Source organism: Mycobacterium sp. BMJ-28 (assembly GCF_054404835.1).
Genome location: NZ_CM136783.1, coordinates 1,872,239 through 1,929,909, shown reverse-complemented (window position 1 = coordinate 1,929,909; position 57,671 = coordinate 1,872,239). Strand labels below are relative to the sequence as shown.

Here is a 57,671-nt window from a genome sequence, read left to right as displayed (position 1 = left end):
CCTCACCCAGATATCTGACCCATGCCGGGTCGAGTTCCTTCACCGAGGACAGCAGCCGCCAATGCTGGCCCTTGGGTGGGGTCGGCACCGCGCGCAGCGACCAGCCCAGCTCGCTGAGCAAATGATCGGCCTTGCGGTGGTTGCACGACGAGCAGGCCGCGACGCAGTTCTCCCAGGAATGCTCGCCGCCCCGGCTGCGCGGGATGACGTGGTCGACGGTGTCGGCCTTCTGCCCGCAGTAGGCGCAGCGGAAGCGGTCCCGGTGCATCAGCGCCGCCCGGGTCATCGGGATGCGGGCGCGGTACGGCACCCGCACGAAACTCCGCAGCCGGATCACCGACGGCACCACGATGGTGCGCGTCGCGGAGTGGATGACCGGTCCGGACGGGTCGTCGTGCACGACGTCGGCTTTGCCACACATCAGCATGATGACCGCACGCCGCATCGGCAGAGCGGTGAGTGGTTCATAGGTGGAGTTGAGCAGCAACACCCTGCGCCGGCCCCACACCGAGCCGGGATGGGTGGCCGGTGGGACGTCGCCGAACGACTGCGGATGGGCATCGACAGGAGCAACCGCGGCCGTGGGGTACCGGTAGCCCGCTCGTCGAGCAGGGCTTTTCTTGCGCTGCGACATTCGTCCTCCGTTGCACAGTCCACCATGGATCGGCGAGCACCGCACGGTAATTTGGCGGGTGTTCGCTGGTCAGTCCGATGAACTTCGGGTGACGGCTTGTTCAACCCGGCCCTCGGCAGGGTGTCCACCGGCGCACCGGGACCGATCCTGGACAATGGACCACGTGACCCAACCCGAGCTCTCGTTCTATGACGAAGTCGGCGGCCACGACACGTTCGCCGCGATCGTGTCGCGGTTCTACGAACTCGTGCGGGACGACGAAATCCTGCTGCCGCTGTACCCCGAAGACGATCTGGCGGGGGCGCAGGAGCGACTGCGGATGTTCCTGGAGCAGTACTGGGGTGGCCCGCGCACCTATTCCGACCAGCGTGGCCACCCGCGGTTGCGGATGAGGCACGCGCCGTTCCGGATCGGCTACCTGGAGCGCGACGCGTGGCTGCGGTGCATGCATACCGCGGTGGCGTCGATCGATTCGCAGACCCTCGACGACGCGCACCGCCAGCTGCTGCTGAACTACCTGAACATGGCGGCCGAGTCGATGGTGAACTCGGCGTTCTGATGGCGCCGCGCAGGCTCGCTCGCCCGGACTGGTGGGCGGATGCCGTTTTCTACCAGCTCTACCCCCGTTCGTTCCGGGACAGCAACGGCGACGGGGTCGGCGACCTGGACGGCATCACCGGCCAGCTGGACTATCTGTCCGCCCTCGGGGTGAACGCGCTGTGGCTCAACCCGGTGATGGTGTCCCCGATGGCCGACCACGGTTACGACGTCGCCGACCCCCGCGACATCGACCCGCTGTTCGGTGACCTGACGGCGCTGGACGGGCTGCTGGCGGCCGCCCATGCACGGGGCATCCGGGTGATGATGGACCTGGTGCCCAACCACGTCAGCTCGGCACATCCATGGTTTCTCGAAGCGCTGGCCGAACCGTCGCGGCGGGACCGATTCATCTTCCGCGACGGTTCCGGTGCCGATGGGGACAATCCGCCCAACAACTGGGTGTCGGTGTTCGGCGGCCCGGCCTGGACCCGGGTGGCCGACGGCCAGTGGTACCTGCACCTGTTCGACAGCGCCCAGCCCGACTTGAACTGGGAGCATCCCGAGGTGTTCGAGGATGTGGAGAAGACGCTGCGGTTCTGGCTGGACCGCGGCGTCGACGGCTTTCGTATCGACGTCGCGCACGGAATGGCGAAACCGCCCGGATTGCCGGACATGTCGCTCACCGACAACGAGCTGCTGCGCAACGCCGAAGACGATCCGCGCTTCGACAACGAGAGCGTGCACGAGATCCACCGCTTCATCCGGCGGGTGCTGGACGACTACCCCGAGTCGGTCGCCGTGGGCGAGGTGTGGGTGCACGGCAACGAACGGTTCGCCAAGTACCTGCGACCCGACGAGCTGCACCTGGGCTTCAACTTCCGGTTGGTGCAAGCGGATTTCGACGCGTCCGAGATTCGGGCCGCCATCGACAACTCGCTGGCCGCGGCCGACCTGGCCCAGGCGGTGCCGACCTGGACACTGTCCAATCACGACGTGGAACGCGAGGTCTCCCGCTACGGCGGCGGCGCGCGGGGGTTGGCCCGGGCCCGGGCCATGGCGCTGGTGATGCTGGCGCTGCCCGGCGTCGCGTTCGTCTACAACGGTGCGGAACTCGGGCTGCCCCAGGTGGACCTGCCCGACGCGGCGCTGCAGGACCCGGTGTGGGAACGGTCCGGGCGCACCGAACGCGGCCGCGACGGCTGCCGGGTGCCGATGCCCTGGTCCGGAGACGCGCCGCCGTTCGGCTTCTCGGCCAACCCGCGGACCTGGTTGCCGATGCCCGCGGGCTGGGCGCCGTTGACGGTGGCGCGCCAGCTCGCCGACCCGGATTCGACGCTGAACTTCTACCGGCGGGCCATCGAATTACGTTCCGAGCGTGCCGAATTCGACGGTCCGATCGAGTGGGTCGGGGTCGGGTCGTTCCGGCGCGAGGGCGGGCTGGTCTGTGTGCTCAACACCGGCGACGCGCCGATGCCGCTACCGGCCGGTGCGGTGTTGCTGGCCAGCGGGACATTGGCCGACGGCCTGCTGCCGCCCGATACCGCGGCCTGGCTGGTCTAACGCAAAACCATGGCGGGGTCGCCGATACGCCGGTACACGGTGCCGAATCGGGCGTCGACCCGCAGCCACGCCGGGTGCACCCGCACCCGCACGATCTCCTCGGCACCGACCTCGCTACCGCTCGGCGGCAGGAAACCCATGGCGGTGAGGGCGAACACGCAGCGCATCGGGATGCCCACCTCGGTGCTGCCGGAGCTCACCGCCAGCACCTCCTGATCGAGCAGGGAAGCCGGCGGGCCGTGTGCGCTGCTGTGTTCCTTGGCCAGGGCGGCGCCTCGTTCGGCCAGATCGAGCACGGCCCGTGCGGGCACATCGTCGAGGTGAACGAACCCGCTTTCCGGGGGCAGCACACCGCGCCAGGCCGAATCCATCGCGAAGCCGGGCTCTACGAACCCCGACACCGCCATCGCCGACAGCGCGCCGACCAGACTGTCGGCGCCCACGCACAGGTCTGTAGGCCGCACCGTTCCGCCGACCACCCGGCTGGCCAGCACATCGAAACCTGTGCCGACCCAGGCGACGATGTTGCCGTCCGGCCGTTGCCGCAGTCGGACCACGGCTGCGTCGTCGAGGCGCAGCGTGCGTTCGGCGAACGTGCTCAGGTCATCGCGACTGGCCGCATCCTCGAGCCAGATGCCCCGCTCCGCATCGGTCACGCCGATGGCCGCAGGTAGCGCTCGAGGTACTCGCGGTGGTGCGGCGCGAGGCGCACCAACTTCTGCTCTTCGATGTTGAAGGCCGCCAACTGCGTTTCCCCGATGACGGCCGGCTTGGAATCGGGATCGGCATGCACCGAGCGCACCTCGTAGCCGAGAGTGAAGTCCACCGCGCGCAGGCGGTTGACCCAGATGGTCACCTGCAACGGCGAATCCGTCAGGCGCACTTGGCCTTTGTAGGACACCTTGACCTCGGCTATCAACAGGCCGGTGGTATCGATGTCGCCGGCGAACGGCTCGTGCAGGAACGGGACCCGGGCCTCTTCCAGGATGGTGACCATGGTCGCGTGATTGACGTGCTGGTACATGTCGATATCCGACCAGCGCACCGGCACCGGCGTGACGAACCCGTTAGCCACTTGATCCCGTTCCACTCGTTCGCGTCATGCTGCGGATCTGGCGGGCGGCCACCGACAGCGTGGCCAGATCCCGCTCGCCTTCGGCGTAGATCTCGTCGAGGGTGCGGCGCGCGCGGGCCACCCGGGAGGTATTGGTGATCTCCCATTCCTCGATCTTCTGCTCACCGTTCTCGTCCGGTTCGCCGACGGCCATCACGTCGAAGCACAGGGCGCGCAACGAACCGTAGATGTCATCCCGAATGGCCAACCGCGCCAACGAATGCCAGCGGTCATCCCGGGACAGCGCGGAGATGGCGGTCAGCAGCCCGTCCGCACCGAGGTGATCCATCAGCGCGAAGTAGGTGTCGGCCACCTCGACGGCGTCACGTTCCAGGATGTCGCTGATGTCGATGACGTCGAGCAGGCTGTACTGGTAGAGGCCGGTGGCCACGGTGTACGCCAACTCACGCGGCACACCCTTGTCGATGAACTCGCCGGCGTCCTTCTCCACGATCGCCTTGTCGTCGCCGCGCAGCCACTCCGACATCCGCGGGGTGAGGGCGGCGACCTTCGCGGCGAACCGGTTGATCTCCGCGCCAACGGCCAACGGCTGCGGGCGGTAGTTGAGCAGCCAACGGCCGGCCCGGTCGATGAGCCGGCGCAGATCCAGCGTCATCCGGTCGGTCACCGCGACCGGCACTCCGGCCGCACCGGCAGCGCGGATGGCGTGCCACACCTCACCGACGTTGAAGATGGCGTCGGTGGCCACGTAGCTGCGCACGGCATCCACCGGGCCGACGCCGACGTCCTCGCTGATCCGGTAGGCGTAGGTGATGCCGCTGGTATCGACGAGGTCGTTGACCAGCATGGTGGTGACGATCTCGCGGCGCAACTGATGGTTGCGGATGTCGGCACCGAACCGGTCGCGCAGCTCGGACGGGAAGTACGACGGCAGCCGGGCGGCGAACACCTCTTGGTCGGGCACGTCGCTGGCCAACAGCTGGTCCTTGAGGGCCAGCTTCACGTGCGCCATCAGCGTCGCCAATTCCGGTGAGGTCAAACCCAATCCAAGGTCGGCGCGGCGGTGGATCTCCTTTTCCGATGGCAGCGCTTCCAGCTCCCGGTTGAGATCGTGCTGGTCGACCAGTTCCTTGATCTGACGGGCGTGCACCGACAACAGGCTGGGCGCGTTGGCCCGGCTGGTGCCCATCAGGTCGTTCTGGTCCCTGTTGTCGGCGAGCACCAGTTCGCCCACCTCGTCGGTCATCGACATCAGCAGATCGGAGCGCTGGCTTGCCTCGATGCGCCCGGCGGTGACCAGCGAGTCGATCAGGATCTTGATGTTGACCTCGTGGTCGGAGCAGTCCACACCGGCCGAGTTGTCCATCGCGTCGGTGTTGATCCGCCCGCCGTTGAGGTCGAACTCGATCCGGCCGCGCTGGGTCACTCCCAGGTTGCCGCCCTCGCCGACCACCTTGACCCGCAACTGATTTCCGTTCACCCGCACCGGGTCGTTGGCTCGGTCACCGACCGCGGCGTCGGACTCGGTCTCGGCCTTTATGTAGGTGCCGATACCGCCGTTCCAGAACAGGTCCACCGGCGCCAGCAGCACCGCCTTCATCAAGGCCGGCGGGGTCATCTCGGTGACATCGTCGGCAAGGCCGAGCGCGGCGCGCACCTGCGGGCTGACCGGAATGGACTTCTGCTCGCGGCTGTACACGCCGCCGCCTTCGCTGATCAGCGACCGGTCGTAGTCGTCCCAGCTGGAGCGCGGCAGCGCAAACATCCGCGTCCGTTCCACCCACGAGGTCGCCGGGTCCGGGTCGGGATCCAGGAAGATGTGCCGGTGGTCGAAGGCGGCGATCAGCCGAATGTGCTTGGACAGCAACATCCCGTTGCCGAACACGTCACCGCTCATGTCGCCGACGCCGACCACGGTGAAGTCCTGGGTCTGCGTGTCGACGCCCATCTCGCGGAAGTGCCGCATCACCGATGCCCAGGCACCCTTGGCGGTGATGCCCATCGCCTTGTGGTCGTAGCCCACCGAGCCGCCGGAGGCGAAGGCGTCGCCCAGCCAGAAGCCGTAGGACTTGGCGACGTCGTTGGCGATATCGGAGAACGTCGCGGTGCCCTTGTCGGCGGCGACCACCAGGTAGGCATCGTCACCGTCGCGGCGCACCACACCCGTTGGGGTGATGACGTTTCCGGTCGATTTCTCGACGTTGTCGGTCAGGTCGAGCAGGCCCGAGATGAACAATCGGTAGCACGCCACGCCCTCCGCACGCTGGGCGTCCCGATCGGCGGCGGCATCCCCGGTGGGCAGCGCGGGCTGTTTGACGACGAAACCGCCCTTGGCGCCGACCGGCACGATGACGGCGTTCTTCACCGCCTGCGCCTTGACCAGGCCGAGGATCTCGGTGCGGAAGTCCTCCCGGCGATCCGACCAGCGCAACCCGCCGCGGGCAACGAAACCGAATCGCAGGTGTACACCTTCCACCCGTGGCGAGTACACGAAGATCTCGAAACGCGGCCGCGGCAGCGGAAGCTCGTTGATCAGGCCCGGATTGAGCTTGAACGAGACCACATCCTGGGCGCGCGCCGAGTCCGGGCTGGTGACGAAGTAGTTGGTGCGCAGGGTGGCTTGCACCAGGCTGGCGAAGGCACGCAGCACCCGGTCGGTGTCCAGACTCACCAAGGCGTCGATGTCGGCGGCGACGGCGGCCGCGGCGGCCTGGGCGTCGCGCGGGGGTTCGGCTCCGGGATCGAACAGAGCCTCGAACAGTTCCACCAGTGAGCGGGCGGTGCCGGCGTTGTCGTTGAGCACCGTCTCGATATGGGACTGGCTGTACGGGAATCCGGCCTGGCGCAGGTACTTCGCGTAACCACGCAGGATGGTGACTTGCTGCCAGGTCAAGCCGGCACGCAACACCAACTCGTTGAACCGGTCGATCTCGGCTCGGCCGTGCCAGATCGCGGTGACCGCGTCGGCGAACAGCGTCGCGGTGGTGTCGGGGTCCTCGTCGGCGGGAATCGACTGGTGCGGCGAGACTTTGAACTGGTAGATCCAGACCGGCAGGCCGTCGGCGCGGATGACCGTGAAGGGCCGCTCCTCCAGCACCACCACACCCATGCACTGCAACATCGGCAGCAGTTCGGACAGCGATGCCGAGCGCCCGCCCAGATACCACGTCAGCTTGGCGACGCGGTCGTCGCCGGTCCCCTCGGCGAACACCAGCTTCACCGAATTGTCTTGCAGCTGTTCGACGATCGCGATGTCGCCGATGGCTTCGGCCGGGGTGAAGGCCTGCTTGTAGACCTCCGGGAAGGCGGCCGCGTAGTGCTCGGCCAGGCGTTGCCCGATGGCGCCGGACTTGACCGACCCGATCAGGCGGTCGGCCCAGGTGCGGGACGCCTCGGTGAGCAACTGCTGGATCCGGCTCTCGTTCTCCGACGAGGTGTCGATATCGGCGCGGCGCACCCCTGCGGGCATCTTGATGGTGAAATGCACTACCGCCCAGGGTGATTCGCTGACCCGCGCGGCATAGTCGATGCTGACGCCACCGAGTTCGCGCACCAGGATGTCCTGGATGTTCAGCCGCACCGCGGTGGTGTACCTGTCACGGGGCAGATACACCAGGGCCGAAACGAAATGCCCGAGTTGGTCGGCGCGCAGGAACAGCAGGGCACGGCGCAGCGAACCGAGGTCGACCACCGCCCGCGCGGTCTCCAGCAGTTCGCGACTGCTCAGCGCGAACAGTTCGGAGCGCGGGATGGTCTGGATGATGTCCAGCATCAACTGGCTGGGATGGCTCGGATCGCCCTGGGTCCGGGACAGCACTTCGTCGACCCGGCGGGCGATCAGCGGGATCTCCAGCACGTTGGCGTTCATCGCCGCCACCGTGAACAGCCCCACGAAGCGGTGCTCGACGGCCTGGTTGGATGCCGCGCCACCGAAATTCTCCCGGACCACCACCATGTACGGGTAGGCGCCGTACCGCAGGAAGCTGGGCATGGTCGCCTGCGCCAGCACCAGCAGATCGCCGGGTGTGGTGAGCTCCGGGAAGACATCGGTACGCAGCCGCAACACCCCCAGCCGGCTGGCCGGGTCGACCGTGGCCGCGCCGCCCTGCACCGCGCAACGCTGATAGCCCAGCAGCACGAAATGACCGTCGGCCAGCCAGCGCAGCAGCGAGGCGACATCGCGGCGGTCGGGGCCGGCGAAGTGGCCGGCGTGATCGGCGTCCAGCGCGTTGCCGAGCCCGACCAGCATCGCGTTGAGCGCCGAGGAATCCGTGGCGACCTGGCGTGCGTCGGCGAGCACGCCGGGCAGCAGGGCGGCGGCCTCGGCCACCGCGGCCGGATCGGCGGTCGGCGCGAGCCGGACGTGGATCCAGGTCTCGTCGATCCCGACCGCCGGTGCGCCGGGCCCGACCGACGGGGCGACGTCCCGCAATTCGCCGCCGGTTCCGCGCTGCACCCGCAGCACCGGATTCATGATCGACACGTAGTTCACGCCGAGCCGGTGCAACAGCACCGTCACCGAATCCATCAGCATCGGGCTGTGATCGGTGACCACCTGCAGCGCCGGACCGAATCCACCCGGGGCGTCAGCGGGGTACACCGCCACCAGGGTCTCCCCCGGCGCCCGGCGCTGACCGAGCCGGGTGTGGGCGGCCAGCAGTGCCGGCGACATCACCTGGGCGGTGACGGCCCGGTCCACCGGCACGGTGACGGCGACGTCGTTGGAGGGCGCGTCGCCGTGGGGCCCGTGATGGGTGGCCAGGTAGGCCGTCGCCAGACGCCCGACGGCATCCTCACTCAGCTGTAACTGCTGTGTGGCTGCTGGATTCACCGTCATGCCGGGGGCTCCTCTTCAACGCCTCTGCGCACCGCCCTCGTCGGCTGCACGCACGAGCGACACTAGTCTTACCGCCGAACGCCAGGGCCCGGCTCCACCGGATCAGTCGCGGGTGAGCCTGCGGTGGGTGACCCGGTGCGGCCGTGCGGCGTCGGCGCCGAGGCGCGCGATCTTGTTCTCCTCGTAGGCACCGAAGTTGCCCTCGAACCAGAACCACTTGGCCTCGTTGTCGTCGTCGCCCTCCCACGCCAAGATGTGCGTGCAGGTGCGGTCCAGGAACCAGCGGTCGTGGGAAATCACCACGGCACAGCCCGGGAAGCTCTCCAGCGCATTCTCCAGCGAGCTCAGCGTCTCCACGTCGAGGTCGTTGGTGGGCTCGTCGAGCAGGATCAGGTTGCCGCCCTCTTTGAGGGTGAGCGCGAGGTTGAGGCGGTTGCGTTCGCCACCGGACAGCACACCCGCGGGCTTCTGCTGATCGGGACCCTTGAACCCGAACGCCGAGACATAGGCCCGGGACGGGATCTCGTTCTGGCCGACCTCGATGTAGTCCAGGCCGTCGGAGACCACCTGCCAGACGTTCTTCTTCGGGTCGATGCCGCCGCGATTCTGGTCGACATAGCTGAGCTTCACCGTCTCGCCGACCCTCACCTCGCCGCTGTCCGGTGACTCCAGACCGACGATGGTCTTGAACAGCGTGGTCTTACCGACACCGTTGGGGCCGATCACGCCGACGATGCCGTTGCGCGGCAGCGTGAAGGACAGGTCCTTGATGAGCGTGCGGCCGTCGAAGCCCTTGTCCAGGTGCTCGACCTCGACCACCAGGTTGCCCAGTCGCGGCGGGGCCGGGATCTGGATCTCCTCGAAGTCGAGCTTGCGCGTCTTCTCCGCCTCGGCCGCCATCTCCTCGTAACGGCCCAGGCGGGCCTTGTTCTTGGCCTGGCGCGCCTTGGCGCCGGAGCGCACCCAGGCCAGCTCTTCCTTGAGCCGCTTCTGCAGCTTCTGGTCCTTCTTGCCCTGGACCTCGAGGCGGTCGGCCTTCTTCTCCAGGTAGGTCGAGTAGTTGCCCTCGTACGGGTAGGCGCGGCCACGGTCGAGTTCGAGGATCCACTCGGCGACGTTGTCCAGGAAGTAGCGATCGTGGGTGACGGCCAGGATCGCGCCCTTGTAGTCGGCGAGATGCTGTTCCAGCCACAGCACGCTCTCGGCGTCGAGGTGGTTGGTGGGCTCGTCGAGCAGCAGCAGGTCGGGCTTGGACAGCAGCAGCTTGCACAACGCGACGCGGCGCTTTTCACCACCGGACAGGTGGGTCACGGGCTCGTCGGGCGGCGGGCAGCGCAGCGCGTCCATGGCCTGCTCCAGCTGGGAGTCGATATCCCAGGCGTCGGCGGCGTCCAGCTCCTCCTGCAGCTGGCCCATCTCGTCCATCAGCTCATCGGTGTAGTCGGTCGCCATCAACTCGGCGACCTCGTTGTACCGGTTGAGCTTGGCCTTGACGGCGACGCCTTCCTCGACGTTTTCGCGGACGGTCTTGGTCTCGTCGAGTTTCGGCTCCTGCATGAGGATGCCGACCGTCGCGCCGGGCGCCAGGAAGGCGTCGCCGTTGTTGGCCTGGTCGATCCCGGCCATGATCTTGAGGACACTCGACTTACCGGCCCCGTTGGGACCGACGACGCCGATCTTCGCGCCCGGAAGGAAGTTCAGGGTGACGTCGTCAAGGATGACCTTGTCGCCGTGCGCCTTGCGGACCTTCCGCATCGTGTAGATAAATTCGGCCATGCCGTGGTCTTGCCTTTCGTCCGCCAAAGTCTCGCGGAACCATCCTAGGCACGGCCGGCTCCACGACTAAGCCGAGATCGGCAGCTCGTCCGGTGCGGGGGTGTCCTCGGCGTCCTCAGCGCCGTCGGACTCGGCCGGTGACACCGGCTCGACCGCCTGCCGCGACCTGTCCAGCTTGGCCCGGCAACGGGTCAGATCCGGCCCGACCGACGCCGCGCGGACCTCGACGGTGGACCGGCGGTTGCCCTCCTTGTCCTCGTATTCGTTGGTGTAGATCTGCCCGACGACGACAACCGGGTCGCCCTTGTAGAGCACCCCGGCCACCCCGTCGGCGACCTTCCCCCAGCAATTGACGGTGAGGTACAACGAGTTGCCGGGCTCCCAGGTGCCCTCGGCAGTGCGCCGGCGCGAGTTGCTGGCCACCCGGAACCGGACGAATTCCTGGTCGCCGACCCGGCGCGGGACGACGTCGGTGATCACGGTGCCGACGACGGAGAACGGGGTCTCGAACATGGCATTGCCTTTCAGTCATTTCTCGGTACCGGCGTGGTCGCCGGCTTGTGCACCCATTCACCCGTCCGGCACCGACACGGCGCCCCGGCACGCCCCCGCCGGGACCGTCGGCTGTGGATCAATCCGGCACTGTGGATAACCGGGCCCTAGGGTTTGGCCCATGACTGTGTGGATCAGCCGACGCCCCGACGCCGATATCGACGCCGATCTGGCCGCCAGCCGCGCGGCCGGTGGACCGCTGGCCGGGGTGCGGCTGGCCGTCAAGGACAACGTGGACGCCGCGGGGCTGCCGACCACCGCGGCGTGTCCGGAATTCAGCTATCTGCCCGAGTCCGATGCGCCGGTGGTCGCGGCGCTGCGCGCGGCCGGCGCGGTGGTGGTCGGCAAGACCAACTTGGACCAGTTCGCCACCGGCCTGGTCGGCACGCGCTCCCCGTACGGCGCGGTGTCCGACACCCGCAGGCCCGACCACATCAGCGGCGGCTCGAGTTCGGGTTCGGCCGCGGCGGTGGCCTCGGGCCAGGCCGATATCGCGATCGGTACCGACACCGCGGGGTCGGGCCGGGTCCCGGCCGGTTTGCAGGGCATCGTCGGCATCAAACCGACCCTCGGGGTGATCAGCACCGCGGGCGTGGTGCCGGCGTGCGAGTCCTATGACTGCGTCACGATTTTCGCCCGCGACCTGGAACAGGCCGACACCGCGATGGCGGTGATGTCCGCCGCCGGGGACCGGGCCTGGCCGGCCGACACCCGCCTGGCCGCGCCACCGAATCCCGTTGTCGCCGTTCCTTCGTCACTGCCTGCGCTGGACGACACCTGGCGGGCCGCGTTCGCGGCCGCGGTCGCCACCCTGGAGCAGGCCGGCGCCCACATCGTCAAGGTCGACATCGACCCGTTCCTGGCCGCCGCCCGACTGCTCTACGACGGCGCCCTGGTGTCCGAAAGATACGCCGCGGTGGGCGAATTCATCGATACCCACCCGGATGCCCAGCTGGATCCGACCGTGGCGCGCATCGTCACCGGAGCCCGCGACATCCCGGCGCACCGCCTGGTCGCCGACCGCCGCGAGGTGGCCCGGTTGCGCGCGATCGCGATGGCAGCGCTGGAGGGAACGGATGCGCTGCTGGTGCCGACGGCACCTCGCCATCCGAGCCTGGCCGAGGTGGCGGCCGACCCGGTGGGGGTGAATTCGGCCATGGGCACCTATACCAACTTCTGCAATCTGTTCGACCTCTGCGGTGTCGCGGTGCCCACCGGCACCGCGGGCGATGCGCAGTTCGGCGTCACCGTACTGGCCCGCGCCTTCGACGACGCGGTCGCCGTCGACATTGCCGCCATGGCCGCTGGAATAACTGTCCCACAACATGTTTGGCCACTGTCCGTGGCCGCCAACACCGAGCTGGTGGTGTTCGGCGCACATCTGCGCGGCGGTGCGCTGGTGGCTCAGCTGACCGATCTGGGTGCCCGGTGGGCCGGCGAGCTGACGACGGCGCCGCGCTACCGGATGACGGTGCTGCCCACCACGCCGGCCAAACCGGCCGTGACCCGCGTCGCCGACGGCGCCGACGGCGCGGCGCTGCTGGGACACCGGTGGCTGCTCTCCCCTGCCGCACTGGGCCGGTTCCTGGCCGCCCTGCCCGCCCCGATGCAGCTGGGCAAGGTCGAATTCGCCGATGGGACCTGGCGCACCGCGTTCGCCGCCGACGCGTCGGCGGCCACCGGCCCGGACATCAGCGGGTACGGCAGCTGGCCTTCGGCCATCGCGGCCGGAGCGATCTAACACAGCCATCGCGGCCGGAGCGGTCTAGCACCGATCACCTACATCACACCACGCATTTAAATAAGCCCGAAACGACACAGTTGACAGCAGACTCACAGGCCCCACCTATGCCTCCGCTATCGATTAGATAAGCTCCGTGATATAGATACGGTGTGAATCCGCGACCGTCCGGCGAATCCGCACACGAGTGCATCGGCCGGTTGCTCGACGACGCAACGGATCTGACCGCGCGTTTCCTGTCCGATCGGGCCGAGCTGAGCGCATCGGCGGCCTATGCCATCCACCGGGTGTCCCGCGAAGGCCCGATCCGGCTCACCGCGCTGGCCGCCAAGGAAGGCGTCAGTCAGCCGTCGATGACCCAGCTGATGCAACGCCTGGCCCGCGCCGATCTGGTCGCCAGGGTGCCCGATCCCGAGGACGGCCGGGCCTGCCTGATCGGGATCACCGAACAGGGTCAGGCGTTGCTGGACAACCGCAGGCGCACCCGCCGCGACCGGCTGCACGAGTTGTTGGCGACCTTGACGCCCGAAGAGCAACGCGCGCTGTGGCTGGCGGCGACCGTCGCCGGCCCGATCCTGGCCCGGCTGGCTGCCGATGCCGACACCGCAGACCGAACGGATGACGCCGCGCACGACCGAGGCGGCGAGTAACGAAGTTTCACGGTCGGCGGCGCTGTCGCGACCGATTGATCGGGGAAAGAGGTTGGGGTGAAAGCAATTCCGATTGGACGCTGGCTGAAGAACATGTGGATTCCAGTGGTCCTGATCGTGGTACTGGCCGTCTCGGGGCTGGTGGTATCGCGACTGCACAAGATGTTCGCGTCCGAGGACCTCAACGCCAACTCCGGAGCCGGCATCGAGATCGTCCAGTTCAATCCCAAGGTCGTTGTCTACGACGTGTACGGCGCGCCGGGCAGCACCGCACAGATCAGTTATTTCGACCCGGACGCCAACGTCCACTCGGTCACCGCGCCGCTGCCGTGGTCGGTCACCCTGTCGACGACGTTGCCGACGGTCAGCGCCAATCTGATGGCGCGGACCGACGGCGAGCAGATCGGCTGCCGGGTCACCGTCAACGGCACCGTCCGTGAGGAGCAATCAGCCGATGGCATCAGCGCCCAGACCTACTGCCTGGTGAAGTCCGCATGAGCCGCCCCACCGCCACCGCCGCACCGGCCGGTGCGCAGAAGCATCCCGTCCTTCCGCACGCGATCCGCATTCTCGCGGTCCCGATCGTGCTGGCCTGGCTGGCCATCGCCGTGCTGGTGAACGTCATCGCCCCGCAGCTCGAGGTGGTCGGCGAATTGCACTCGGCACCAATGACGCCGGATGACGCGCCGTCGGTGATCGCGATGAAGCGCATGGGTGACAACTTCAAGGAGTTCAACTCCAACGCCACCGTCATGGTGGTCATCGAGGGCGACAAGCCGCTGGGGCCCGATGCCCACGATTACTACAACGAGATCATCAAGAAGCTGGAGCAGGACCCCGCGCACATCCAGCACATTCAGGATTTCTGGGGCGACACCCTCACCGCGGCCGGCGCCCAGAGTGCCGACGGCAAGGCGTCCTACGTGATGCTCAACCTGGCCGGCGAACAGGGCCAGACCCTGGCCAATGAGGGTGTCGAAGCGGTCCGCAAGGCCATCGAGGAGACCGCGGCGCCGCCGGGTGTCAAGGCCTACGTCGCGGGACCGGCGGCGCTCACCAACGACATGCACGTCATCGGCAATGCCAGCCTGGGGCAGATCACCCTGTACACGCTGATCGCGATCGCCGGCATGCTGCTGGTGGTGTACCGATCGGTCAAAACCACACTGGTGCAGCTGTTCTTGACCTTCATCGGGCTGCTGACCGCACGCGGTGTGATCTCGGTGCTGGCGATGCAGGACGTGTTCGGGCTGACGACGTTCGCCGGGAACATCCTGACCATGCTGGCGATCGCGGCGGCCACCGACTACGGCATCTTCATCTTCGGCCGCTACCGCGAGGCCCGCGGTATGGGCGAGGATCGGGACAGCGCGTACTACACGACATTCAAGTCGGTCGCCCCGGTCATCGTCGGCTCGGGCCTCACCATCGCCGGTGCGACCTACTGCCTGAGTTTCTCGCGGCTGCCGTACTTCAGCACCATGGGCGCCCCGGTCGCCATCGGCATGGTCGTCGTCGTCGCCTCCGCGGTGACGCTGGGTCCGGCGGTGTTGTTCCTCGGCAGCAGGGTCGGCTGGTACGAATCGAAACGCCCGCCGCAGAGCCGGTTCTGGCGTCGCGTCGGGACGGCGGTGGTGCGCTGGCCCGCGCCCGTTCTGGTCGCGAGCCTGTTCGTGGTGCTGATCGGCATCGTGGCGATCCCCGGCTACAAGGCGGCCTACAACGACCGCTACTTCCTGCCCGGCGACGCCCCGGTCAACATCGGGTTCGCCGCCGCCGACCGGCATTTCTCCCAAGCCAGGATGAATCCCGACATCCTGATGGTCGAATCCGGGCACGACATGCGCAATCCCGCCGACATGCTGGTGCTCAACGCGGTGGCCCGAAACGTCATGCACACCGAGGGCATCGCGATGGTGCAGAACATCACCAGGCCGCTGGGAATCCCCATCCAGCACAGCTCGATTCCGTTCCAGACCAGCGTGCAGGGGCAGACCAGCAATATGAATCTGCCGTTCCAGCGCCAGCAACTGGCCGACCAGCTCAAGACGATCGATGCCACCAACACCTCGATCGACATCCTGGAGAAGCAGTACCAGCTGTCGCTGCAGCAGACCAAACTCACCATGGACTCGGCGGCCAAATCCCAGGAGCTGCTGAAGGTCACCGAGCAGCTGCGGGACAACATCGCGAACTTCGATGACCAGTTCCGGCCCCTGCGCAACTATTTCTACTGGGAACCGCACTGCTTCGACATCCCGATGTGCGCCGCGACCCGGTCGGTCTTCGACGCCCTGGATTCCATCGACGAGGTGACCGACAAGACGGGGGCGGTGCAGGTCAACACCGACCAATTGGCGGACCTGGCACCGAAACTGACTGCGCTGCTTCCTCAGACGATCGCGTCGATGAAGACCAGCCGGGACCTGTCGCTGGCGTCCTACAACTCGCAGAAGGCCCTGCTCGACCAGATGGAGGCGAGCAACAACACCGCCCTGGCGATGGGACAGAGTTTCGACGAGGCCAAGAACGACGACCTGTTCTTCCTGCCGCCGGAAGCGTTCCAGAACCCCGATTTCGAGCGCGGCCTGAAGATGTTCCTGGCGCCCGACGGCAAGTCGGCCCGGATGTTCATCACCCACGAGACGGATCCGGCGACCCCCGAAGGTATCGCCCGGGTCGACTCCGAACGCAAGGCCGCCCAGGAGGCCTTGAAGATGTCGTCGCTGTCGGACGCCAAGATCTACCTCGGCGGTGTCGCGGCGACGTACAAGGACATGGCCGACGGCGCCCGCTACGACCTGATGATCGCCGTGGTGTCGGCGCTGACGCTGATCTTCATGATCATGCTCATCCTGACCCGCAGCGCCGTGGCGGCGCTGGTGATCGTCGCCACCGCCGGCAGCTCGATCGCGGCGTCGTTCGGCATCTCCGTGCTGATCTGGCAGAACCTGTTCGGCATCCACGTGCACTGGCTGGTCATGCTGATGTCGGTGATCATCCTGCTGGCGGTGGGGGCCGACTACAACCTGCTGCTGGTGTCCCGGTTCCGGGAGGAGATCCACGCCGGGCTCAAGACCGGCATCATCCGGTCGATGGCGGGCACCGGCGGCGTGGTGACCTCCGCGGGGCTGGTGTTCGCGGCCACCATGGCGGCGATGCTGGGCAGCCAGCTGGTGGTGCTGGCCCAGATGGGCTCCACGATCGCGATCGGCCTGCTGGTGGACACGCTGATCGTGCGATCACTGCTGATGCCGTCCATCGCCACCCTGCTGGGCCGGTGGTTCTGGTGGCCCCAGGTGGTCTATCCGCGCGGTGATTACCAGTTCCTGCCACCTCAGCCCAAGCGGCCGCCGAGCACCGACGCCGACACCGAGGCGCTGCCCGTTCAGGCTTAGCGCACGGCCGCGGTGGGTCGTGTAGCCGGGGTGACGGACCCGCCGCTTGCGGGTTGAGCGATGATCGAGGGTGTGGGATATGACAGCGTCAGCATGCGCGGGGTAGCACGATGACCGTGCCTCAGCAGCTGACCGACCGCTACGAGCTGGGCGAAATCCTGGGCTTCGGGGGCATGTCGGAGGTGCACAAGGCCCGCGACGTCCGGTTGCACCGCGACGTCGCGATCAAGATCCTGCGCGCCGATCTGGTCCGCGACCCGAGCTTTTATCAGCGGTTCCGCCGGGAGGCCAAGCACACCGCGGCGCTGAACCACCCCTCGATCGTGGCGGTGTTCGACACCGGTGAGGCGCAGACGCCGAACGGGAAGCTGCCCTTCCTGGTGATGGAGTTCGTCGAGGGGCTGACCGTCGGCAAGCTGATCCAGCGCCACGGCGCGATGGCGCCGCACCGCGCCATCTCGATCATCGGCGAGGTGTGCACGGCGCTGGAGTTCAGCCACAGCCGCGGCATCGTGCACCGCGACATCAAGCCGGCGAACATCATGATCACCCCGTCCGGCGCCGTGAAGGTGATGGACTTCGGGATCGCGCATGCCATGAACGCCACCACCGGTGACCGGCTCACCGCCACCTCCGCGGTGGTCGGCACGGCTCAATATTTCTCCCCGGAGCAGGCCCGCGGCCAAGAGGTCGACGCCCGCACCGACGTGTACTCCCTGGGCTGCGTACTGTACGAAATGCTGACCGGGCAGGCACTTTTCAACGGTGACACCCCGCTGGCCGTCGCCTACCAGCACGTCCGCGAACGACCCGTCCCGCCGTCGCAGCGGCATGCCGGTATCTCCCCCGAACTCGACGCCGTGGTGCTCAGGGCGCTGGCCAAGAAACCCGAGAACCGGTATCAGAGCGCGGCCGCGATGCACGCCGATCTGATGCGGGTCGGCAGCGGCAACGCCCCGGAGGCGCCCGCCGTGCCTGCCGACGACACCGACGACAGGCCGGCCGCCGTCGACCCCCACCCACACACCTTGCAGATGCCCGCCGTCGCACCGCAGCGCAGCAACTCGCGGCGCTGGTTGGTCGCCGGCGCCCTCGCGGTCGTCGCGCTGCTGGTGATCGCCGGTGTGTACATCGTCGGCACCATGAACCGGGTCCGGGTGCCCGACGTGCACGGGCTGACCCGCCAGGAAGCGGTCAGCCAGCTGGCCGACCGCGGACTGACCCCGCAGGTGGACACCAAACCCGACGGCTCGGTCGAGCCCGGCAGGGTGATCGGTACCGATCCGGGCGCCGACTCCTCGGTGTCGTCGGGCAGCGATATCACCCTCAACGTGTCGACCGGACCGGAGCAGCGCCGCATCCCGGATGTCTCCACGCTGGGCTACGACGACGCGGTGCAGAAGCTGCATGACGCCGGTTTCGACAATGTGCGGCGGATGTCGCGAGCCTCCAAGGCCGAGGAGCAGGACCGGGTGGTCGGCACTGCCCCGGCGGCCCAGCAGGATTCGGCCACCAGCAATGAGATCGTCATCTTCGTCGGATCGGGACCGGCGACCCGCGAGGTGCCCGATGTGGCGACGCAGAACGAGGACCAGGCCAAGCAGATTCTCGACGCCGCGGGATTCACCGATGTGTTGCCGATACCTACCGACGGCATCCTGCCGCCGGGCCAGGTGATCGCCACCGACCCGCCGGCGGGTGCCTCCGTCGCCTCCGACACCGCGATCACCCTCAAGGTCTCGCGGGGCAACCAGTTCGAGATGCCCGACGTGAGAAACATGTTCTACGGCGACCTATTCCAGTACCTGGCGAGCTTCGGCTTCACCGGGCGGTTGGACAAGGGACCCGATATCGACGCCGGCGCTGATAAGCGCAACAAGGTGGTGCAGCAGGATCCGGCGCCGAAGGTACCCGTGAGCCGCGACGGCACCATCACGGTGAACTACGGGTCCTGAGCACCGCACTGCAGGGATACGGCCGGGTCTGCGCGACCGGCGCGGAGCCCGGTGATCTAACCCTGCTGCTGCTCGCGTTCGGACAGCTTGGCCAGCATCGCGTTGTAGGCGGCCAGGTCGGCGTCGTCGTCGCGGTCGGCGGCGCGGTCCAACCGCTTGGCGGTGCGGTCGTCGCTGCGTCGCCACTGGATCAGCAGCGCGAGCATCACCAGCACCAGGGGCACTTCGCCCGCCGACCAGGCGATCCCGCCGCCGAGGCGCTGATCGCTCAGCAGGTCGGTGTGCCAGTACAGCTGCAAGGACTTGTAGAAGCCCTCGGCCATCACGGTCTGGGTGCCCATCAACACCACACCGAAGAAGGCGTGCAGCGGCAAGGACCCGAACACCATGCCGAGCTTGACCAGTGACGGGATGGGACGCGGCGTCGGATCGATACCGATGACCACCCAGTAGAAGAGATAGCCGGACAGCAGGAAGTGCAGATTCATGGCGACGTGCGCGGCGTGGATCCCGGCCACCGCGTCGAAGATCCCGCCGAAGTACAGCCCGTAGAAGCCGCCGACGAACAACGCGGTCGCCACGAACGGGTTGGTCAGCACCTTCGACACCCGGCTGTGCAGGGCGGCCAGTAGCCACTCGCGCATCCCGGGCGGCGCGCCGCCCCCGGCCGTCGGCAGCGCGCGCAACGCCAGCGTCACCGGCGCACCCAGCACCAGCAGCACCGGCGACAACATCGACAGCAGCATGTGGGCGCCCATGTGCATGCTGAACATGGCGGGCATGTACCGGCCGAGACCCGAGGACGTCGCGAACAGCAGCACCGCGGATCCGCACAGCCACGCGACGGTCCGTCCGACCGGCCACGCGTCGCCACGCCGGCGCAGCCGGATGACCCCGGCCACGTACACGGCGGCGAACAGGATCGCGGCCGTGCCGAAGATCAGGTCGAAGCGCCAGTCGAACAGGATCCGCGCCACCGTCGGCGGGCCGGCCAGGTCATAGCCGATCTGCACCGCGGTGACCGACGGGTTGAACACCGGCGGCGGTGGCGGCGGGGTGCGGCCGAGCGCCACCGCAATGCCGAAGGTGAGTCCGAACACCAGCGACTCGACCAAGGCCAGCTGGATCAGCGGGCGCCGGTTGCCCGGGTCGGTGGCCAGTGCGCTCACCACGCGGCGGCGCTGCAGGAAGCCGAGCACGCCGAGCGCCAGCAGGGCGCCGACCTTGCCGACGATCAGCCAGCCGTAGCTGCTGTGCAGCAGATCGGCCGGGCGGACCCGGACGAAGGCGTTGATGACGCCGGAGAATCCCATCGCCACAAAGCAGCACAGCGCGATGGCGGAGAACCGCCGGGCGGCCAGGCCGGTATGCGTCCCGCCACGCACGGCCAGTGCCCACAGCGCCAGCAGACCGCCGGCCCACACCACCCCGGCGACCAGGTGGATGAACAGGCTGTTGGTCGCCAAGTCGTGCGAGCCGCCGGCCGAGGAATGCCCGGACAGCGCCAGCGGCACCAGGGTGAACACCGCGGCCGCGAACAGCGCCGGCGTCCAGGACCAGCGCAGCACCGGGATGCTCAGCACGGTGACGACGGCGGCGAACAGCGCCGTCCACCGCCACGTGCCCGCCGTCTCCACCAGGCTGGCCACCGACCAGATATCGGCCAGGCTGAGCCGACTGGCCAGCGGCTGGCCGGTGATGTCGGAGACGGTCAACGGCACCAGCAACACCGCGCAGACCGTCCAGATACCGGAGGCCAGGGTGCCGGTGCGCAGGGCGCGGTAACCCGCGGCATCCAACACGCCCGTCGGCTGCGGCGGCACCAGAAAGGCGGCCATCAGGAAGGATCCCACCGCGACGGCTGCGGCGATCTCGCCGACGGCGCGGACGAACGGCAGGCCGTAGGTGGTGACGGGCCCAGGATCGGGCAGGCCGGTGGCGGTCAGCGCCTCGGCCAGCGACATGCCGCCCAGCCCGGCCGCCACGGCGCCGGCCAGCACCGCGACACCGCACAACACGGGCCACACGGCGCTGTTGTGCACCCGTGCCGTTGTGCCGATGCGCGATCCGCCTTCGGCTTCTCGCTGGGTTGTCATGACCTCCAGCGTATGGGGTGCCCGTCAGGCGTCAGCTGTGTGTCGGGCCGCTTGCTCGCGCTCGTAGAACTGCGCGCGGGATCCTTCCTCCACGGTGTCCATATCGGTCAGGATGTCGCGCAACTCCCGGAGGAAGTCGGCGCGCCGCTGCGACAGGTCAGCCGCGCGGCCGAGCAGGTTCTGGTCGGCCACCACCTGGCGCGCCGTGGCGAACAGCAGCGCCGACACCGACTCGTTGCTGCGCACCTTGCCCTGGGCCACCTGCTGGCTGCCGAGACCCAGCGCCAACTTCGTCAATTCCCTCTCCGGCATGTCGGCCGGTGCGTCGCGAAGGACATCGGCGACGATCTCGTAGGCCTCGACGAACGGACGCAGCATCGCCGAGCCGAGCAGCGGTCGTTTGGCCCGCAGCAGCGCCTCGATGCCGTCCCGGCCGGAGGCGATCTGCTGCTCCCAGTCCTGCGTCCAGGACATCTCCTTGGTCAGGTTGTCGCGGAATGTCGCAGAGTCGGCGAAGTAGAACTCGAACTTCAGCAGGTCGCGCAACCGCGCCGTCTGCGCCCAGAAGACCTCGAGATGGCCGGATTCGGCGCGGGCGGCGTGCGCCAGCGCCAGCTCGATGATCGAGGTTTCCAGGAACGACGCGATGAGCGTGTTGCGGTAGAACGCCGCCTCGTGCTCGTTCTCCGGCGCGATCCGCCACACCGCCTCGCGGCCGCCTTCGATGCGGGTGACCGGATGACCACCGGACAGGGCGTCGACGGCGGCCCGCACCCCGTCCACGGTGCGCAGCCGCAATGCGCTGTTGGTCATCGGAATTCCCTTGCGCTCCAGGTAGTCCAGCGAGTCCTGGAAGGTCCGGTGCAGCTGCCCCAGCGTCAGGGCGACCCCCCGGGTGGTCAGCAGCAGTGCCGAGACGAGTCCGGTCGCGTTCACCGGGGTGGCCTGCTGAATCCGCCAGGCCACCTCGAAGGCCATCTTCTGCATGGCCAGCCGTTTGGCGTCCGGGTTGTCCGCTAATCCGGCGCTGCGCTCGCCGCGTCCGGCCGGCTCACCGAGGTACTGACGCATCGACACGGCCTCGGGGAAGCGGACGTAGATCTTGCCGTAGTTGCGTTCGCCCTGAGCCTTGATGAAGTTGTAGAGCCAGCTCAGCCCTTCCGGAGTCTTCTCGCCGCCACGGGCGTACGCCGCGTACTCCTGGGTCTCGTGCAGCTGGTCGAAGCTGATGGACACCGGCTGCAGCAGGATGTCCTCGCTGCGGCCGTCGAGGTAGGCGTCGGCGACATAGGCCAGCAGGCCGAGCTTGGGTGGCAACATCTTTCCGGTCCGCGACCGGGTGCCCTCGATGGACCAGTTCAGGTTGAAGCGCTTCTCGACGATGTAACCGACGAACTGGCGCAGCACGTACTTGTAGAGCGGGTCGTCGAGCTTGCGGCGCAGGAAGATCACACCCGAGTGCCGCATCAGCGGACCCATGAAGCCGAAGGCCAGATTGATGCCGGCGAAGGTGTGCACCGGCGGTAACCGGTTCTCCTGCATGGCAACCGGGACGATCACCCCGTCCAGGTAGGACCGGTGGGAGAACAGCAGGACCGCCGGATGTGATTCCAGTGCGCGGCGCATCGACTCGATCTGGTCACGGTCGTAGTCGATGTTGGGGTCGAAGCCGCGACTGAAGATGGCCCGGCCCAGGGTCGGGATGAGGTCGACGGAGAACCGGCTCCACCCGGTGGACAGCTCGTCGAGCATCTCACCGGCCTTCTCCACGGAGGCGCCGGGAATCTTCTCCAGCCCTTCGCGGAAACGGGCCGAGGCCAGCATTTCGGGTTTGACCAGCCGCGGCGATTTGTACTCCGGGCCCAGTAGACGCAACTCGACCCGCTCGATGGCCAGGATGGCGCGGCGGATGACGAACCGGGCGAACTCACGTGGGTTCTCGGCGATGGTGGTGTCATTCCACTGCTGAAGCAGTTCGGACACCTTGGCCGGTTCACCGGCGACCACCCGGGCCCGCGCGGGATCCTTGCGCAGGATGCGCCGCTGCAGCAGTTCCGGTGGCCGGTAGGTGTCGCGGCCGGAGATCAGCGACACCACCTTGGACCGGGTCGGCAGACCACCGGGGACCCAGAACACCCGCGCCGGCACCACCGACCGGTCCGGGTCGGCGGACAACTTCTCGACCAGCTGCGCCAGCACGGTCGGCGGCGGATCGTCGGAGTCCGGCAGTTGTAGCACCTCGACGCGCGCGTCAGGGCGCTCCCGGCGCTGCTGGGCCAGCCAGTCCTTGAGCAGTGCCTGCTCGGCGGGCGAGCCGACCGAGGCGAGCACCAGCGCATCACCGTTCGGGCTGAAACTGTCGATATCGCCGGAAACCCTTGTCATGAACGGCCCTTCGCACCTGACGAGCTCGGGGACGTCTGCTTGTCCGCGGCCCGCTTGTACAGCGCAACCTCGGGAAGTTCGTCGTGCGGCCAGTGCAACAAGGTGTCCAGATAGAGCTGGCGGACCTCGGCGATACGCTCGGCGAGGTTGTCGTGGTTCCAGTCGTCGGTCGAGATCGGCGGGAAGACCGCGACGTCGACGGTGCCCGCGTTGAACGTGGCGGAGTCGCGGGCGGCGATGACCTCGGCGTTGCGGATGACGATCGGCACGATCGGGATGCCCGCGGCCATCGCGATGCGGAACGGCCCCTTCTTGAACGGGCCGACCTCGGTGGTGTCCAGCCGGGTGCCCTCCGGCGCGATCATGATCGAAAGACCTTTCTTGGCAAGCTCTTCGACCTTACGCAGGCCTTCCACCGCGGCCTGGGTGTCGTCGCGGTCGATGAACGCCGCGTCCATCACCTTGCCGATCGGCCCCATCACCGGGTTGCGTTCCAGCTCCTTCTTGCCCACGCTGGTGAAGTTCTCCCCCACCAGCCGGCCGGCGATGAACGGGTCGGCCTGGTTGCGGTGATTGAAGAGGAACACCGCCGGCCGCTGCGCGGTGAGATTCTCCTCGCCCAGCACGTTGATCTCGATGCCGATGGTCAGCATCAGCAACTTGCTCCAGTTCGAGGTGAAGAAGTTCACCCCCGCGCGCTTGTTGCGGGTGAGCAACCCCCGCCCGAGGGCACCCGCGGCGACCGTCGGGATGGTCGCCAGTCCGGCCAGGGTGCGCAGCTGCGCAACGGGATTGCTGCCGCTGCGGCTGCGGAATCGCAGGATGGGCCAGCCGCGTTTGAGCGCGACCGCGGCGAGCTTGCCCGCCGGGTTGGTGGGACGCGGGTTGCCCACCACGTACATCAGGGCGACGTCCTCGTCGCCGTCGGCGTAGAAGTAGCTCTTGGCCAGGTCCACCCCGTTGTCGGCGGCGAACCGTTGCACCGCATGGGCTTTGCCGGATCCCCAGATGATCGGCCGCTGCACCTCGCCGGTGATCAGGCCTTCGTCGTCCACCTCGAACTTGTTGCACAGCACGTTGTCGATGCCCAGGAAACGCGCCACCGAGTCGACCTGAACGGTCAGCGCCGACGAGCTGAGCACCACGGTGTGCCCGCGTGCCATATGCGCTTTGATGATGGCGCGCATCTCGGGGTAGATGCGGTCCCGGACGTGCTGGACGAACAGCCGCTCCCCCAGCTCGTCCAGATCCGAGAGCGAATTGCCGCGCAGCATCCGGGCGCCCTTGCCGATCAGATCCTCGAACTCCGAGCGGCCCAGTTGATGGTTGAGCCCGGCCTGCACCATGCCGATGAACTCGCCGACACTAATCTGCCCGCGCCGCAACCGATCCTGGGTCATCAGGACACCGGTGAACCCGGCGACCAAGGTGCCGTCCAGGTCGAAGAACGCGCCGACTTCGGGTCCCGGCGGACTGGCCTCGATCTCGGCAACCGTTCCCGGCAACCGTGCGTCTTTTGCCGAACTCATTGCGCGGCACCTCCGTTCGGGGTCGCGGTGAAGGATGCCGCCTCGGCGCGGCCCTTCCCGCCGAGGGCCAGAATCTCATCGAAGCCCCGCAGCAAGCAGTCCGCCCACAGCGCGTCGTCCGCGACGGCGGCCCGGTCGTAACGGGTGGTGACGGTGATGTACCCGCCCCGCGACACCAGCACCGTCATCATCGCGACCCCCGGCAACGGGCCGAGTCCGTAGTGCCGCAGCACCTTTGCCCCGGCGATGAAGGTGTCGCCGGGATACACCGGCACATTGCTGGCCTGTACGTCGGAGTTGACCACCGAGCCGGCCGCCGACTCGAGGATGGCGTCGGGCAGGAAGCTGACGAACGGCGCCAGGGTGCCCACCATGTCCATGGCCCGTTCCTCGCGCTTGCTGGTCACCTGCGAGCGAATCGCCTGGATCCGGCGTTCGGGATCGGCGATACCGACCGGTGCCGCGAGATTGATTCCGGCGAAACGATTTCCGCCTGCCGGGTCGTCGTCGGCGCGCAGGTTCACCGGAACCGCCATGGGCAAGGTGTCGATCGGGATGCCCTTGGCCTCGTGGTAGTGCCGGAGCGCGCCACACAGCCCGGCCAGGTACGCGTCGTTGACGGAGCCGCCCGCGGCCTTGGCGGCCCGATGGAAATCGGAGAAGACGATGTCGATGGCTTCGCTGCGAGTGGCCAGGCTGCGGCGGCGCAGCAGCGGTGAGTGATCGGCCACCGGCCGGGAGACCCGGGCGGTGGACAGCGCGTAGTCGACGACGCCGCTGACCGTGGCAGCGGGATCGCGCACGACGTTGGTGACCGCGTGCACCGCGCCGCCGAGCAGGCCCAGCACGCTGTTGGTGATCTTCATGGGCAGCCGGTTGATGCCCAGTTTCATCAGGTCGGTGGAGGAGAGATCCTGTGGAATCGGCAGGGGCGCAAGCTCGCCGATCGGGGTGTCGCGTTCCAACGTGTAGATGTGGGCGAACATCTCGACGGTGCCGACCCCGTCGGCGACGGCGTGACTCAGGTGCAGGATGGTGGCTGCCCGGCCGTCGGCCAGCCCCTCGACGAGGGTGGCGGTCCACAACGGCCGGGTGATGTCCATCGGTGTCTGCAGCGCGACCTCGGCCAGGTCGAGAACCTCACGCAGGGTCCCGGGTTCGGGGGCCCGGACCCGGCGGACATGGAAGTCCAGGTTGAAGTCGGGATCGACCACCCAGCGCGGAGACGCCGTCGGCAGCGTCGGCATGACCACCTTCTGGCGCAGCCGCAGGACCTTGCGCGACGCCTGCTCGAACACCGTGCGGAATTGCTCCCAATCCGGAGTGACGTCAAGCAGTTCGACGCCCATGATGCCCGAGCGGGTACGCGGATTGGCCTCCCCGCGGTGTAGCAGTGTGTCGACGCCGTTCAATTTCTGGGGCAGCCCCGCCGCATCCAACGGCACGTTGCTCATCGCGCGCACTCCTCCTGCATGGCGCTCTCCTGGGCGGGCGCCATGCAGCGTCCACGCTAGTCCGCGGCGCGGAGGCGCGACGGGGCTTTCGTAGCTGTCGCTGGGCTCGGCGCCGAAGCTCACAGCGGCTTCACGCCGAGGCGCGGTGCTCACCGATCGGCGGGGTCCGTTTGTCGGGCAGCTCGCGGAATGCCGAGGCATCCAGGATTCGCTTCTGTTGACCGTTCTTCGCCGGCGTGATCCGGAGCGCGACGGACGCACCGTGGTCGGCCGGCCGGATGTAGTAGCACTCGTCGGTCTCCGGGCAGTAGATACAGATCGCATCGGCGGCGGTCTCATCGACCGGTACTTCACCTGGACGCGGTGAAAGGTTCCTTCCGCATACGCGACCAGGTCGAACGGCGCATGCTCAGTGGTGGGAAACAGGACGTCGAAGCCTTTCGCCACCAGGTCGGCATACGCTTTGGCGACGCCCAGATCGCCCTTGTCTTTGGTGTGATGTCGAGCCATTGATCGCCTGCCCGTCGGTTTCCACAGCTGGTGGCTGGTTGTCAGCGAAGGCGCCGATGACGTGTAAATTACGACTGTCTGTGCATGCCCCCGTGGCGCAATGGATAGCGCATCCGGTTTCTACCCGGTCGGTTGCAGGTTCGAGTCCTGTCGGGGGTACCGATCTCGTTCAATGGTCGTGCCATGTCGCTTGACCGCACCCTAGCCGGGAAGTCCGACAAACCCCGTTTCGACGACGGTATCGACTCCCGATATGCCACGCTGACCAGGTGACCGTCCGTGCATCGCTGGCTCGTCTGGTTGCCCTCGCCGCCCTGCCCGCGGCCGTCATCGCGGGCCCCGCGCCGACGGCCACCGCAGATGACTGCCCCGATGTCGAACTCGTCTTCGCGCGCGGCACCGCCGAACCGCCCGGGATGGGACGGGTGGGCGATGCGCTGTTCGGTGCCCTGCAGCCCCTGCTGGGCGGCCGCAGCCTGGGTGCGTACGCGGTGAATTACCCTGCCAGCTACAACTTCCTGACCACTGGCACCGGTGCCGACGACGCACGCGGGCACATCGCCTGGATGGCCGACCAGTGCCCGAACACCCGGATCGTGCTCGGCGGCTTCTCCCAGGGCGCCTCCGCGGTGTCGATGCTCGCCGGAGTTGCGCCCGTCGGCGACCGGATCGGCAGTATCGGGTCCGCACCGGCGCTGGATCCCGCACTGGCTGGCCGGGTCGCGGCGGTCGCCGTCTTCGGTAATCCCGGTGCGCGATTCGGCTCGCCGCTGTCCAGCAACGGGCAGTTTGCCGGCCGCGCGATCGACCTGTGCAGCAGCGGCGACCCGATCTGCTCGACCCGGGTGTTCGACCGTGCCGCCCACAACAATTACGAGTCGCCGCCGTACCCCGGCCAAGCTGCCGGTTTCATCGCCGGCCGGGTGTAGCACCGCTGATTTGCAGGGGCTTCGCGCCACCTGGCACCCTTTCACGGTGACCGCGATCGATCCGGAGAAGCTCAGCACCTGCCTACAGGTGCTGTCCGAGGTCGAATCGTTGCCGCCCGAGCACCCCGACGCGGTGGCCGTGCGGCGCGCCACCGCCGGCATCTGGAAGGCGGTGCGCAAAGCCCGTAGGCATGCCAAGCGGGATGAGGTGGCCGCGTCCGACAAGGCCGTCATCGCCGCCACCGCCACCGGTGCGCCCGGACGAATCGACGACGAGACCGCCGGACTGCCGCTGGTGTCCACCGCAACGGGCGCCTCGGCGGGAACCCTGCTGCGGTCGCGGGCCTGCTACATCTGCAAGAAGCACCACACCGTCGTCGACGCCTTCTACCACCAGCTGTGTCCGGAATGCGCGGCGTTCAGCCACGCCAAACGCGACGCCCGCACCGACCTCACCGGCCGGACCGCGTTGCTCACCGGTGGGCGCGCCAAAATCGGCATGTACATCGCGCTGCGACTCCTGCGCGACGGCGCCCACACCACCATCACCACCCGATTTCCGAATGACGCGGTGCGCCGCTTCGCCGCCATGCGCGACAGCGCCGACTGGTTGCACCGACTGCGGATCATCGGCATCGACCTGCGCGACCCCGCCCAGGTCGTCGCGTTGGCCGACACCGTGGCCGAGCACGGCCCGCTGGACATCCTGATCAACAACGCGGCGCAGACGGTGCGCCGGGCGCCGGGGTCGTACTCGGCACTCGTCGAGGCCGAGCGCACCCCGCCCCCGGAGCTGGCGCATGTCGACGTCGTCACCTTCGACCGGGTCAGCGACGCCCATCCGGCCGCGCTCGCGGGCAGTCTCGCCGAACACCAGACCCCGCACGCACTCACCGAGCTCGCGCTGACCGCGCGCAGTGCGTCGCCGGAGCGGATCGCCGCCGGGGTCGCGATCGACGCGGGCGGCCTGCTGCCCGATACGGCCTCGATCAACAGCTGGACCCAGCGCGTGCACGAGGTCGACGCCATGGAGTTGCTCGAGGTGCAGCTGTGCAACCAGACCGCGCCGTTCATCCTGGTGAGCCGGTTACGTCCGGCGATGGCCGCCTCCCCGGCCCGCCGCAAGTACGTGGTGAACGTCTCGGCGATGGAAGGGCAGTTCGGCCGCCGCTACAAAGGCCCCGGGCACCCGCACACCAACATGGCCAAGGCCGCACTGAACATGCTGACCCGGACCAGTTCGGCGGAGATGCTCGAGCAGGACGGCATCCTGATGACCGCCGTCGACACCGGCTGGATCACCGACGAGCGTCCGCACCCGACCAAACTGCGCCTGGCCGAGGAGGGCTTCCATGCGCCGCTGGATCTGGTCGACGGTGCCGCCCGCGTCTACGACCCGATCGTGCGCGGCGAGGCCGGCGAAGATCTGCACGGGTGCTTCCTGAAGGATTATCGGCCCAGCGACTGGTGACCTGATCGAATCCTGTTGGCCGCGAAGGGCTTCCCGGCCGTCAGATCATCGTGCGCGCCGAGGCGGGCATCCGGGGAACGCTTCGGCTTCAGGCCTCGGCGACCGGCAGTCCTTCGAACGCGGCCTCCAGCGTCGGGCGGATCGTCAGAACGGACCCCAGCCCCACCAATTCCAGCGGGCGCCGGGTCACCGGGCCGTCGGCCACCACGACGAGTGGAACCTCCGGCGGCAGCTTCTCGTGCGTCTCCACCAGCGTCGACATACCGCACGACGCGAAGAACGTGGTTTCGGTCAGATCGATGATCACCGCGCTGGGCTGCTTGTCCATCGCGATCGTGATCAGCTGGGCGAGATCGGGCACGGTGAGCATGTCCACCACGCCGGAACTGCTGATCACCACGGTCGTGTCGTGCCAGGTCTGGGCACACATCAGGGTTGACGGATTTGATTCCAATTGGTCGGACATCGAAAACCTCGCGAAAGCGTTGATTCGGGGCGCAATGTCTCGTGGGCTGTTGACTGAACCGGACAAGCTAGAACGCGGACTGCTACCAAGCCTAACGCAATCGGTGCGGTCCGTGTGATCGGTCGGACCACGGCCTGGCACTCTCGAGACCGAGCACGGAAGGACGATCTGGGGGTTTTCTCATTTCGAGTCACAACACCGACGCCACCTCGGCCGACGGTCTCTTACCCGTCGGCACACCCATCGACCTGGACAATTGCGCCCGCGAACCGATCCACATCCCGGGCAGCATCCAGCCGCGCGGGGTGCTCGCGGTGGTGCAGGAACCCGGCTTGCAGATCCGGCAGATCAGTGCGAATGTCGCCGATTTGCTCGGCCGCACGGCGGACGACGTGCTGGGGCGGCATCTGAGCGCGCTCATCGGTGCAGCACAGGCGGGCCGGATCCAGGAGGCCGCGGCGGCGTTCGGTGATCTGCGGCAGCGCAACCCGCTGGAGCTCGAGATCGACGTCGCAGGACGGCCGCGGGCATTCGATGCACTGCTGCACCGCGAAGCCCGCGGCGTATTGCTGGTCGAGCTCGAAATCGCCTACGGGGAGCGGCCGTTCTCGTTCCCGAACACCTATCAGGCGGTGCGCAATTCGGTCGAACAACTCAACCGGGCCGAATCGATCACCGACCTCTACGACACCGCCGCCAAGGCGGTCCGCGATCTACTCGGGTTCGACCGGGTGATGGTGTACCGCTACGACCAGGACTACAACGGCGAGGTCGTCGCCGAATGCAAGCGTGCGGACCTGAATTCCTTCCTCGGCCTGCACTACCCCGCCAGCGACATCCCCGCCCAGGCGCGGGCCATGTACGAGAAGAACTGGCTGCGCCTGATCTCGGACGTCGATTACACGCCCGCCCCATTGGTGCCGGCCCTGGATCCGGGCGACGGCACCCCGCTGGACCTGACGCACGCCACGTTGCGCAGCGTGTCACCGATCCACATCGAGTACCTGCAAAACATGGGTGTGCGCGCCTCGATGTCGATCTCGTTGCTGCGCCGCGGCCGGCTGTGGGGGCTGATCGCGTGCCACCACTACGCCGGACCGCACCTGCCGCCCTACGGTGCCCGGGCGGCCGCCGAGTTTCTCGGTTCCACGCTGTCGTTGCGGCTGATCGACCGGTTCGACGAAGACAAGCTGCGCGAACGGCTCACCGCACAGTCGACGCTCGCCGCGCTGACCAACGCCGCGCTGAACGACAGCCAACCGGTGGCGGCCGCGCTGCTGGGATCGCCCAGCCTGCTCGATCTGCTGCCCGCCACCGGGGTGGCCGTCCGGGTGGGTGGCAAGTACCGCGTCCTGGGCACGGTGCCGCCGGCCGAGGTCGTGACGGCCGTGGCAGCCTGGGCCCGTTCGGCGGCCGACGAGGTCGTCGCCACCGAGAGCCTGGCCCGCGAACTGCCGGCCCTGGATCTGGATCCCAAGGTCGCCGCAGGTGCACTCGCGCTCAATCTGCCCGACGGGCAGTACGTCATCTGGTTCCGGGACGAGGCGCTGCGCGCGGTGGATTGGGGCGGTGATCCGCACAATAAGGCGATCGCCGTGCAGGAGGGCGACGGAGTTCGGCTCAGTCCGCGCAAATCCTTCGAACGGTGGCGCGAAGTCGTCGACAAGTGCAGTGCGCCGTGGGCGCCGCTGCACGTCGAATTCGCCGAAGCGTTGCGGCGCAACCTCGTCGAAGAGCTGTACCGGCGCACCCGCAGCGCCCTGCGGGTGGCCGAGGTGCTGCAGCGCAATCTGCTGCCCACATCCATTCCGGCGATCCGGGGTTGGGAGCTGTCTGCGGACTACCGGCCGGCGGCGGGTGGGCGGGTGGGCGGCGATTGGTACGACGCGTTCACGCTGCCCGACGGGCGGCTGGTGGTCCTGGTCGGTGACGTCGCCGGGCATGGCACGGCCGCGGCGGGCGCCATGGCGCAGATGCGAAATGCGTTGCGCTCCCAACTGTTTGCCGGCGCCAACCCGGCAGCGGCGTTGGACCAGCTGAACGCCTTCTGCCTGCACCTGATGCCGCGCGCGTTCGCCACCGTGATCGCCGCTCGGATCGAGCTGGGTTCCGGGCATGTGGAGGCGGCATCGGCCGGACACCTGATGCCCTTTCAGACCGGCGCCGGGATCGCCCAGGTGCCGATCGCGTTGTCCCCGCCGATCGGTGTGCGCGGCGCCGCGTACCGCGCGAGCAGCTTCGCCCTCGAACGCGGCCACGGGCTGGTGATGTTCTCCGACGGCCTGGTGGAGCGCCGTGGTTCGACGATCGACGACGGCCTGGCCGGCCTGGGCCGGATGCTCGGCGGTACCGGTGAGATGTCCGCGTCCCGGATCTCGGCGGCGGTGGCGCCGACCGACACCGAGGACGACGTCACCGTCATCACCTTGCGCCGCCTCTGACGCATCGGTTTCGGGCACCGGCGGTATGTTGGCGGGCATGTCGGTCACCGTGATTCTCGAATTGAAGTTCAAGCCCGAATCTGTGGCAGCCGCGCGGGAAGTGTTCGGCCGCGCGCTCAAGGACACCCGGGCATTCCCCGGCAACATCCGCACCGATGTGCTGGTCGACGAAGCCGACGAAGGCCACTGGGTGATCTACGAACTGTGGGAGTCCGTCGAGGCCGACGAGGCCTACCGGGCCTTCCGCGCCGGCGAGGGCAAGCTGACCGAGGTGCCGGAGCTGGTGGCCGCACCGCCGGTGAAGACGCGCTACGCCACCAGCGACGTCTGACCTACAGCTGCTCGCGCAGCTTGCGCCGGTACGCCAGCGGCGACGCGCCGAACCACCGCCGGCAAGCCCTGGTCAGAACACCCTGCTCGGCGTAGCCGAGGTGCCGGCTCAGGTGCAGCAGGCTCATCTCGGTGTCACGCAGATAGCGTTCGGCGGTCACCCGGCGAACCCCGTCCACCACGGCGGCGAAGGTAGCCCCTTCGGCGGCGAGACGCCGCTGTAAGGCCTTGGGGTGCATGCCGAATTGCTGTGCGACGAACTCGACCGTCACCGCTCCCGACGGCAGCATCCGGCCGACGGTATCGGCCACGGATCGGACCGCGGACACCTCGCGCGCGGCCAAGGAGTCGCCGAGGTAGCCGGTGAGGTAGTGATGCGCCAGCGCGTCGCGGTCCACCGGACGGGCCAGGTCGGCCGGATCGATCCGAAAGCCGGATGAGGTGGCCTCGTCGCGCAGTGCACACCCGTAGTAGCGGCGATAGTCGGCTTCGCCCGTCAGCCGGCGATGCGGGATATGGATCTCCACGGGCGAGTAATCGGTGCCGAGGAAGCGCCGCAGCACACCGAGGATCAGTCCGAGCGACAACTCGATTGTCTGCGGATGAGCGGGAAGCGGATCGAGACGCAGCGTCCAGTCGACGAAGCCGGATCGTACGTCGATCGCGATGCCGGGGCTGTACGCGGCGACGAACTTGTCGAAGATGAGGAAGACCTCCGCGACGGTCGCGGCCGTGCGCGCCGCAACCCCGACCGGTCCAAAAACGTCCATGCTCTGGCGCAGCGCCAACTGCCGCCCGAAATCCGCCGCACCGGTGGCCGATGCGGCCCGCTCCATGGCGTTGACCGCGCTGCGCAGCGAGACGAACACGTCGGTGCGGCCGCTGTCCTCGGGGCGGATACCGCTGTCCCGCAACAGCGCGCCGGCGTCGCCCCCCAGTTCACCGACGAGCTCCCGGTAGCCCGTCAACGACGACGCCATGATCAACTCCATGTCTCCAAAGATCAAAAACATGTCCGCTGAAGTCAAGGCGCACGGCGGCGTGTCGGGTCATAGTGACTCGGTGAACAGGGTTGCGCGCGGACTGGCAGGGCTGACGGGGTTGGCAGTGATCATCGCGATGGTGGTCGCGTGCGGCGGAAAGAAGGAATCCCCTGCACCGTCGACCTCGACGGACGCCGCGGCCCCCGGCGGCGATCTCGCAGCCGCGGCGCAGGACGCCTACACGTACGCCTATCCCCTCGTCACCATGGAGTACACCCGGCGGGTCCTGACGAATACCGTCGAACCTCAGGGCACCGCAGCACCCATGGGGCAGTTCGTGCGGATGCGCGAATACCCCAACGCGCAGTTCCGGGCCGTCACCGCACCCAACGCGGACACCCTCTACACGCAGGCCTGGTTCGACGTCGCGAAGGAACCCTGGATCGTCAGCGTGCCCGATATGGGCGACCGGTACTTCCTCTTGCCGATGCTCAACGGGTGGACCGACGTGTTCGCGTCACCGGGAAAGCGCACCACCGGCGGCAAGGCTCAGACCTTCGCCATCACCGGTCCGGGTTGGTCCGGGACACTCCCCCCTGGCGTCACCGAATACAAGTCGGCGACGGCGATGGTCTGGCTGCTGGGCCGCATCTTCTGCACCGGGACCCCGGAGGACTACGCGGCTGTGCACGCCCTGCAGGACAAGATCACCGCGGTGCCATTGTCGGCCTACGGTAAGCCGTATACCGCCGCACCCGGCGAGGTCGATCCCGCGGTGGACACCAAGACCGCGGTACGCGAACAGGTCAATGCGCTGACGGGCGCCGACTACTTCCGCACATTCGCCGATCTGCTGAAGACCAATCCACCGACCGCCGCCGATGCTCCCATGGTGCAGACGCTGGCCAAGCTCGGCATCGTGCCCGGACAGGCTTTCGACGCGGCGAAACTGGATCCGGGGGTCGCCTCGGCGATCGCCGACGCCCCGAAGGCGGCCCAGGGCAAGATCATGGCCTGGGCCAAGGACGGGATCGCCGCGGGTGACAACACCTTCCAGAACGGCTGGATGTTCACCACCAAGACCGGCACCTACGGCACCAACTACCTGCAGCGTGCCTACATCACCGCTATCGGCCTGGGCGCAAACCTGCCGCAGGACGCCGTGTACCCGACCTCGGAGGGACCGAGCCAGCAAGTCAAGTACACCGGGGCCAACAAGTACGTGATGCATTTCGACAAGGGACAGTTGCCGCCGGTGAAGGGGTTCTGGTCGTTGACGATGTACGACGCGGACTACTTCTTCGTGGACAACCCGCTCAACCGGTACACGCTGAGCCAGCGGGACAACCTGACCACCAATCCCGACGGATCCGTGGACCTGCTCATCCAGGCCGACCCGCCGAGCAACACCGCAAACTGGCTGCCTGCGCCCAAGGGTGCGTTCGTGCTGATGCTGCGCATGTACTGGCCGCAGGAGACCCCACCTTCGATCATCGACGGCACGTGGAAGGTTCCGCCGGTCACCCAGGCTTCCTGACCGCGGCGGATATCCCGTCGCGTCGCTCGTCCCGACGTTGAACCCGCGGCGCCCGCGCACCGTGTCCCCTACATCACCGCACCACACCCAGGGGGCCAACCACCATGCAGCGATCCATCAACCTGCGCACCGAATTCATCACCACCGGTATGGCCGCCGTCGCGGCGACCGCGGTGGTCGTCGCGCCGCTCTCCCCGGTCACCGCGGCTCCGGCACTGCCGACCGTCGCCCATGAGGTGCGGCTCGCGGCCTCGTCGGTACCCCCCGGCGGGCTGATCACCAGCTTCCTGCACAACCAGACCGTCTACTGCTCGATCATCTGTCCCCTGCTGGCGCAGACCGGCGTGACAGCGGTGACCACCACCCTGCAGGCGCCCGGGACATTCCTGGCCGCGCTGTCCGCCGGTGACCTGCTCAAGGCGATCGGCGCCGCGGCGGCATCGGTCACCGGACCGACCGACGCCGCCGCGCAGAAGGCCATCGACGCCGACGCCGCCATCCCCGCGCAGCGGGCCCTCAACGCGTTCGAGGTCGGTGTGGTCGGCCTGCTCAACGTGCTGCCCGCCGTCCAGGGCGGCCTGCCCGGAATCGCGGCGGCGTTGCAGAAGGCGCGCCAGGACACCTACGACGCGCTCAACCTTCCGTTCGTGCCCAATCCGACGCCGACGGTGATGCCCCGTGGGGTCTTCCAGGTCGCGGTGGTAGGCGCCATCAATGTCGTTGCAGCCGTGATCTTCCCGGCCTTCAACGACGTGCTGGCCGGTGCGTTCCAGGTACCCGACGCGATAGCGCAGGAACTCGCCAAGACCGGCAACCCGGTCCGGGCGCTGGCGGCCGGAATCAGGACGGCGGCCGGTGTGGTGGTCGCGGCGGGCAAGGTCGTCGCCCAAGCGGTCGTGAAGGCGGTCGACGACGTCCGTGGCGCCGCAGCGACGCAGCCTCTCACCACCAAACCGGTCACGGCGAAAACCGTTGCCGCCGAAGCACCCACCCCGAAGGCGCTGACTGCCGCCCCACCGAAGAAGACCACCGCGCCGGTCACCGCGCCCAAAGCGACGACCTCCGTCGATGCGGACACCCCGGCTGGAGCACCCAACGGCCCCACCGCCAAACACGCCCCGTCCAACCCGGTGCGCGACGCGGCGTCGAACCTGCGGCACGCCGTGCACAACCTGGTCAAGAACGTCACTCCACGACCGCCCGCCGCGAACACCGACAAGGAAACCACCACTCACGACGGCACCGGCTCACACCACAAGTGAGCCCGATTCAGGACGCGGTGCTTTCTCGGTCGGTTTCGGATTCGACGACGGTCTGAGCCGGGGCGTTGCGCTCCCACAACACCGCACCCACACACGCCGTCAGCACCCAGCCGGTGCCGATCACACCACACCAGGTGAGCAGGGCCATCGCCACACCGATCGGGCCGAACTCGTCCCATCCAGCCAGCAACGGCGGGAAGAACATTCGGGCCGCGAGCGGCACCACCGTGCCGTCGATCAGCACGCCGGCCAGACCGGCCAGGATCAGGTACTTGCGCCCTCGCCAGCCGTCGCGCACCAGTAGCGCCGGCGTGACGGTCCAGAAGATCCACACCGGCACCAGCGAAGCCACGAAACGTAGCGTGCGCAAACCCATGTGGTGATGACCGCCGAACGCGATGCGTTCACGAATGATGAGCACCGCCAGGTACAGGGCGAACCACAGCGCGCCGCGCCCGAGTCTGGCCGCCCAGCCCAACTGGTCACGGCGCCAAGCCTTTGCGAAGATACCGGCGATGGTCATCGACATCGGGATGCCCCACACCAGGAACCCTGCCACACCGATGAACGTCCAACTGGATCGCAGCCCCGACGCCTTGCCGAACACGGCGCGGACATGCTCGGTCATCGGTGACACCAATCCGAGCTGCCGACTGACGGCGGTACCCGGGCTGGCATTGTCGGCGAACCCGGTGAGGTAACTGAAGCCCAGGATCATCAACGGGATGACGGTGGTGAACAACTGGACCGACACCACCGCGCCCAGCGTGCCGCCGTCGATCTCGGTGAACCGGGCGACGACGGCGGCCACCAGCCGCAGTTGCCGAACCTCGGCCAGCCTGCGGTAACGGTCCTCCAGCCGGCGGCGCATGGCCAACTGATCGCCGCGCACGCTCATCATCTTCGAATTCCTCCCACTGACCGACCCCAGCAGGCTAGCCGCCCGCGCTCGCGCACCGCGGCCCGCACAGCAGCTTCACAACCGGTCCCCAGCGTGTTGACCTGGACCGATCACCCGGGAGGTGTAGACGCGGTCCGAAGTGGGTACGACGGGGGGTGATCTTGTGCCGAACGCCCAAGCCGGGCCGGCCTCACCGGAAAGTGATGGATATGCGACTGGTAGCGGCCGCGCTCGCCGCCGTCGTGGTTCTCGCTTCCGCGGCCTGCGCACCCGGTCAGCGTGTCGATCTGGGTCAGGACGCCGGCAACCTGATCGCGGCGATCTCCGGTGAACCCGACCAATTGGATCCCCAGAAGACGAGTGCGTACTTCTCCTTCGAGGTGCTCGAAAACGTCTTCGACACCCTCGTCGAACCCGGCGCGGACCTCACCATGCGCCCGGCCCTTGCGCAGTCCTGGGACACATCGCCGGACCAGTTGGTGTGGACGTTTCATCTGCGTCCCGGCGTGACCTTCCACGACGGCAGCCCGCTGACGGCCGCCGACGTCGTCTACTCCTACCGCCGGATCATCGACGGCAAGCTCGCCAACGCCGACAAGTTCAGCGCCGTCACCGATGTCAGTGCCCCCGATGAGCACACGGTGCGCATCGCGGTGGCCCGGCCCACCCCCAACCTGCTGACCAATCTCGGCGGATTCAAAGGGATGGCGATCGTGCAGCGGCGCAACGTCGAAGACGGCCAGATCGCCACTCACCCCGTCGGCACCGGGCCGTTCGCCTTCGTCGGCCAGAAGAGCGGTGACTCGATCACATTGCGGGCCAACCCGCGATACTGGGGCGGCGCCCCGAAGATCCCCGGCGTGACGTTCCGGTTCATCGGCGAGCCCTCGACGGCACTGTCGGCGCTGCAAGCCGGTGAAATCGATTGGACCGACACCGTTCCGGCTCAGCGCGTCGCCCAACTGCGCAATGACGACTCGCTGCGGCTGGCGGTGACACCCAGCAACGACTATTGGTACCTGGCGCTGAACCAGGCCCGCGCGCCGTGGAACGATGTGCGGGTACGCCAGGCCATCGGGTACGCCATCGACCGGCCGTCGATCGTGCAGGCCACCAGTTACGGCACCGCCAAGGCCAATCAGCTGGCCGTCCCCGAAGGCAATACGTGGTTCGTACCGTACGACCGCTACCGGCGGGACCTCGACAAGGCCCGGGGGTTGTTGCGGCAGTCGGGGGCGGCGCCGAAGTCCATGGACCTGCTGGTCACCAGCGAGTACCCGCAGACCGTGACCGCGGCCCAGGTGATCGCCGACAACCTTGCGCCCCTTGGCATCACGGTCAACATTCGTACCGTCGACTTCGCCACCTGGCTCGACGAACAGAACAGCGGGCACTTCGACATGCTGATGATGGGCTGGCTCGGCAATATCGACCCCGACGACTTCTACTACGCCCAGCACCACACCGGCGGCGCCAACAACGCCCAGAAGTTCTCCGACCCACGCGTCGACAAGCTACTCGACGCGGGCCGCACCCAGACCGATCAACGTGTGCGCCAACAGGATTACGCACAAGCGGCGACGCTCATCGCCGACGAGGTGAGTTACCTCTACCTGTACAACCCGGCGGTCATCCAGGCCTGGTCGCCGAACCTCACCGGATACGAGGCCCGCCGCGACAAGGCAATCCGGTTCCGCGATGCCGTGCTGAACCTCGGCGGTGAGAACAGGTGACCGTGCTGAAGTTCCTGGCGCGCCGGCTGGCCTACTCGCTGGTCGTCCTGGTCGGGGTGCTCGTCGTGGTGTTCGCCCTGGTACACCTGGTTCCCGGCGACCCGGTCCGGATTGCGCTCGGAACCCGGTACACCCCCGAGGCGTACCAGGCGCTTCGTCAGGCCAGCGGGCTGGACCAGCCGCTGCTGCGCCAATTCGCCGGCTACCTCGGCCATGCCGCCACCGGAAACCTCGGCGTCAGCTTCCGTAACGGCGACCCGGTCACCGAAGTGCTGCTGGAGCGGTTACCCGCCACCGTGTCCCTGGCATTCGTCGGCATCGTCCTGGCGCTGCTGATCGCATTACCCGCCGGCATCTACGCGGCGTTGCGCGAAGGGCGGATCAGCGACGCGATCGTCCGCGTCACAAGCCAGTTCGGTGTCTCGATTCCGGACTTCTGGCTCGGCATCCTGCTCATCTCGCTGTTCTCCACCGTGCTGGGCTGGTTGCCGACCTCGGGTTACCGGCCACTGTTCGAGGATCCCGGCGGTTGGCTGCGGCACGTCGTCCTGCCGGGACTGACAGTCGGCCTGGTGGCCGCGGCGATCATGACCCGCTACGTCCGCTCGGCCGTTCTGGAGGTGACCGGCATGGCTTATGTCCGCACCGCACGCTCGAAAGGCCTTCCACCGCGGACGGTGACGATGCGCCACACCGTGCGCAACGCGCTGGTCCCGATTCTCACCATCACCGGGATCCAGTTGGCCACCATCCTCGGCGGTGTGATCGTAGTCGAGGTGGTGTTCGCGTGGCCGGGCCTGGGCCGGCTGGTCTACAACTCGGTGGCCGCCCGCGACTACCCGGTGATCCAGGGCGCGGTGCTGCTGATCGCCGTGCTGTTCCTGGCGGTCAACCTGCTCGTCGACGTGCTGTACGCGGTCGTCGACCCGAGGATCCGATTGTCATGACCGATCAGCTGCCCGACGCGCGGATCAGGGCCTGGCGGCTGCTGGCCGGCAACCCCGTCACCGTACTCAGTGCGCTGGTCCTGGTCGCCGTCGTCGCGATCGCGCTGACCGCCTCCTGGCTCACGCCCTACGGGGTCAACGACGTCGACGTCCCGCAGGCGTTGCGCCCGCCGAGTGCCGCGCATTGGCTGGGCACCGACGAATTGGGCCGGGACGTGTTGTCCAGGGTCCTGGTCGCGGTGCAGGCGTCGATGGAGGTGGCTGTCATCAGCGTGGCGTTCGCGGCCGTCGTCGGGGTCACGCTGGGCGTGCTCGCCGGCTATCGCGGCGGCTGGCCGGACACCGTGGTGATGCGCGTCGTCGACGTGATGTTCGCGTTTCCGGTGCTGCTGCTAGCGCTGGCGATCGTCGCCATCCTCGGGCCTGGTCTCACCACAACGATTTTGGCGATCGGCATCGTCTACACGCCGATCTTCGCGCGGGTGGCGCGCGCGAGCACGTTGTCGGTCCGGGTGGAGCCGTATGTGGCGGTGTCGCGCACCATTGGCACCGGCTCCGGTTACATCCTGGCCCGGCACATTCTGCCCAACATCACCGGTCCGCTCATCGTGCAGACGTCGCTGTCGCTGGCCTTCGCCATCCTGTCCGAGGCCGCCCTGTCCTTTCTCGGTCTGGGACTGCAACCACCGCAACCCTCGCTGGGCCGGATGATCTTCGACTCGCAGGGCTTCGTGACGCTGGCATGGTGGATGGCGGTGTTCCCCGGGGCCGCCATCTTCGTCATCGTGCTGGCCTGCAATCTGCTCGGGGACGGTCTGCGGGACGTGCTGGATCCCAAGCAGCGCACCATGATCGAGTCGCGGGTGCGCCGATGACCGAACCCGTGCTCGCGGTCGAAGATCTGGCCGTCCGGATCGGCCGCAAGGAGATCGTGCGCCGAGTGTCCATGAATGTCGAGCGTGAGCAGACCCTGGGCATCGTCGGTGAATCCGGCTCGGGCAAGTCGATGACGGCGCTGGCTGCCACCGGCCTGCTGGATGCGCCGGGGGCGGTGGTCAGCGGCTCCAGTGTCCTTGCCGGACAACAGGAACTCATCGGCGCCTCGGCCAAGACACTGCGCCAGGTGCACGGCGGCCGGATCGGCTTCGTGTTCCAGGACCCCGGAACCTCGCTGAACCCGCTGCTGACCATCGAGAGGCAGATCACCGAATCGCTGGAGACCCACAAACACCAGACCCGCAGGCAGGCCCGCGGGCGGGCACTGGAACTCCTCGAAGCCGTGGGATTGCCCGAACCCGAGAACCGGCTGCACAGCTACCCGCATCAACTCTCCGGTGGGCAACGTCAACGGGTGATGGTCGCGATCGCGCTGGCCTGCGACCCGGCACTGCTGATCGCCGACGAGCCCACCACCGCCCTGGATGTCACCACGCAGGCGCAGATCATCACGCTGATCCGAGAATTGCAGCGCGATTTCGGGACCGCGGTGGTGTGGATCAGCCATGACCTCGGGGTGATCGGCGAGGTGGCCGACACGGTCACGGTGCTGCGCGACGGATCGGTGGTCGAACAGGCCACCGTCGACGGGATTTTCGATCACCCCGGCGCGGCGTACACCCGCGAATTGCTCAGTGCCCGTCCGGTATTGGACGGCAGTGGGCCGCCTCCGGCACCCACGGCGGCGGAGCCGCTGCTGCAGGTCGACGGCCTCGACGTCCGATTCGCGGTGACCACCCCGGCGGGCCGATCGGTGGTGCACGCGGTGAAGAATCTGTCCTTCGGCATCCGCCGTGGCAGCACCCTCGGACTGGTGGGTGAGTCGGGTTCGGGGAAATCCACCGTCGCCGCCGCACTCACCGGACAGATCAGCCCTGACTCGGGCAGCGCGTTGCTGGACGGCACCGACGTGCTGCACGTGCGCGGCCGCAGGCAGAAGGCCCTGCGGCGACGGATCAGCCTGGTGCTGCAAGACCCGTTCGTATCGCTGGATCCGCGTATGCCGGTCGGGGTTTCGATCGCCGAGCCGCTCGTCGTGCACCGGCCGGCCGCCGACCGCAAGGAGCGGGCCGCCCGCGTCGCCGAGTTACTCGATTCCGTCGGACTGTCGGCGTCGTTCGCTTCCCGTTACCCGCACGAGCTGTCCGGCGGGCAGCGTCAGCGGGTGAATATCGCCCGGGCGCTGGCGGTGCAACCCGAGTTGCTGATCCTGGATGAGGCCACCGCATCGCTGGATGTGTCGGTGCAGGCCACCGTGCTGGACCTGCTGCTCGGGCTGCAGCGCGATCTGGGATTGACCTACCTGTTCATCGGTCACGACCTGGCGGTCATCGAGCGACTGAGCCACGATGTGTTGGTGCTGCGCGCCGGCGAGATGGTCGAATACCGGCCGGCCGTGGATCTTTTCGCCCGCCCCGAGCATGAGTACACCCGCGCGTTGCTGGCCGCGGTGCCCCCGGATCGGCGGGCCCGTGCCTGAGCACGGCTACTGGAATCACAACGCCGCGTATCACCACCGGCTGGTGCGGATCGCCGCCGAACGCGCCGGGGACGTGCTCGACGTCGGTTGCGGTGAAGGGCTGCTGGCGCAGCGACTGGCGCCGGTGTCCCGGACGGTGACGGCCATCGATCCTGACGCCGCGGCGGTGCGCCGTGCCGTGGCGCGTGTCGGGCATCTCCCGAACGTGACGGTGGCAGAGTCGTCGTTCGAGACCTTCGATCCCGGCGGGCAGCGGTTCGACGTCGTCACCTTCGTGGCCAGTCTGCACCACATGGATCTGCACGCATCGCTGACCAAGGCACGCAGTCTCGTTCAGCCACACGGCACCCTTGCCGTGGTGGGAGTGGCCGCCAATCACTCGGTGGCGGACTGGGTGTTCTCAGCGATGGTGGTTCCCGTCGTGCGGATCGCGGGGCTCGTGCACAGCGAGACCCGCGACATCGGTGTGGTGGTCGCCGAGCCCCGCGAATCCTTGAGCGAGATCCGGCGTACCGCAGCACAGGTGCTGCCCGGCGCATCGGTGCGGCGTGGGTTGTACTACCGCTACCTGCTGCGCTGGACCAACTGCTGACCCGAACTCACCAGCGGTCGTGCCGGATCGCGCCGGCCGCGTCGGGCATGATGCTCAGACCCGTCGTGCCCGTCGTCCCCGGCGTGGAGGCCGACCATCCGAGCCCTTCGCAGACCATGTCGGTCGGCATCGAGACCTGAGTCGGAATCGGAACTCCCAGTCCGCTGAGCGCGGGCATGGTCAGCTGAGGTGTCGGCAGAAATCCGGTCAGGCCCCCGGTTCCGGTCGGCGGGGCCAGCGACGGCTGCGGCACCAGATCGGCCATCAACCCGGCGGCGCCAGCCATCGGCGCCATGAGCAGACCGGGCACCGCACCCGCGATCGCACCGGGAATCGCGCCGGCGACCGCTCCGGGCACCGCACCCGCGATCGCACCGGGTACCGCCCCGGCGACCATGGCACCCGGCAGCGCGGCCAGCACACCGGCCGGAGCCGCACCGCCGGCCCCGCCGGCGCTGACCGCTGGGGCGGTCACGGTCTGCACCGCTCCCAAGGCACCGGTGCTGGCCATCAGGGGGCCCACCGCGCCCGTACTCAGTCCACCGGATGCGCCTCCGCCGCCACCACCGGCACCTACCGCACCCGCGCCACCACCACCGGCACCCGCGCCGCCACCACCACCGGCGGCTCCACCGCCCGCACCCGCTCCACCCGCACCGCCGGCTCCGGCACCACCGCCACCACCGCCGGCACCCGCGGCACCGGCTCCGGCACCACCGGCAGCGCCGCCGCCACCCGCTCCGGCACCACCGCCACCGCCGGCACCACCTGCAGCCGCACCGTCTCCTCCGGCACCACCACCTGCCGCGCCGCCGCCGCCACCGGCACCACCTTCACCGCCGACGATGGCCGCCGCGGGCACTGCCGCTTCGCCACCGCCCACCGCAGCTGCCGGTGCACCGGCGCCGCCGGGGATGGCGATCGCCGCGGCATCTTGCACGGCGCCTACGGCCGGCCCCGCGGGGCCGACTGCCGCGGCGGCCGCATCGATCACACCGGCCGCCGGAGCGCCGGCGCCCGCACCGGGCGCGCCGACGGCGGCCTCGGACACGGTGGCCGAATTGAGTCCCGTTGTCGCCATGAGCGGACCGACCAGGCCAGAGTCCAGCATCACCGGTGCACCCGCGTCAGCGGGAGCTGCGGCCCCGGCCGGCATGTCGCCCACGATCGGTGCGCCCGCGCCGGCGGGCGCACCCGCGGCCGCCGCTACCGGTGCGCCGCCGCCTGCACCGCCTGCACCGCCACCGCCCGCACCTCCTGCGCCGGCACCACCACCCGCGGCACCTCCACCCGCTCCGCCGCCGGCACCCGCAGCACCGGCACCTTCACCACCAGCTCCGCCGCCGGCCCCACCGGCACCCGCACCGCCACCCGCACCAGCACCGCCGGCGGCCGCCGCTTCGCCACCCGCACCGGCACCACCAGCGCCCGCACCACCAGCGCCCGCACCGCCGGCTGCTCCGCCACCGCCGGCACCACCGGCAGCACCGCCACCACCCACGGCCGGAACACCCGCCGCGGCTTCGATCGGCGCAGCAACGACCGCCGGCGCAGCGACACTCTCGCCACCCACCGCGACGGCCGGTACACCCGCACCCGTAGCTCCGGCAGCTGCAGCAGCCAGCGGCGCAGCCGCAATCGCGGCTCCCGTGCCCGCTCCCGCAGCGCCTCCTGCAACAGCACCTCCGGCAGCGCCCGCAGCACCACCCGCGACACCGCCGGCAACGGCACCGGGCACCGCCGCGGCAATGGCCGCCGGAACGGCGGCGGCCGCAGCTCCTGGCGCGCCGCCGCCAACCTGCACAGCCGGCGCTGCCACTTCAACCGGAGGCGCCGAAATCTCCACCGGCGGGGCGGCGACCTCGACGGGAGGTACCACCACCGCCACCTCGGCGGGCACCGTGACGGCACCCACGGATCCGCCACCGGTCGCACCACCACCGGCTACACCGCCACCTGCCGCACCGCCACCGCCACCGCCACCGCCTTCGACGACCGCGGCAGCGGGTACCGCTGCACCCTCGACCGCGCCACCACCACCCCCCGCAGCACCGCCGCCGGCACCAGCTGCGCCACCTCCGGCACCGCCTGCACCAACTGCGCCACCACCGCCCCCGCCTTCTCCTGCACCGACCACGGCCGCCGGCGCGGCCGCACCGCCACCACCCGCCGCACCGCCGGCGCCTTCGCCACCGATCACCGCCGCGGCCGGCGCGACTGCTTCACCACCCACCGCCGCGGGCACCATCGCCTCGGCAACGGGCGCGCCGGCCGCACCCGCGGCGGGCGCCACCGCCGCAGCGTCGGCGATCGGAGCGCCGGCCACCCCGGCTGCGTCGGCGACTGGAGCGCCGACCGGGCCACCGGCGATCGCTGCCGCCTGCAACACCTCACCGTTGAGCGCACCGGCCGCCGCGTCACCGCCACCTTCGGCGCCACCGAACGCGCCCGCGCCGCCGGCAGGGCTCACGGCCCCCGCCGGAAATCCGGCCGCATCGGCGATCGGCGCGCCGGCAGGGAGACCGGTACCTTCGGCCAGCGGCGCCGCCGCGGCAATCGGAGCTCCACCAGCCGCGGGCGCACCCGCGGCAAGACCGACCGGGGCGCCGGCACCACCTGCTCCGCCCGCGCCGCCACCTGCAGCACCGGCCACCGGAACCGCGCCGGCCACACCGTTGGCAGCACCAGCCGGCGGGATCACCACCGGCGCACCAGCACCGGCAGCACCACCACCGGCGGCACCCGCGCCGCCACCTGCAGCACCGGCGACCGGAACCGCGCCGGCCACACCGTTGGCAGCACCAGCCGGCGGGATGACGACCGGCGGGGTACCGGCACCGGTGAACGGCGCCGCCAGACCGGTCATCGCATGGCCGGCATCAGGAGGGGTGGCGGCGGCCTGCTGCACCATGCCGACACAGGGCACACCTGGACTCGTCTTGAACACCGGTTGCGCATCCGCCGTCGCGCTGAGCGCGACCGCAGGTGTGCACAACGCGACCGTCGCGACGATGCTGACGGCCAGCCGATTCGACTTACTACGCATGTTCTCCCCAAGTGCTTATTGACGCCCGAGTCAGAGTGAAGGTAAGTCCCAGCTGTGTAATTTCCGTGTTCGACAGATTCGACGGTTATCGATCCGATACGAAGGCGAGCCGCGGCTGTGACAGAGCCGGGGAACACCTGGCAGCGACTACTCGCCCCGGGTTGAGGCCACCGGCCACCCCCGGTCGTAGCCTGAGCCCATGTCCGATCTCGTGCTCATCGACGTCACCGACCGCGTCGCCACCATCACCGTCAACGACCCCGACCGTCGCAACGCGGTGACCGCCGACATCTCGCGTGCCCTGCGCTCCGCCATCGATGCCGCCGAGGCTGACCCCGGCGTGCACGCGGTGATCGTGACCGGTGCAGGCAAGGCCTTCTGCGCGGGCGCGGACCTGACCGCGTTGGGTGCGGCCGCCGAAGACGGGCTCCGGGTGATCTACGACGGTTTCCTCGCGGTCGCCAACTGTGCGCTGCCCACGATCGCCGCCGTCAACGGCGCAGCCGTCGGCGCCGGCCTCAACCTGGCGCTCGCCGCAGATGTGCGCATCGCCGGACCCGCGGCACTGTTCGACCCGCGCTTCCAGAAGCTCGGGATCCATCCCGGCGGCGGCGCCACCTGGATGTTGCAACGCGGCGTCGGACCCCAAGTTGCCCGTGCCGCATTGCTTTTCGGCAAACGCTTCGATGCCCAGGACGCGGTCCGGTTCGGTCTGGCCCTCGAGGTGGCCGACGACCCGGTGGCGGCTGCCCGCCAACTCGCGGCCGGGCCGGCCGGCGCACCGCGCGAGGTGGTGCTGGCCACCAAGAAGTCGATGCGCGCCACCGCGAACCCCGGCTTTCTCGACAACGAGCAACACGCATTGGCGGTCGACATCGAGATCACACCGCAGGCACGCTCGATCGAGTCACCGGAGTTCCAGAGCAGGCTCGCCGCCGCGAAGAACCGCTAGTCACGCATCCAGCAGCGCCAGTTCCGGCGTCTCGATCAGATCCCTGAGCTCACAGAGGAATTCGGCCACCTGAGCACCGTCGGCGATCCGATGGTCGAACGCACACGTCAGCGACATGGTCGGGCACGCGAGCACGGCTTCGTCGACCACCACGGCCCGCTGCTTCAGCGAACCCACGCCCAGGATCGCGGCCTCCGGATAATTGATCACCGGGACACCTTCGTCCAGGCCGAGCGCACCGAAGTTCGACACCGTGAATGTCGAACCCATCAACTCGGCCGGACGCAGGCCGCCGCCGCGCGCCCCGTCGACCAGGCGGACCACCTCGGCGGCAAGCGACCGCGTGGTGCGCGACTGCGCATCGACGACCACCGGCACCAGCAAGCCACGCGGGGTGGCCACCCCGACACCCAGATGCACCGACGAATGCTTGTGTATCCGAGGGCCTTCGACGGTGTCCACCCAGGTCGAGTTCAGCAGTGGGTGATGCAGCAGTGCCAGCGTCAGCAGGCGCAGCGTCAGCACGAACGGCGTGATCTGCAGCCGCCCGGCAAGCCGTAGCAAGGCCGTCCCGTCCACCACGACGGTGGCATGAGCATCCGGAATTCTACTGCGCGACAACACCATTCTCTTGGCCATTTCGGCGTGCACGCCACTGAGCGCCGTCATGTCCGCGGTGGCCGATGCGGCCAGCACGTCCTCGCGGGTGACGATGCCGTCCGCCCCGGTCGGTGCCACCGCGGTCAGGTCCACCCCGGTGTCCCGGGCCAGTTTCCGAGTGGACGGCTTGGCCCGCGTGCGGCGGGACCCGTCCATCCGGTCATCGGCGCCGTAACCGACCAGCACCGCAGGTGATGCCCCATCGCTTCGCTCGCCGCCGGATACTCCCCCGTCGCTCCGCTCGCCGCCGGATACTCCCCCGTCGCTCCGCTCGCCCAGGACTGAACTTGCGGCGATCCGTACCAGCACCGCACCGACCGGAAGTGTCTGCCCGACGTCGCCGCCGAGTTCGGCGATCCGACCCCCATACGGGCTGGGGATTTCGACCTCGGCTTTGTTGGTCTCCAGCGTGCACAGCACCTGGTTCAGCTCGACCGAGTCCCCGACGGCAACCGACCAACCGGTGATGGTGGCCTCCTCGAGGCCTTCGCCGAGGTCGGGTACCCGGAACTCGAACATCTGCGGATCGTTCACTGGGTCATCGCTTTCTCGATGCAGTCCAGCAGTCGATCCACGCCGGGCAGCCACAGCTTTTCCAGCCGGGCGGGCGGGTAGGGGGTGTCGAATCCGGTGGCTCGCAACACGGGTGCCTCCAGGTCGTAGAACAGCTCCTCGGAGATCCGGGCCGCCAGTTCGGCCCCGAAGCCCAAGGTGCGCGGACCCTCATGCATCACCACGCACCGCCCGGTGTGCCGCACCGACTCCGCAATGGTCTCGAAATCCAGCGGATTCAGGGTGCGCAGGTCGACGACTTCGACGCTGGTGCCCTGGTCCGCGGCGATCTCGGCGGCCTTGGCGGCCGTGTCGACCAGCCCGCCGTAGGTGAGTACGGTGATGTCCGTGCCGTGCCGGCGCACCGCCGCGCGGCCGAACGGCAGCGCCGGGATCTCGGTGTCGACGGTGCCCCTGGTCCAGTACCGCCGTTTGGGCTCCAGGTAGATCACCGGGTCGCGGCAGGTGATCGACTGGCGCAGTAGCCAATACGCGTCCTCGGGAGTCGACGGCACCACCACCTTCAGACCCGCGGTGTGCAACCAGTAACTTTCGGTGGACTCCGAATGGTGTTCCACCGCACCGATACCCCCGAAGGACGGGATCCGCACGGTGACCGGCATGTCGATATCACCGTGGGTGCGCGTCCGGTACTTGGCCAGGTGGCTGACCATCTGGTCGAATGCGGGTGCGGAGAAGCCGTCGAACTGGATTTCCGGCACCGGGACGAAGCCGCGTACCGCCATCCCCACCGCAATTCCGATGATCGCCGACTCGGCCAGTGGGGTGTCGAAACACCTTTGTGGACCGTAGGTTTCGGCCAGCCCGTCGGTCACCCGGAACACCCCGCCCAGGCGGGCGACGTCCTCGCCGAAGACCAGCACCCGTTCGTCGGCGGCCATCGCGTCGTGCAGGCCCTGGTTGATCGCCTGCGCCATGGTCATGGTCAGCAACGACGTCCGTGGCTCCGGCAGATCGTCGCCGTGCCAGGCCGCCCGCTCAATGATCTGGGTCATCAGGACTCCTTCCCCAGTTCGACGAGCAGCTCGTCGCGTTGGCGGGCCAGCTCGGGGGTGATGTCGTGATAGACGGCGTCGAACACCTCGGCGATGTCGGGATCGGGCGCGCCGACCAACGCGTCGCGCAGGTCGGTGCGCATCCGCGCGGCCTTGGTCACCACCCGCTCGGCCAGGCGATCGGTGAGGATCCCGGCCGACCGCAGGTACGTGGTGTATCGGGTGAGAGGATCGCGTGCCGCCCAGATTTCGACGTCGGCGTCGGCGCGGTACCGGCCGGGGTCATCGGAGGTGGTGTGCGGACCCATCCGGTAGGTGACCGCCTCGATGAACGTCGGTCCACCGCCATCGCGGGCGCGCTGCGCGGCCTCGGCCATCACCGCGTAACAGGCCAGCACGTCGTTACCGTCGACCTGCACCGCCGGCATGCCGTACCCGGCGGCTCGGTGCGCCAACGACGTTGCCGCGTGCTGTCGGCTGACCGGGGTGGAGATGGCGAACTGGTTGTTCTGGATGAAGAACACCGTGGGCACCGCGAACACCGCGGCCAGATTCAGGGCTTCGTGGGCGTCGCCTTCGGAGGTGGCGCCGTCACCCATGAACGCGACGGTCACCGAATTCTCACCGAGCCGCTGGGCGGCCATCGCCGCGCCGACGGCATGCAACCCGTGGGTGCCGATCTGGATGGAGATCGGCGCGCAGCATTTGTCGGTGAACGACAGACCGCCGTGCCAGGATCCGCGCCACACCGCCCCCATCTGCGCCGGGGCGATGCCACGGACCAGGAACGCACCCAACTCGCGGTACTGCGGGAACAACCAATCGGTCTTGCGCAGACACGCCACGGCGCCCACCTGGGCAGCCTCCTGGCCCCGACACGACGCGTAGAGGGCCAGCTCGCCCTGGCGCTGCAGGTTGACGAACTCGGTGTCGAGTTCGCGCGTCAGCACCATCAATTCGTAGAGCCAACCCAGCGTTTCGGGCGGTAGGTCACGCCGGTAACGCGTCTCGGAAGTGGGTGAGCCGTCGGCAGCCACCAGCCGCACGGGCTCGAAAACCTCAGCCATACCGCCTCCTTCAGGTGACGGCATGTTCGGCCGTCAGTCCGCGAGGTGCTCAGCACGGTGACGGTCGGCCCGATCCCCCTGGTGTGGGGGTGCCGGCTAGTTGCCTGGGTGTGGCGCTAGCGCGACGATCCGTTCCGCCCGTCGCAGTACTGGGGCACTTTCCAGTATGCGCCCGAATCGGCTGCGGCCACGGCGATAGCTGGTCACGAGTGGGCTGCGTGTCGCAGATTCAGGCGGCCTTCACCCGATGAACGGTCTCGGCCTGCAAGGCGTCGAGCATCTCCAGTGGCAGCGCCGCCTCCCCTTTGAAGAAGGGCCCACCCGTGCCGGCACTGCTGATGACCACCAGATCCCCGATCTGAGTGGCCCGAACCGCCTCGATGCCGGCACTGCACGCGGGCGCGCCACGGATTTCGGCGACGCCGGTCCACCGATACGTGAAGCGCACGGTGTCTTCGCCCTCGATCACCGCCGAGTCCGTCTGCAACGATTGGTTCGAGTCGCGGTTGGCGCACAGTGCCGGCTTCTCGGATAGGCGCGCAACACAGCTCGCTAGGTCGCGCCGCAGATCGGCCAGGTAATCGACGCCGGGGCCGGCACGGTGGATGGCGACGAACGGCCGCAGCGGCTTGTTGCCTTCGTCCCACCTGGATCGGTCAAAGCTGTGCCAACTCGCTACGGCGCCGCTGCTCCCACGGTCACCCGGCTCACAGAGCGTCCAGGAGGGGCCGCCGGGATCGTGTGCGACGGTGGAGATGGCGCTGTCCAACTCCAGCGCCGGAAGCAGAGTCGACAATTGGGCCGGACTCCAATCCGCCGGCCTCGGCGGCTGCGCCGCACGCGGTGGTGGTCGTCCCACTGCGTCGACGATTCCAGTCAACAGCTGGTGGCGTGCCGACACCGACGGATCTTCGGTGCGGTACCAGGCCTGGGTGATCACTCCATTGGGTAGCACGCGGGCCGACATGTGAGTGATCGACGTCCAGTCCCGGGCGGTGTCGCCGGCCTGGTAGCGCGCGAGCGCCTCGGCCGATGTGGCGATCATCCAATCTGCGGTCCCGGCGGTATTCGTCGTCGGCACGACACTCCACATCGGACGCTGGTCGGCCCACGCGCGCATATCGTGCTCGATCACCTCACCGTCCATCGCCGCGGCAACCCGAACCACAACGGGATCCCGCAGCGGTACGCCGGTGGCCGTCCCGTATCCATCGTCGATGAAGCGGTACTCCGCGTCCAACGCCGATCCGTCTTCGGCCCCGAATACCGGTAGACCGCGGCAGTCCTCGGGTGCGGAATCCGTTGCCGCAGGCGGCAACATGAACTCGAACTCCGAGCTGGCCGCGAAGACGCCGACGCTATGAAAAACACCGCCGCCGGCAGCGGCCAATCCGGGTATGCAGGACGTCAGCTGGTCCGGCCGACACACCGCAGCCTCGGTGGGTCGCGCGGAAAACGTGGTCGGACCTTGGCTGGGCTCGGCTTTCTGCCCGTCGCAGGCACTCCCGGTCAGCACAATTGCGACGACGACGGCCGCCCGGCCGGCAGCGCCCCACTCCCCCACCACGCACCCGACGGTACGCAGCCGATCAGCGTGGCGCGAGGGCCACGATGCGCTCCGCGCGCCGCAACACCGGCGCGTCAACCATCAGACCTTCGTATTGGAACACCCCGCGCTGCCTGGCGGCTTCGTCGAGAACGGCCCGCGCCCACTGGACCTCGTTGTCGGTCGGCGCGTACGCCGAGCGGATCACCGCGACCTGGGTGGGATGGATGGCGACCTTGGCATCGAAGCCGACGGCGACGGCGTCGTCGGCTTCCGCGCGCAGGCCGTCGAGGTTCTTGATGTCCAGGTACACCGAATCCAGCGCCATCCGCCCATAGGCCTTGGCGGCCAGCAGGGTTTGTGACCGGACGTGCCGGGCGACGTCTCGGTAGCTGCCATCCGGCCACCGGTTCGCGGTGCCCCCGAGTACGGCGAACAGATCCTCGGCACCCCACATCACCGCGAGCGCGTTGTCAGGCTGCACCAGGTCGACGACGCGGAGGGCGGCCAGCGGGGTCTCGATCAGGACGACGACGTCGCGCGGCGCGAGTGCACGCACCTGGTCGGGCTGCTCGGTCTTGGCCAGCATCACGGTGGTGTACTCGGTGCGCGCCAGGGCCTGCAGGTCGAGCTCATGGTCCGCGGTGTCCGACGGGTTGACCCGCACCACGGTGCGGGCGGGGTCCAGCGGGGTGTCGATCAGCGCCTGCCGCGCCGTCTCCCGGTCGTGGGCGGCCACCCCGTCTTCGAGATCGAGAATGACGATGTCGGCTGCGGCGGCCGCCTTTTCGAAACGTTCGGGACGGTCGGCCGGGCAGAACAGCCAGCCTGGGCCGGTCAGGTCGAGGGCCATCAGTTCTCCTGAGGTTTCTTGCGCACCATGGTCTTGCGTGACGCGGTGGCCACGATATCGCCGTGCTGATTGCGGCCGGTGTGGGCGAACGTCACGATGCCTTCGCCGGGTCGGCTCTTGGACTCGCGCTTGTCCACCACCTCGGACTCCGCGTACAGGGTGTCACCGTGGAACAGCGGCTTGGGGAAGGCGATATCGGAGAATCCGAGATTGCCGACGATGGTGCCCTGGGTGAGCTGGGCAACCGACAACCCGACCAGCGTGGACAGCGTGAACATCGAATTCACCAGCCGCTGGTTGAACGGGGGCAGCGCGTCGGCGAACGCCGCGTCCAGGTGCAGCGCCTGGGTGTTCATGGTCAACGTGGTGAACAGCACGTTGTCGGCCTCGGTGATGGTGCGGCCCGGCCGGTGCAGATACAGCACCTCCGGCTCGAATTCCTCGTACCACAGCCCACGCTGCTCGACGACGCGCTTGTACTCCGTCACAGCCCCGCCTCCCGTGCGATCAGCATCAGCTGCACTTCCGTTGTCCCCTCACCGATTTCGAGGATCTTGCTGTCCCGGTAGTGCCGGGCCACCGGGTACTCGTTCATGAAGCCGTAGCCGCCGAAGATCTGGGTGGCGTCGCGGGCGTTGTCCATCGCGGCTTCGCTGGAGACCAGCTTGGCCACACATGCGGCCTTCTTGAAAGGCTTGCCGGACAACATGAGTGCGGCGGCGTCGTAATAGGCGGTGCGGGCGGCGTGCGCGCGGGCCTCCATCCGGGCGATCTTGAAGGCGATGGCCTGGTAGGTGCCGATCTTGGCGCCGAACGCTTCCCGCTCCTTGGCGTACTTGACGCATTCGTCGACGCAGCCCTGCGCGGCGCCGACCGACAGTGCGGCGATCGCGATGCGGCCCTCGTCGAGGATGCGCAGGAAGCCGGCGTACCCACGGCCACGGTCACCGAGCAGGTTCTCGGCGGGCACCCGGACATCGTCGAAACTCAGCGGGTGGGTGTCGGAGGCATTCCAGCCGACCTTGTTGTAAGCCGGCTCGGCGGTGAATCCCTTCGTCGGCACCGGCACCAGGATCGACGAGATCTCCTTCTTGCCGTCGGGGCCCTCCCCGGTCACCGCGGTGACCGTGACCAGCTTGGTGATATCGGTGCCGGAGTTGGTGATGAACTGCTTGGACCCGTTGATCACCCAGGTGTCGCCGTCCAACTTCGCCGTGGTCTTGGTCGCACCGGCGTCGCTGCCGCCGCCCGCTTCGGTCAATCCGAATGCGCCGAGCGCCTTGCCGCTGGCCAGCAGCGGCAGCCACTCCTGCTTCTGGGCCTCATTGCCGAAGCGGTACACCGGCATCGCCCCGAGGGACACCCCGGCCTCCAGGGTGATCGCGACGCTCTGGTCCACCTTGCCGAGTTCCTCCAGCGCCAGGCACAGCGCGAAGTAATCCCCGCCCATGCCGCCGTACTCCTCGGGGAACGGCAGGCCGAACAGGCCCATGTCCGCCATCCCGGCGACCACTTCGTACGGGAAGGAATGTTCCTCGTCGTGTTTGGCGGCGACCGGTGCGACGACGCTCTGGGCGAAGTCACGGACCGTCTTGGCCAGCTGGGCATAGTCGTCGGGCAACGCGCCCGTGGACAGAAAATCGGTCATGCGTGAATCTCCTTATCAGCGGCGATGATTCGGGCCAGCGGCTGGCCCACCTTGACCTGGTCGCCGACGGCGACGAGAAGTTCGACCACGCCGTCGACCGGCGCCGACAGTGCGTGTTCCATCTTCATGGCCTCCACCGTCACCACCACGGCGCCGGATTCGACGTTGCTGCCGTCGGTGACGCCCACGGCGACCACCGAACCCGGCATGGGGCTGAGTAGTTCGGCATCCCCGCTGTGTTCGTCCTCGGGGCGTACCGGGGCTTCGCGCACCTCGTGCACCACCGCGGTACCGGCCGGCCCGGCCAGCCAGAGCGCCGAACCGTCGGCGGCGACGACGTATTCGGTGCGCAACCCGTCCACGGTGACGGTGAGGTTGCGGCCCGTGCCCCGCACTGTCACCGCATAGGTGCTGCCCTCGTCGACGACGGCGGTGGCCGCGCCGGGGGTGCCGGTGATCCGCACATGGTCGACCCGCTCCCCGGCGCGCAGCCGGAAGACACTGGGCGCCCGCGTGCCGGTGCGCCATCCCGATGGCACCGACCACAGGTTGTCATCGGCGTCTGCCCAGTGCCGGAGCCACTGGTGGGCGGCCGCGGCGATCAGGACCTCGTCTTGGGCCGGCGACAGCGCATAGTCGGGCAGGCGGCGGTCCAGCAGGCCGGTGTCGAGCGCTCCGGCAACCACGTCCGGGTCGGCGAGCAGGAATCGCAGGAAGTCGATATTGGTGGTGACTCCCAACACGGCGGTCTGGGCCAGCGCCTGATCCAGACCGCGCAACGCGCCGGCCCGGTCGTCGGCGTGGGCGATCACCTTGGCGAGCATGGGGTCGTAGTCACTGCCGACGACGGTGCCCGCATAGATGCCCGAATCGACGCGGGCGCCGGCGGGCTCGACGACGTCGAATACTGTTCCGCCGGTGGGCAGGAAGCCGTTGGCCGGGTCCTCGGCGTACACCCGGGCTTCGATGGCGTGCCCGGTCAGGGTCACGTCATCTTGGTCCAGCGGCAGCTTCTCCCCCGCGGCGATGAGCACCTGCTGCTCAACCAGATCCACGCCGGTGACCAGTTCGGTGACCGGGTGTTCCACCTGCAGCCGGGTGTTCATCTCCATGAAGAAGAACTCGTCGGGCTTGTCGGCGGACACGATGAACTCGACGGTGCCTGCTCCGGTGTAGTCGACGCTGCGGGCGGTGTTGCAGGCGGCCTCGCCGATGCGGGCCCGGGTGGCCGCGTCCAGCAGCGGCGACGGCGCCTCCTCGATGACCTTCTGATGGCGACGCTGCAGGCTGCATTCCCGCTCGCCCAGGTGGATGACGTTGCCGTGTCCATCGGCGAGCACCTGGACCTCGATGTGGCGGGGCCGCAACACAAACCGCTCCAGGAACAAGGTGTCGTCCCCGAAGGCAGAGGCCGCCTCGCGGCGGGCCGACACCAGGGCGGCGCCGAGTTCGCCCGCCGAGTGCACCACCCGCATGCCCTTGCCACCGCCGCCGGCGGACGGTTTGACCAGGACGGGGAAACCCACGTCGGGGGCTCCGGAGATCAGGTCGTCGTCGGTGAGGCCGGGCCGAGAGATTCCCGGGACGACCGGCACCCCGAAGGCCGAGACCGCCGCCTTGGCCGCGATCTTGTCGCCCATGGTGCGGATCGCCCCGACCGGCGGCCCGATGAACACGATGCCGGCGGCATGCAGTGCCGCGGCGAAATCGGCGTTCTCTGCCAGGAATCCGTACCCGGGGTGCACGGCTTGGGCACCCGTGCGGGTGGCCGCCGCCACGATCGCGTCGATGTCGAGATAGCTCTGCCGGGCGGCGGCCGGGCCGATGCGCACGGCGACGTCCGCCTCGGTCACGTGCCGGGCGCCGGCGTCGGCGTCGCTGTACACCGCCACCGAGCGGATCCCCATGGCGCGCAGCGAACGGATGACCCGCACCGCGATCTCGCCGCGGTTGGCAACGAGGACTGTGCTGAACATGTGCCTCACATCCTGAAGACGCCGTAGGACACCGGCTCCAGCGGAGCCTGTGCGACAACCGAAAGTGCAAGACCGACAACAGTTCTGGTATCGGCGGGGTCGATGACCCCGTCATCCCAGAGCCGCGCGGTGGAGTAGTAGGGGTTGCCCTGATCCTCGTACTGGGCACGAATCGGCGCCTTGAACGCCTCCTCTTCCTCCGGCGTCATGTCACCGCGCACGGTGGCCAGCACCGAGGCGGCCTGTTCACCACCCATCACCGAGATCCGCGCGTTCGGCCACATCCACAGGAAGCGGGGCGAATAGGCACGTCCACACATCGAGTAATTGCCCGCGCCGTAGGAGCCACCGATGACGACGGTCAGCTTGGGTACCCGTGCGCACGCCACCGCGGTCACCATCTTGGCGCCGTGTTTGGCGATGCCACCGGCCTCGTAGTCGCGGCCCACCATGAATCCGGAGATGTTCTGCAGGAACAGCAGCGGGGTGTTGCGCTTGTCGCACAGTTCGATGAAATGTGCGCCCTTGACTGCGGATTCGCCGAACAGCACCCCGTTGTTGGCGATGATCCCGACCGGGTGGCCGTGGATGCGGGCAAAGCCGGTGACCAGGGTGGTGCCGTATTCTGCTTTGAATTCGGCGAATTCACCACCATCGACGATGCGAGTGATCACCTCGTGCACGTCGTAGGGCACTCGCGCGTCCACCGGCACCACGTCGTAGAGCTCGGTCTGGTCGGCCACCGCATCGACGGCCGGGACGACCCGCCATGGCGGGTCCTGACGCGGGCCGAGGGTGGAGACGATGCGCCGCACGATGCGCAGCGCGTCGCGGTCGTCGTGCGCCAAATGGTCTGTCACACCGGAGGTCTTGGAGTGCAGGTCGCCGCCGCCGAGTTCCTCGGCGGTGACGATCTCACCGGTGGCGGCCTTCACCAACGGCGGCCCACCCAGGAAGATGGTGCCTTGGTTGCGCACGATGACGGCTTCGTCGCTCATGGCCGGCACGTAGGCGCCACCGGCGGTGCACGACCCGAGCACCGCGGCGATCTGCGGGATGCCCTGCGCGCTCATGGTGGCCTGATTGAAGAAGATCCGGCCGAAGTGTTCACGGTCGGGGAACACCTCGTCCTGGCGGGGTAGGAAGGCGCCGCCGGAATCCACCAGGTAGATGCACGGCAGCCGGTTCTGCGCGGCGATCTCTTGTGCGCGTAGATGTTTCTTGACCGTGATCGGGTAGTAGGTGCCGCCTTTCACGGTGGCGTCATTGGCCACGATCATGCATTCGCGGCCCGATACCCGCCCGATGCCGGCGATCATGCCCGCGCCCGGGCAGTCACCGTCGTACATCCCGTCGGCGGCCAGCGGCGCGATGTCCAGGAACGGACTGCCGGTGTCGAGTAGGCCGTCGACCCGGTCCCGGGGCAGTAGCTTTCCGCGGCTGACGTGCCGGTCGCGGGACTTCTCGGGGCCGCCGAGTGCAGCCTCGGCCAGTTTGGTGCGCAACTCGCCCACCAGGGCGACGTGCGCGTCGCGATGTGCCATCGCTGAACCCATTTCAGTTGAGTTAATGACGACTAACTCGTAAGATGTTAA

The 57,671-nt window shown here is 68.4% G+C and carries 46 protein-coding genes, 1 tRNA gene and 1 pseudogene (1 of these 48 cut by a window edge); 20 read left to right on the top strand and 28 right to left on the bottom strand.

The genetic code is table 11. The features are described from left to right. Positions 1 to 634 carry the 5' portion of an HNH endonuclease gene (locus tag ACXPWS_RS09585; protein ID WP_458712211.1) on the bottom strand. It extends 11 nt beyond the left edge of the window, so the window shows 634 of its 645 coding nt (coding positions 1-634); the start codon lies at positions 632 to 634; the stop codon falls past the left edge of the window. Positions 635 to 788: 154 nt separating this feature from the next. Here ACXPWS_RS09585 and ACXPWS_RS09580 point away from each other — a divergent pair, with 154 nt between their 5' ends. Both ACXPWS_RS09580 and ACXPWS_RS09575 read left to right on the top strand, forming a co-directional pair. Further along, positions 789 to 1,193 carry a globin gene (locus tag ACXPWS_RS09580; RefSeq protein WP_458712210.1) on the top strand — a complete coding sequence of 135 codons (405 nt, stop codon included), beginning with the start codon at positions 789 to 791 and terminating at the stop codon, positions 1,191 to 1,193. Continuing rightward, positions 1,193 to 2,734 carry a glycoside hydrolase family 13 protein gene (locus ACXPWS_RS09575; protein ID WP_458712209.1) on the top strand — a complete coding sequence of 514 codons (1,542 nt, stop codon included), beginning with the start codon at positions 1,193 to 1,195 and terminating at the stop codon, positions 2,732 to 2,734. Before ACXPWS_RS09580 ends, ACXPWS_RS09575 begins: the two co-directional genes overlap by 1 nt. Here the strand turns inward: ACXPWS_RS09575 and ACXPWS_RS09570 are convergent. The 5 genes from ACXPWS_RS09570 to ACXPWS_RS09550 all read right to left on the bottom strand — a co-directional run bounded on the left by ACXPWS_RS09570 (position 2,731) and on the right by ACXPWS_RS09550 (position 10,935). Next, positions 2,731 to 3,390 carry a hypothetical protein gene (locus ACXPWS_RS09570; RefSeq protein WP_458712208.1) on the bottom strand — a complete coding sequence of 220 codons (660 nt, stop codon included), beginning with the start codon at positions 3,388 to 3,390 and terminating at the stop codon, positions 2,731 to 2,733. The two genes, ACXPWS_RS09575 and ACXPWS_RS09570, sit on opposite strands and share 4 nt — an antisense overlap. Then, positions 3,387 to 3,809 (bottom strand): acyl-CoA thioesterase, encoded by a 423-nt coding sequence (locus tag ACXPWS_RS09565; RefSeq protein WP_458712207.1) that lies wholly within the window; start codon positions 3,807 to 3,809, stop codon positions 3,387 to 3,389. The genes ACXPWS_RS09570 and ACXPWS_RS09565 overlap by 4 nt, the downstream gene beginning before the upstream one ends. Next, a complete protein-coding gene (locus ACXPWS_RS09560; protein WP_458712206.1) occupies positions 3,802 to 8,646 on the bottom strand; it encodes an NAD-glutamate dehydrogenase in 4,845 nt (1,614 codons plus the stop codon). The genes ACXPWS_RS09565 and ACXPWS_RS09560 overlap by 8 nt, the downstream gene beginning before the upstream one ends. Positions 8,647 to 8,748: 102 nt before the next feature. Then, entirely contained in the window at positions 8,749 to 10,422 is a 1,674-nt protein-coding gene (gene ettA, locus ACXPWS_RS09555; RefSeq protein WP_458712205.1) for an energy-dependent translational throttle protein EttA, read from the bottom strand. A gap of 66 nt (positions 10,423 to 10,488) precedes the next feature. Beyond that, a complete protein-coding gene (locus ACXPWS_RS09550; protein WP_458712204.1) occupies positions 10,489 to 10,935 on the bottom strand; it encodes a single-stranded DNA-binding protein in 447 nt (148 codons plus the stop codon). Positions 10,936 to 11,095: 160 nt separating this feature from the next. Between ACXPWS_RS09550 and atzF the strand changes: the two genes are divergently transcribed. From atzF to pknB, 5 genes are all read left to right on the top strand, one after another. After that, positions 11,096 to 12,715, top strand: a complete 1,620-nt coding sequence (atzF, locus tag ACXPWS_RS09545; protein ID WP_458712203.1) for an allophanate hydrolase — start codon at positions 11,096 to 11,098, stop codon at positions 12,713 to 12,715. Between the two features lie 152 nt (positions 12,716 to 12,867). Then, a complete protein-coding gene (locus ACXPWS_RS09540; protein WP_458712202.1) occupies positions 12,868 to 13,365 on the top strand; it encodes a MarR family winged helix-turn-helix transcriptional regulator in 498 nt (165 codons plus the stop codon). Between the two features lie 93 nt (positions 13,366 to 13,458). Next, positions 13,459 to 13,863 (top strand): MmpS family transport accessory protein, encoded by a 405-nt coding sequence (locus ACXPWS_RS09535; RefSeq protein WP_458713476.1) that lies wholly within the window; start codon positions 13,459 to 13,461, stop codon positions 13,861 to 13,863. After that, positions 13,860 to 16,763, top strand: a complete 2,904-nt coding sequence (locus tag ACXPWS_RS09530; RefSeq protein ID WP_458712201.1) for an MMPL/RND family transporter — start codon at positions 13,860 to 13,862, stop codon at positions 16,761 to 16,763. Before ACXPWS_RS09535 ends, ACXPWS_RS09530 begins: the two co-directional genes overlap by 4 nt. Before the next feature lie 110 nt (positions 16,764 to 16,873). After that, the gene (gene pknB, locus ACXPWS_RS09525; protein WP_458712200.1) at positions 16,874 to 18,718 is read left to right on the top strand and encodes a Stk1 family PASTA domain-containing Ser/Thr kinase; all 1,845 of its coding nucleotides are present in this window, start codon (positions 16,874 to 16,876) and stop codon (positions 18,716 to 18,718) included. Between the two features lie 56 nt (positions 18,719 to 18,774). On the opposite strand, the gene ACXPWS_RS09520 is transcribed toward pknB, so the two are convergent. The 5 genes and pseudogenes from ACXPWS_RS09520 to ACXPWS_RS09500 form a co-directional block, all read right to left on the bottom strand. Continuing rightward, a complete protein-coding gene (locus ACXPWS_RS09520; RefSeq protein WP_458712199.1) occupies positions 18,775 to 20,814 on the bottom strand; it encodes a cytochrome c oxidase assembly protein in 2,040 nt (679 codons plus the stop codon). Between the two features lie 24 nt (positions 20,815 to 20,838). After that, positions 20,839 to 23,199 (bottom strand): glycerol-3-phosphate 1-O-acyltransferase, encoded by a 2,361-nt coding sequence (locus tag ACXPWS_RS09515; RefSeq protein WP_458712198.1) that lies wholly within the window; start codon positions 23,197 to 23,199, stop codon positions 20,839 to 20,841. Next, positions 23,196 to 24,728 (bottom strand): HAD-IB family hydrolase, encoded by a 1,533-nt coding sequence (locus ACXPWS_RS09510; protein WP_458712197.1) that lies wholly within the window; start codon positions 24,726 to 24,728, stop codon positions 23,196 to 23,198. The genes ACXPWS_RS09515 and ACXPWS_RS09510 overlap by 4 nt, the downstream gene beginning before the upstream one ends. After that, positions 24,725 to 26,182, bottom strand: a complete 1,458-nt coding sequence (locus ACXPWS_RS09505; RefSeq protein ID WP_458712196.1) for a wax ester/triacylglycerol synthase family O-acyltransferase — start codon at positions 26,180 to 26,182, stop codon at positions 24,725 to 24,727. The genes ACXPWS_RS09510 and ACXPWS_RS09505 overlap by 4 nt, the downstream gene beginning before the upstream one ends. Positions 26,183 to 26,312: 130 nt before the next feature. Beyond that, positions 26,313 to 26,692 (bottom strand): annotated as a pseudogene (locus ACXPWS_RS09500) (group I intron-associated PD-(D/E)XK endonuclease). 86 nt (positions 26,693 to 26,778) lie between these two features. On the opposite strand from ACXPWS_RS09500, the gene ACXPWS_RS09495 reads away from it, so the two are divergent. From ACXPWS_RS09495 to ACXPWS_RS09485, 3 genes are all read left to right on the top strand, one after another. Next, a tRNA-Arg gene (locus ACXPWS_RS09495) sits at positions 26,779 to 26,851 on the top strand. A gap of 110 nt (positions 26,852 to 26,961) precedes the next feature. Beyond that, positions 26,962 to 27,621 (top strand): cutinase family protein, encoded by a 660-nt coding sequence (locus ACXPWS_RS09490; RefSeq protein WP_458712195.1) that lies wholly within the window; start codon positions 26,962 to 26,964, stop codon positions 27,619 to 27,621. A 46-nt stretch (positions 27,622 to 27,667) separates the two neighbouring features. Beyond that, positions 27,668 to 29,092 carry an SDR family NAD(P)-dependent oxidoreductase gene (locus ACXPWS_RS09485; protein WP_458712194.1) on the top strand — a complete coding sequence of 475 codons (1,425 nt, stop codon included), beginning with the start codon at positions 27,668 to 27,670 and terminating at the stop codon, positions 29,090 to 29,092. Between the two features lie 88 nt (positions 29,093 to 29,180). On the opposite strand, the gene ACXPWS_RS09480 is transcribed toward ACXPWS_RS09485, so the two are convergent. Then, positions 29,181 to 29,558 (bottom strand): STAS domain-containing protein, encoded by a 378-nt coding sequence (locus ACXPWS_RS09480; protein WP_458712193.1) that lies wholly within the window; start codon positions 29,556 to 29,558, stop codon positions 29,181 to 29,183. 182 nt (positions 29,559 to 29,740) lie between these two features. Here ACXPWS_RS09480 and ACXPWS_RS09475 point away from each other — a divergent pair, with 182 nt between their 5' ends. Then, positions 29,741 to 31,999, top strand: a complete 2,259-nt coding sequence (locus tag ACXPWS_RS09475) for a SpoIIE family protein phosphatase (protein WP_458713475.1) — start codon at positions 29,741 to 29,743, stop codon at positions 31,997 to 31,999. 37 nt (positions 32,000 to 32,036) lie between these two features. After that, positions 32,037 to 32,330: a putative quinol monooxygenase gene (locus ACXPWS_RS09470; RefSeq protein WP_458712192.1), complete on the top strand. Its 294-nt coding sequence runs from the start codon at positions 32,037 to 32,039 to the stop codon at positions 32,328 to 32,330. A gap of 1 nt (position 32,331) precedes the next feature. On the opposite strand, the gene ACXPWS_RS09465 is transcribed toward ACXPWS_RS09470, so the two are convergent. Beyond that, positions 32,332 to 33,309, bottom strand: a complete 978-nt coding sequence (locus tag ACXPWS_RS09465) for an AraC family transcriptional regulator (protein WP_458712191.1) — start codon at positions 33,307 to 33,309, stop codon at positions 32,332 to 32,334. 139 nt (positions 33,310 to 33,448) lie between these two features. Between ACXPWS_RS09465 and ACXPWS_RS09460 the strand changes: the two genes are divergently transcribed. Together ACXPWS_RS09460 and ACXPWS_RS09455 are read left to right on the top strand one after the other, a co-directional pair. Next, a complete protein-coding gene (locus ACXPWS_RS09460; protein ID WP_458713474.1) occupies positions 33,449 to 34,849 on the top strand; it encodes a DUF1254 domain-containing protein in 1,401 nt (466 codons plus the stop codon). A 104-nt stretch (positions 34,850 to 34,953) separates the two neighbouring features. Then, entirely contained in the window at positions 34,954 to 36,111 is a 1,158-nt protein-coding gene (locus tag ACXPWS_RS09455) for a hypothetical protein (RefSeq protein ID WP_458712190.1), read from the top strand. A gap of 7 nt (positions 36,112 to 36,118) precedes the next feature. On the opposite strand, the gene ACXPWS_RS09450 is transcribed toward ACXPWS_RS09455, so the two are convergent. Further along, the gene (locus ACXPWS_RS09450; RefSeq protein ID WP_458712189.1) at positions 36,119 to 37,009 is read right to left on the bottom strand and encodes a hypothetical protein; all 891 of its coding nucleotides are present in this window, start codon (positions 37,007 to 37,009) and stop codon (positions 36,119 to 36,121) included. Between the two features lie 212 nt (positions 37,010 to 37,221). Between ACXPWS_RS09450 and ACXPWS_RS09445 the strand changes: the two genes are divergently transcribed. From ACXPWS_RS09445 to ACXPWS_RS09425, 5 genes are read left to right on the top strand one after another with little or no spacing between them, the layout of a single operon-like run. Then, complete coding sequence (locus ACXPWS_RS09445) at positions 37,222 to 38,745, top strand: ABC transporter substrate-binding protein (protein ID WP_458712188.1); 1,524 nt, start codon at positions 37,222 to 37,224, stop codon at positions 38,743 to 38,745. Further along, positions 38,742 to 39,692 (top strand): ABC transporter permease, encoded by a 951-nt coding sequence (locus tag ACXPWS_RS09440; RefSeq protein ID WP_458712187.1) that lies wholly within the window; start codon positions 38,742 to 38,744, stop codon positions 39,690 to 39,692. Before ACXPWS_RS09445 ends, ACXPWS_RS09440 begins: the two co-directional genes overlap by 4 nt. Then, positions 39,689 to 40,567 (top strand): ABC transporter permease, encoded by an 879-nt coding sequence (locus ACXPWS_RS09435; protein WP_458712186.1) that lies wholly within the window; start codon positions 39,689 to 39,691, stop codon positions 40,565 to 40,567. The genes ACXPWS_RS09440 and ACXPWS_RS09435 overlap by 4 nt, the downstream gene beginning before the upstream one ends. Beyond that, positions 40,564 to 42,168, top strand: a complete 1,605-nt coding sequence (locus tag ACXPWS_RS09430) for a dipeptide ABC transporter ATP-binding protein (protein ID WP_458712185.1) — start codon at positions 40,564 to 40,566, stop codon at positions 42,166 to 42,168. Before ACXPWS_RS09435 ends, ACXPWS_RS09430 begins: the two co-directional genes overlap by 4 nt. After that, a complete protein-coding gene (locus ACXPWS_RS09425; RefSeq protein ID WP_458712184.1) occupies positions 42,161 to 42,760 on the top strand; it encodes a class I SAM-dependent methyltransferase in 600 nt (199 codons plus the stop codon). Before ACXPWS_RS09430 ends, ACXPWS_RS09425 begins: the two co-directional genes overlap by 8 nt. Positions 42,761 to 42,767: 7 nt before the next feature. Here the strand turns inward: ACXPWS_RS09425 and ACXPWS_RS09420 are convergent, their stop codons facing one another. The 5 genes from ACXPWS_RS09420 to ACXPWS_RS09400 all read right to left on the bottom strand — a co-directional run bounded on the left by ACXPWS_RS09420 (position 42,768) and on the right by ACXPWS_RS09400 (position 45,598). Continuing rightward, the gene (locus tag ACXPWS_RS09420; RefSeq protein ID WP_458712183.1) at positions 42,768 to 43,271 is read right to left on the bottom strand and encodes a hypothetical protein; all 504 of its coding nucleotides are present in this window, start codon (positions 43,269 to 43,271) and stop codon (positions 42,768 to 42,770) included. A gap of 62 nt (positions 43,272 to 43,333) precedes the next feature. Further along, entirely contained in the window at positions 43,334 to 43,693 is a 360-nt protein-coding gene (locus tag ACXPWS_RS09415) for a hypothetical protein (RefSeq protein WP_458712182.1), read from the bottom strand. 273 nt (positions 43,694 to 43,966) lie between these two features. Continuing rightward, the gene (locus ACXPWS_RS09410) at positions 43,967 to 44,584 is read right to left on the bottom strand and encodes a hypothetical protein (protein ID WP_458712181.1); all 618 of its coding nucleotides are present in this window, start codon (positions 44,582 to 44,584) and stop codon (positions 43,967 to 43,969) included. A 120-nt stretch (positions 44,585 to 44,704) separates the two neighbouring features. Beyond that, a complete protein-coding gene (locus tag ACXPWS_RS09405) occupies positions 44,705 to 44,953 on the bottom strand; it encodes a hypothetical protein (RefSeq protein WP_458712180.1) in 249 nt (82 codons plus the stop codon). Positions 44,954 to 45,457: 504 nt separating this feature from the next. Next, positions 45,458 to 45,598, bottom strand: a complete 141-nt coding sequence (locus ACXPWS_RS09400) for a hypothetical protein (RefSeq protein WP_458712179.1) — start codon at positions 45,596 to 45,598, stop codon at positions 45,458 to 45,460. Between the two features lie 407 nt (positions 45,599 to 46,005). Here ACXPWS_RS09400 and ACXPWS_RS09395 point away from each other — a divergent pair, with 407 nt between their 5' ends. Beyond that, positions 46,006 to 46,758 (top strand): enoyl-CoA hydratase, encoded by a 753-nt coding sequence (locus ACXPWS_RS09395; RefSeq protein ID WP_458712178.1) that lies wholly within the window; start codon positions 46,006 to 46,008, stop codon positions 46,756 to 46,758. Here ACXPWS_RS09395 and ACXPWS_RS09390 read toward each other — a convergent pair whose 3' ends face one another. The 9 genes from ACXPWS_RS09390 to ACXPWS_RS09350 form a co-directional block, all read right to left on the bottom strand. Then, the gene (locus ACXPWS_RS09390) at positions 46,759 to 47,937 is read right to left on the bottom strand and encodes a dihydrolipoamide acetyltransferase family protein (protein ID WP_458713473.1); all 1,179 of its coding nucleotides are present in this window, start codon (positions 47,935 to 47,937) and stop codon (positions 46,759 to 46,761) included. It lies immediately after the preceding gene. Between the two features lie 11 nt (positions 47,938 to 47,948). Continuing rightward, positions 47,949 to 48,986 carry an alpha-ketoacid dehydrogenase subunit beta gene (locus ACXPWS_RS09385; RefSeq protein WP_458712177.1) on the bottom strand — a complete coding sequence of 346 codons (1,038 nt, stop codon included), beginning with the start codon at positions 48,984 to 48,986 and terminating at the stop codon, positions 47,949 to 47,951. Next, entirely contained in the window at positions 48,986 to 50,053 is a 1,068-nt protein-coding gene (pdhA, locus tag ACXPWS_RS09380) for a pyruvate dehydrogenase (acetyl-transferring) E1 component subunit alpha (protein ID WP_458712176.1), read from the bottom strand. The genes ACXPWS_RS09385 and pdhA overlap by 1 nt, the downstream gene beginning before the upstream one ends. A gap of 229 nt (positions 50,054 to 50,282) precedes the next feature. Then, the gene (locus ACXPWS_RS09375; protein ID WP_458712175.1) at positions 50,283 to 51,620 is read right to left on the bottom strand and encodes a hypothetical protein; all 1,338 of its coding nucleotides are present in this window, start codon (positions 51,618 to 51,620) and stop codon (positions 50,283 to 50,285) included. Positions 51,621 to 51,642: 22 nt separating this feature from the next. Next, positions 51,643 to 52,452, bottom strand: a complete 810-nt coding sequence (locus ACXPWS_RS09370; protein WP_458712174.1) for an HpcH/HpaI aldolase/citrate lyase family protein — start codon at positions 52,450 to 52,452, stop codon at positions 51,643 to 51,645. Next, on the bottom strand, positions 52,452 to 52,940 hold the full coding sequence (locus ACXPWS_RS09365) for a MaoC family dehydratase (protein ID WP_458712173.1): 489 nt from the start codon (positions 52,938 to 52,940) through the stop codon (positions 52,452 to 52,454). The genes ACXPWS_RS09370 and ACXPWS_RS09365 overlap by 1 nt, the downstream gene beginning before the upstream one ends. Further along, on the bottom strand, positions 52,937 to 54,100 hold the full coding sequence (locus ACXPWS_RS09360; protein WP_458712172.1) for an acyl-CoA dehydrogenase family protein: 1,164 nt from the start codon (positions 54,098 to 54,100) through the stop codon (positions 52,937 to 52,939). The genes ACXPWS_RS09365 and ACXPWS_RS09360 overlap by 4 nt, the downstream gene beginning before the upstream one ends. After that, entirely contained in the window at positions 54,097 to 56,076 is a 1,980-nt protein-coding gene (locus ACXPWS_RS09355; protein WP_458712171.1) for an acetyl/propionyl/methylcrotonyl-CoA carboxylase subunit alpha, read from the bottom strand. The genes ACXPWS_RS09360 and ACXPWS_RS09355 overlap by 4 nt, the downstream gene beginning before the upstream one ends. Before the next feature lie 5 nt (positions 56,077 to 56,081). After that, on the bottom strand, positions 56,082 to 57,632 hold the full coding sequence (locus ACXPWS_RS09350; RefSeq protein ID WP_458712170.1) for a carboxyl transferase domain-containing protein: 1,551 nt from the start codon (positions 57,630 to 57,632) through the stop codon (positions 56,082 to 56,084). Positions 57,633 to 57,671 lie beyond the last annotated feature (39 nt).

What these genes read in the sequence shown, in the direction of transcription:
- ACXPWS_RS09455 (WP_458712190.1), top strand. Translation starts at nt 34,954, where the DNA reads ATGCAGCGATCCATCAACCTGCGCACCGAATTCATCACCACCGGTATG.
- ettA (WP_458712205.1), bottom strand. Translation starts at nt 10,422, where the DNA reads ATGGCCGAATTTATCTACACGATGCGGAAGGTCCGCAAGGCGCACGGC.
- ACXPWS_RS09415 (WP_458712182.1), bottom strand. Translation starts at nt 43,693, where the DNA reads ATGCCGCGGCGATCGCCATCCCCGGCGGCGCCGGTGCACCGGCAGCTG.
- ACXPWS_RS09420 (WP_458712183.1), bottom strand. Translation starts at nt 43,271, where the DNA reads ATGGCCAGCACCGGTGCCTTGGGAGCGGTGCAGACCGTGACCGCCCCA.
- ACXPWS_RS09385 (WP_458712177.1), bottom strand. Translation starts at nt 48,986, where the DNA reads ATGACCCAGATCATTGAGCGGGCGGCCTGGCACGGCGACGATCTGCCG.
- ACXPWS_RS09560 (WP_458712206.1), bottom strand. Translation starts at nt 8,646, where the DNA reads ATGACGGTGAATCCAGCAGCCACACAGCAGTTACAGCTGAGTGAGGAT.
- ACXPWS_RS09390 (WP_458713473.1), bottom strand. Translation starts at nt 47,937, where the DNA reads ATGTTCGAGTTCCGGGTACCCGACCTCGGCGAAGGCCTCGAGGAGGCC.
- ACXPWS_RS09360 (WP_458712172.1), bottom strand. Translation starts at nt 54,100, where the DNA reads ATGACCGATTTTCTGTCCACGGGCGCGTTGCCCGACGACTATGCCCAG.
- ACXPWS_RS09450 (WP_458712189.1), bottom strand. Translation starts at nt 37,009, where the DNA reads ATGAGCGTGCGCGGCGATCAGTTGGCCATGCGCCGCCGGCTGGAGGAC.
- ACXPWS_RS09510 (WP_458712197.1), bottom strand. Translation starts at nt 24,728, where the DNA reads ATGAGTTCGGCAAAAGACGCACGGTTGCCGGGAACGGTTGCCGAGATC.
- pdhA (WP_458712176.1), bottom strand. Translation starts at nt 50,053, where the DNA reads ATGGCTGAGGTTTTCGAGCCCGTGCGGCTGGTGGCTGCCGACGGCTCA.
- ACXPWS_RS09535 (WP_458713476.1), top strand. Translation starts at nt 13,459, where the DNA reads ATGTGGATTCCAGTGGTCCTGATCGTGGTACTGGCCGTCTCGGGGCTG.
- ACXPWS_RS09515 (WP_458712198.1), bottom strand. Translation starts at nt 23,199, where the DNA reads ATGACAAGGGTTTCCGGCGATATCGACAGTTTCAGCCCGAACGGTGAT.
- ACXPWS_RS09480 (WP_458712193.1), bottom strand. Translation starts at nt 29,558, where the DNA reads ATGTCCGACCAATTGGAATCAAATCCGTCAACCCTGATGTGTGCCCAG.
- ACXPWS_RS09575 (WP_458712209.1), top strand. Translation starts at nt 1,193, where the DNA reads ATGGCGCCGCGCAGGCTCGCTCGCCCGGACTGGTGGGCGGATGCCGTT.
- ACXPWS_RS09460 (WP_458713474.1), top strand. Translation starts at nt 33,449, where the DNA reads ATGGTGGTCGCGTGCGGCGGAAAGAAGGAATCCCCTGCACCGTCGACC.
- ACXPWS_RS09530 (WP_458712201.1), top strand. Translation starts at nt 13,860, where the DNA reads ATGAGCCGCCCCACCGCCACCGCCGCACCGGCCGGTGCGCAGAAGCAT.
- ACXPWS_RS09370 (WP_458712174.1), bottom strand. Translation starts at nt 52,452, where the DNA reads ATGGCCCTCGACCTGACCGGCCCAGGCTGGCTGTTCTGCCCGGCCGAC.
- ACXPWS_RS09505 (WP_458712196.1), bottom strand. Translation starts at nt 26,182, where the DNA reads ATGAGCAACGTGCCGTTGGATGCGGCGGGGCTGCCCCAGAAATTGAAC.
- ACXPWS_RS09520 (WP_458712199.1), bottom strand. Translation starts at nt 20,814, where the DNA reads ATGACAACCCAGCGAGAAGCCGAAGGCGGATCGCGCATCGGCACAACG.
- ACXPWS_RS09350 (WP_458712170.1), bottom strand. Translation starts at nt 57,632, where the DNA reads ATGGGTTCAGCGATGGCACATCGCGACGCGCACGTCGCCCTGGTGGGC.
- ACXPWS_RS09430 (WP_458712185.1), top strand. Translation starts at nt 40,564, where the DNA reads ATGACCGAACCCGTGCTCGCGGTCGAAGATCTGGCCGTCCGGATCGGC.
- ACXPWS_RS09355 (WP_458712171.1), bottom strand. Translation starts at nt 56,076, where the DNA reads ATGTTCAGCACAGTCCTCGTTGCCAACCGCGGCGAGATCGCGGTGCGG.
- ACXPWS_RS09435 (WP_458712186.1), top strand. Translation starts at nt 39,689, where the DNA reads ATGACCGATCAGCTGCCCGACGCGCGGATCAGGGCCTGGCGGCTGCTG.
- ACXPWS_RS09580 (WP_458712210.1), top strand. Translation starts at nt 789, where the DNA reads ATGGACCACGTGACCCAACCCGAGCTCTCGTTCTATGACGAAGTCGGC.
- ACXPWS_RS09445 (WP_458712188.1), top strand. Translation starts at nt 37,222, where the DNA reads ATGCGACTGGTAGCGGCCGCGCTCGCCGCCGTCGTGGTTCTCGCTTCC.
- pknB (WP_458712200.1), top strand. Translation starts at nt 16,874, where the DNA reads ATGACCGTGCCTCAGCAGCTGACCGACCGCTACGAGCTGGGCGAAATC.
- ACXPWS_RS09395 (WP_458712178.1), top strand. Translation starts at nt 46,006, where the DNA reads ATGTCCGATCTCGTGCTCATCGACGTCACCGACCGCGTCGCCACCATC.
- ACXPWS_RS09470 (WP_458712192.1), top strand. Translation starts at nt 32,037, where the DNA reads ATGTCGGTCACCGTGATTCTCGAATTGAAGTTCAAGCCCGAATCTGTG.
- ACXPWS_RS09550 (WP_458712204.1), bottom strand. Translation starts at nt 10,935, where the DNA reads ATGTTCGAGACCCCGTTCTCCGTCGTCGGCACCGTGATCACCGACGTC.
- atzF (WP_458712203.1), top strand. Translation starts at nt 11,096, where the DNA reads ATGACTGTGTGGATCAGCCGACGCCCCGACGCCGATATCGACGCCGAT.
- ACXPWS_RS09465 (WP_458712191.1), bottom strand. Translation starts at nt 33,309, where the DNA reads ATGGCGTCGTCGTTGACGGGCTACCGGGAGCTCGTCGGTGAACTGGGG.